General features: G+C 37.0%; 59 protein-coding genes, 7 tRNA genes, 1 other RNA gene and 1 other annotated feature (1 of these 68 running past the window's edge). Of the genes, 9 read left to right on the top strand and 58 right to left on the bottom strand.

Features of this window, described 5'->3' with window-relative positions; all coding sequences use genetic code 11:
* The 3 genes from secA to OEZ61_RS02550 all read right to left on the bottom strand — a co-directional run.
* Window positions 1-2,030, bottom strand: the 5' portion of a protein-coding gene (secA, locus tag OEZ61_RS02560; protein ID WP_054607970.1) for a preprotein translocase subunit SecA. Its footprint begins 334 nt before the window's first position; 2,030 of the gene's 2,364 nt are visible here — the first part of the coding sequence; its start codon is at window positions 2,028-2,030; the stop codon falls past the left edge of the window.
* A gap of 150 nt (window positions 2,031-2,180) precedes the next feature.
* A complete protein-coding gene (locus tag OEZ61_RS02555) occupies window positions 2,181-2,696 on the bottom strand; it encodes a ComF family protein (RefSeq protein WP_198178015.1) in 516 nt (171 codons plus the stop codon).
* 154 nt (window positions 2,697-2,850) lie between these two features.
* On the bottom strand, window positions 2,851-4,014 hold the full coding sequence (locus OEZ61_RS02550) for a DEAD/DEAH box helicase family protein (protein WP_354669362.1): 1,164 nt from the start codon (window positions 4,012-4,014) through the stop codon (window positions 2,851-2,853).
* 225 nt (window positions 4,015-4,239) lie between these two features.
* Here OEZ61_RS02550 and OEZ61_RS02545 point away from each other — a divergent pair, with 225 nt between their 5' ends.
* The gene (locus tag OEZ61_RS02545; protein WP_198178017.1) at window positions 4,240-4,890 is read left to right on the top strand and encodes a YigZ family protein; all 651 of its coding nucleotides are present in this window, start codon (window positions 4,240-4,242) and stop codon (window positions 4,888-4,890) included.
* 20 nt (window positions 4,891-4,910) lie between these two features.
* On the opposite strand, the gene OEZ61_RS02540 is transcribed toward OEZ61_RS02545, so the two are convergent.
* The 4 genes from OEZ61_RS02540 to OEZ61_RS02525 all read right to left on the bottom strand — a co-directional run bounded on the left by OEZ61_RS02540 (window position 4,911) and on the right by OEZ61_RS02525 (window position 8,855).
* Window positions 4,911-6,008: an MraY family glycosyltransferase gene (locus OEZ61_RS02540; RefSeq protein WP_232347927.1), complete on the bottom strand. Its 1,098-nt coding sequence runs from the start codon at window positions 6,006-6,008 to the stop codon at window positions 4,911-4,913.
* Window positions 6,009-6,113: 105 nt separating this feature from the next.
* Window positions 6,114-7,727 carry a chaperonin GroEL gene (gene groL, locus OEZ61_RS02535; RefSeq protein ID WP_290046844.1) on the bottom strand — a complete coding sequence of 538 codons (1,614 nt, stop codon included), beginning with the start codon at window positions 7,725-7,727 and terminating at the stop codon, window positions 6,114-6,116.
* Between the two features lie 36 nt (window positions 7,728-7,763).
* Entirely contained in the window at window positions 7,764-8,048 is a 285-nt protein-coding gene (gene groES, locus OEZ61_RS02530; protein ID WP_034531925.1) for a co-chaperone GroES, read from the bottom strand.
* A 171-nt stretch (window positions 8,049-8,219) separates the two neighbouring features.
* On the bottom strand, window positions 8,220-8,855 hold the full coding sequence (locus OEZ61_RS02525) for a redox-sensing transcriptional repressor Rex (RefSeq protein WP_034532012.1): 636 nt from the start codon (window positions 8,853-8,855) through the stop codon (window positions 8,220-8,222).
* Window positions 8,856-9,021: 166 nt separating this feature from the next.
* Between OEZ61_RS02525 and OEZ61_RS02520 the strand changes: the two genes are divergently transcribed.
* Window positions 9,022-10,968, top strand: coding sequence for an ABC-F family ATP-binding cassette domain-containing protein (locus OEZ61_RS02520; protein ID WP_057197569.1), 1,947 nt, complete (start codon window positions 9,022-9,024; stop codon window positions 10,966-10,968).
* A gap of 35 nt (window positions 10,969-11,003) precedes the next feature.
* On the opposite strand, the gene tsaD is transcribed toward OEZ61_RS02520, so the two are convergent.
* The 16 genes from tsaD to OEZ61_RS02440 form a co-directional block, all read right to left on the bottom strand.
* The gene (gene tsaD, locus OEZ61_RS02515; protein ID WP_237757068.1) at window positions 11,004-12,014 is read right to left on the bottom strand and encodes a tRNA (adenosine(37)-N6)-threonylcarbamoyltransferase complex transferase subunit TsaD; all 1,011 of its coding nucleotides are present in this window, start codon (window positions 12,012-12,014) and stop codon (window positions 11,004-11,006) included.
* Window positions 12,015-12,049: 35 nt separating this feature from the next.
* Window positions 12,050-12,649 carry a ribosomal protein S18-alanine N-acetyltransferase gene (gene rimI, locus OEZ61_RS02510; RefSeq protein WP_041152525.1) on the bottom strand — a complete coding sequence of 200 codons (600 nt, stop codon included), beginning with the start codon at window positions 12,647-12,649 and terminating at the stop codon, window positions 12,050-12,052.
* Window positions 12,630-13,358 carry a tRNA (adenosine(37)-N6)-threonylcarbamoyltransferase complex dimerization subunit type 1 TsaB gene (gene tsaB / locus OEZ61_RS02505; RefSeq protein WP_198178018.1) on the bottom strand — a complete coding sequence of 243 codons (729 nt, stop codon included), beginning with the start codon at window positions 13,356-13,358 and terminating at the stop codon, window positions 12,630-12,632. Before tsaB ends, rimI begins: the two co-directional genes overlap by 20 nt.
* Before the next feature lie 111 nt (window positions 13,359-13,469).
* Entirely contained in the window at window positions 13,470-14,228 is a 759-nt protein-coding gene (locus OEZ61_RS02500) for an acyl-ACP thioesterase domain-containing protein (RefSeq protein WP_041152523.1), read from the bottom strand.
* Between the two features lie 12 nt (window positions 14,229-14,240).
* A complete protein-coding gene (gene rsmI, locus OEZ61_RS02495) occupies window positions 14,241-15,119 on the bottom strand; it encodes a 16S rRNA (cytidine(1402)-2'-O)-methyltransferase (protein WP_041152522.1) in 879 nt (292 codons plus the stop codon).
* A gap of 15 nt (window positions 15,120-15,134) precedes the next feature.
* On the bottom strand, window positions 15,135-15,470 hold the full coding sequence (locus tag OEZ61_RS02490) for a DNA replication initiation control protein YabA (RefSeq protein WP_041152521.1): 336 nt from the start codon (window positions 15,468-15,470) through the stop codon (window positions 15,135-15,137).
* A gap of 15 nt (window positions 15,471-15,485) precedes the next feature.
* On the bottom strand, window positions 15,486-16,496 hold the full coding sequence (gene holB, locus OEZ61_RS02485; protein ID WP_198178019.1) for a DNA polymerase III subunit delta': 1,011 nt from the start codon (window positions 16,494-16,496) through the stop codon (window positions 15,486-15,488).
* Between the two features lie 12 nt (window positions 16,497-16,508).
* Window positions 16,509-16,835 (bottom strand): cyclic-di-AMP receptor, encoded by a 327-nt coding sequence (locus OEZ61_RS02480; protein WP_034531916.1) that lies wholly within the window; start codon window positions 16,833-16,835, stop codon window positions 16,509-16,511.
* A gap of 14 nt (window positions 16,836-16,849) precedes the next feature.
* Complete coding sequence (gene tmk / locus OEZ61_RS02475; protein ID WP_041152519.1) at window positions 16,850-17,494, bottom strand: dTMP kinase; 645 nt, start codon at window positions 17,492-17,494, stop codon at window positions 16,850-16,852.
* 109 nt (window positions 17,495-17,603) lie between these two features.
* Window positions 17,604-17,852 (bottom strand): YaaL family protein, encoded by a 249-nt coding sequence (locus tag OEZ61_RS02470; RefSeq protein ID WP_034531914.1) that lies wholly within the window; start codon window positions 17,850-17,852, stop codon window positions 17,604-17,606.
* 12 nt (window positions 17,853-17,864) lie between these two features.
* The gene (gene recR, locus OEZ61_RS02465) at window positions 17,865-18,464 is read right to left on the bottom strand and encodes a recombination mediator RecR (protein ID WP_041152518.1); all 600 of its coding nucleotides are present in this window, start codon (window positions 18,462-18,464) and stop codon (window positions 17,865-17,867) included.
* Between the two features lie 21 nt (window positions 18,465-18,485).
* Window positions 18,486-18,803: a YbaB/EbfC family nucleoid-associated protein gene (locus tag OEZ61_RS02460; RefSeq protein WP_034531912.1), complete on the bottom strand. Its 318-nt coding sequence runs from the start codon at window positions 18,801-18,803 to the stop codon at window positions 18,486-18,488.
* Between the two features lie 15 nt (window positions 18,804-18,818).
* Window positions 18,819-20,624 (bottom strand): DNA polymerase III subunit gamma/tau, encoded by a 1,806-nt coding sequence (dnaX, locus tag OEZ61_RS02455; protein WP_041152517.1) that lies wholly within the window; start codon window positions 20,622-20,624, stop codon window positions 18,819-18,821.
* Window positions 20,625-20,748: 124 nt separating this feature from the next.
* Window positions 20,749-20,845: signal recognition particle sRNA small type (gene ffs / locus OEZ61_RS02450), an RNA gene on the bottom strand.
* 27 nt (window positions 20,846-20,872) lie between these two features.
* Complete coding sequence (gene tadA, locus OEZ61_RS02445) at window positions 20,873-21,370, bottom strand: tRNA adenosine(34) deaminase TadA (RefSeq protein WP_057197558.1); 498 nt, start codon at window positions 21,368-21,370, stop codon at window positions 20,873-20,875.
* Entirely contained in the window at window positions 21,363-21,968 is a 606-nt protein-coding gene (locus tag OEZ61_RS02440; RefSeq protein WP_290046832.1) for a class I SAM-dependent methyltransferase, read from the bottom strand. The genes tadA and OEZ61_RS02440 overlap by 8 nt, the downstream gene beginning before the upstream one ends.
* Window positions 21,969-22,154: 186 nt before the next feature.
* On the opposite strand from OEZ61_RS02440, the gene OEZ61_RS02435 reads away from it, so the two are divergent.
* The 3 genes from OEZ61_RS02435 to nrdF all read left to right on the top strand — a co-directional run bounded on the left by OEZ61_RS02435 (window position 22,155) and on the right by nrdF (window position 25,659).
* Window positions 22,155-22,382 carry a redoxin NrdH gene (locus OEZ61_RS02435; RefSeq protein WP_034531908.1) on the top strand — a complete coding sequence of 76 codons (228 nt, stop codon included), beginning with the start codon at window positions 22,155-22,157 and terminating at the stop codon, window positions 22,380-22,382.
* A 115-nt stretch (window positions 22,383-22,497) separates the two neighbouring features.
* Window positions 22,498-24,663, top strand: a complete 2,166-nt coding sequence (gene nrdE / locus OEZ61_RS02430) for a class 1b ribonucleoside-diphosphate reductase subunit alpha (protein ID WP_041152514.1) — start codon at window positions 22,498-22,500, stop codon at window positions 24,661-24,663.
* 21 nt (window positions 24,664-24,684) lie between these two features.
* Complete coding sequence (gene nrdF, locus OEZ61_RS02425; RefSeq protein ID WP_041152513.1) at window positions 24,685-25,659, top strand: class 1b ribonucleoside-diphosphate reductase subunit beta; 975 nt, start codon at window positions 24,685-24,687, stop codon at window positions 25,657-25,659.
* Window positions 25,660-25,797: 138 nt separating this feature from the next.
* Here nrdF and mprF read toward each other — a convergent pair whose 3' ends face one another.
* The 17 genes from mprF to OEZ61_RS02340 all read right to left on the bottom strand — a co-directional run bounded on the left by mprF (window position 25,798) and on the right by OEZ61_RS02340 (window position 40,681).
* The gene (gene mprF, locus OEZ61_RS02420; RefSeq protein WP_290046830.1) at window positions 25,798-28,395 is read right to left on the bottom strand and encodes a bifunctional lysylphosphatidylglycerol flippase/synthetase MprF; all 2,598 of its coding nucleotides are present in this window, start codon (window positions 28,393-28,395) and stop codon (window positions 25,798-25,800) included.
* Window positions 28,396-28,521: 126 nt separating this feature from the next.
* On the bottom strand, window positions 28,522-28,884 hold the full coding sequence (gene rplL, locus OEZ61_RS02415; protein WP_034531905.1) for a 50S ribosomal protein L7/L12: 363 nt from the start codon (window positions 28,882-28,884) through the stop codon (window positions 28,522-28,524).
* 45 nt (window positions 28,885-28,929) lie between these two features.
* On the bottom strand, window positions 28,930-29,436 hold the full coding sequence (rplJ, locus tag OEZ61_RS02410; RefSeq protein ID WP_034531904.1) for a 50S ribosomal protein L10: 507 nt from the start codon (window positions 29,434-29,436) through the stop codon (window positions 28,930-28,932).
* Between the two features lie 24 nt (window positions 29,437-29,460).
* Window positions 29,461-29,576 (bottom strand) — a sequence feature (ribosomal protein L10 leader region).
* A gap of 73 nt (window positions 29,577-29,649) precedes the next feature.
* Window positions 29,650-30,342 carry a 50S ribosomal protein L1 gene (rplA, locus tag OEZ61_RS02405; RefSeq protein WP_034531903.1) on the bottom strand — a complete coding sequence of 231 codons (693 nt, stop codon included), beginning with the start codon at window positions 30,340-30,342 and terminating at the stop codon, window positions 29,650-29,652.
* Between the two features lie 102 nt (window positions 30,343-30,444).
* The gene (rplK, locus tag OEZ61_RS02400) at window positions 30,445-30,870 is read right to left on the bottom strand and encodes a 50S ribosomal protein L11 (protein ID WP_034531902.1); all 426 of its coding nucleotides are present in this window, start codon (window positions 30,868-30,870) and stop codon (window positions 30,445-30,447) included.
* 125 nt (window positions 30,871-30,995) lie between these two features.
* A complete protein-coding gene (gene nusG / locus OEZ61_RS02395) occupies window positions 30,996-31,541 on the bottom strand; it encodes a transcription termination/antitermination protein NusG (RefSeq protein WP_034531901.1) in 546 nt (181 codons plus the stop codon).
* Between the two features lie 109 nt (window positions 31,542-31,650).
* Window positions 31,651-31,824 (bottom strand): preprotein translocase subunit SecE, encoded by a 174-nt coding sequence (gene secE / locus OEZ61_RS02390; RefSeq protein ID WP_034531900.1) that lies wholly within the window; start codon window positions 31,822-31,824, stop codon window positions 31,651-31,653.
* A gap of 12 nt (window positions 31,825-31,836) precedes the next feature.
* A complete protein-coding gene (gene rpmG, locus OEZ61_RS02385; RefSeq protein WP_041152584.1) occupies window positions 31,837-31,986 on the bottom strand; it encodes a 50S ribosomal protein L33 in 150 nt (49 codons plus the stop codon).
* Between the two features lie 70 nt (window positions 31,987-32,056).
* Entirely contained in the window at window positions 32,057-32,677 is a 621-nt protein-coding gene (locus OEZ61_RS02380) for a sigma factor (RefSeq protein ID WP_053796345.1), read from the bottom strand.
* A gap of 116 nt (window positions 32,678-32,793) precedes the next feature.
* Window positions 32,794-33,318: an NYN domain-containing protein gene (locus tag OEZ61_RS02375; RefSeq protein ID WP_053791535.1), complete on the bottom strand. Its 525-nt coding sequence runs from the start codon at window positions 33,316-33,318 to the stop codon at window positions 32,794-32,796.
* 14 nt (window positions 33,319-33,332) lie between these two features.
* Complete coding sequence (gene rlmB, locus OEZ61_RS02370) at window positions 33,333-34,088, bottom strand: 23S rRNA (guanosine(2251)-2'-O)-methyltransferase RlmB (RefSeq protein ID WP_034531897.1); 756 nt, start codon at window positions 34,086-34,088, stop codon at window positions 33,333-33,335.
* Window positions 34,078-34,500 (bottom strand): Mini-ribonuclease 3, encoded by a 423-nt coding sequence (locus OEZ61_RS02365; RefSeq protein ID WP_041152510.1) that lies wholly within the window; start codon window positions 34,498-34,500, stop codon window positions 34,078-34,080. Before OEZ61_RS02365 ends, rlmB begins: the two co-directional genes overlap by 11 nt.
* Window positions 34,501-35,907, bottom strand: a complete 1,407-nt coding sequence (gene cysS / locus OEZ61_RS02360) for a cysteine--tRNA ligase (protein WP_057197551.1) — start codon at window positions 35,905-35,907, stop codon at window positions 34,501-34,503.
* A 120-nt stretch (window positions 35,908-36,027) separates the two neighbouring features.
* Complete coding sequence (gene gltX, locus OEZ61_RS02355) at window positions 36,028-37,518, bottom strand: glutamate--tRNA ligase (protein ID WP_041152508.1); 1,491 nt, start codon at window positions 37,516-37,518, stop codon at window positions 36,028-36,030.
* Window positions 37,519-37,627: 109 nt separating this feature from the next.
* Window positions 37,628-38,719: a PIN domain-containing protein gene (locus OEZ61_RS02350; protein WP_034531894.1), complete on the bottom strand. Its 1,092-nt coding sequence runs from the start codon at window positions 38,717-38,719 to the stop codon at window positions 37,628-37,630.
* 21 nt (window positions 38,720-38,740) lie between these two features.
* Window positions 38,741-40,117, bottom strand: a complete 1,377-nt coding sequence (gene radA / locus OEZ61_RS02345; RefSeq protein WP_140999719.1) for a DNA repair protein RadA — start codon at window positions 40,115-40,117, stop codon at window positions 38,741-38,743.
* Between the two features lie 27 nt (window positions 40,118-40,144).
* The gene (locus OEZ61_RS02340) at window positions 40,145-40,681 is read right to left on the bottom strand and encodes a dUTP diphosphatase (protein WP_034531890.1); all 537 of its coding nucleotides are present in this window, start codon (window positions 40,679-40,681) and stop codon (window positions 40,145-40,147) included.
* 233 nt (window positions 40,682-40,914) lie between these two features.
* Between OEZ61_RS02340 and rpiA the strand changes: the two genes are divergently transcribed.
* Both rpiA and OEZ61_RS02330 read left to right on the top strand, forming a co-directional pair.
* Window positions 40,915-41,604: a ribose-5-phosphate isomerase RpiA gene (gene rpiA / locus OEZ61_RS02335; RefSeq protein WP_034531888.1), complete on the top strand. Its 690-nt coding sequence runs from the start codon at window positions 40,915-40,917 to the stop codon at window positions 41,602-41,604.
* A gap of 105 nt (window positions 41,605-41,709) precedes the next feature.
* Window positions 41,710-43,050, top strand: coding sequence for a C1 family peptidase (locus OEZ61_RS02330; RefSeq protein WP_034531886.1), 1,341 nt, complete (start codon window positions 41,710-41,712; stop codon window positions 43,048-43,050).
* A 35-nt stretch (window positions 43,051-43,085) separates the two neighbouring features.
* Here OEZ61_RS02330 and OEZ61_RS02325 read toward each other — a convergent pair whose 3' ends face one another.
* Window positions 43,086-43,754: a 2,3-diphosphoglycerate-dependent phosphoglycerate mutase gene (locus OEZ61_RS02325; protein ID WP_034531884.1), complete on the bottom strand. Its 669-nt coding sequence runs from the start codon at window positions 43,752-43,754 to the stop codon at window positions 43,086-43,088.
* 14 nt (window positions 43,755-43,768) lie between these two features.
* A complete protein-coding gene (locus OEZ61_RS02320) occupies window positions 43,769-44,722 on the bottom strand; it encodes a DMT family transporter (protein ID WP_140999720.1) in 954 nt (317 codons plus the stop codon).
* A 273-nt stretch (window positions 44,723-44,995) separates the two neighbouring features.
* Here OEZ61_RS02320 and OEZ61_RS02315 point away from each other — a divergent pair, with 273 nt between their 5' ends.
* On the top strand, window positions 44,996-46,090 hold the full coding sequence (locus tag OEZ61_RS02315; RefSeq protein ID WP_140999721.1) for an LCP family protein: 1,095 nt from the start codon (window positions 44,996-44,998) through the stop codon (window positions 46,088-46,090).
* Window positions 46,091-46,195: 105 nt separating this feature from the next.
* On the opposite strand, the gene OEZ61_RS02310 is transcribed toward OEZ61_RS02315, so the two are convergent.
* The 9 genes from OEZ61_RS02310 to OEZ61_RS02270 all read right to left on the bottom strand — a co-directional run bounded on the left by OEZ61_RS02310 (window position 46,196) and on the right by OEZ61_RS02270 (window position 52,874).
* Window positions 46,196-46,267 (bottom strand) — tRNA-Gln (locus OEZ61_RS02310).
* A gap of 7 nt (window positions 46,268-46,274) precedes the next feature.
* Window positions 46,275-46,347 (bottom strand) — tRNA-His (locus OEZ61_RS02305).
* A gap of 34 nt (window positions 46,348-46,381) precedes the next feature.
* Window positions 46,382-46,467: transfer RNA gene (locus OEZ61_RS02300), tRNA-Leu, on the bottom strand.
* Window positions 46,468-46,534: 67 nt separating this feature from the next.
* Entirely contained in the window at window positions 46,535-47,410 is an 876-nt protein-coding gene (locus tag OEZ61_RS02295; RefSeq protein WP_225349247.1) for a homoserine kinase, read from the bottom strand.
* 1 nt (window position 47,411) lies between these two features.
* Window positions 47,412-47,858: a SprT family protein gene (locus OEZ61_RS02290; RefSeq protein ID WP_034531879.1), complete on the bottom strand. Its 447-nt coding sequence runs from the start codon at window positions 47,856-47,858 to the stop codon at window positions 47,412-47,414.
* A 10-nt stretch (window positions 47,859-47,868) separates the two neighbouring features.
* Window positions 47,869-50,037, bottom strand: coding sequence for a Tex family protein (locus OEZ61_RS02285; RefSeq protein ID WP_290046812.1), 2,169 nt, complete (start codon window positions 50,035-50,037; stop codon window positions 47,869-47,871).
* A gap of 102 nt (window positions 50,038-50,139) precedes the next feature.
* Window positions 50,140-50,556, bottom strand: a complete 417-nt coding sequence (locus OEZ61_RS02280; protein WP_034531875.1) for a hypothetical protein — start codon at window positions 50,554-50,556, stop codon at window positions 50,140-50,142.
* Between the two features lie 18 nt (window positions 50,557-50,574).
* Entirely contained in the window at window positions 50,575-51,402 is an 828-nt protein-coding gene (gene nadE / locus OEZ61_RS02275) for an ammonia-dependent NAD(+) synthetase (RefSeq protein WP_053791527.1), read from the bottom strand.
* Window positions 51,402-52,874: a nicotinate phosphoribosyltransferase gene (locus OEZ61_RS02270; RefSeq protein ID WP_140999723.1), complete on the bottom strand. Its 1,473-nt coding sequence runs from the start codon at window positions 52,872-52,874 to the stop codon at window positions 51,402-51,404. The genes nadE and OEZ61_RS02270 overlap by 1 nt, the downstream gene beginning before the upstream one ends.
* 98 nt (window positions 52,875-52,972) lie before the next feature.
* Here OEZ61_RS02270 and OEZ61_RS02265 point away from each other — a divergent pair, with 98 nt between their 5' ends.
* Window positions 52,973-53,704: a WecB/TagA/CpsF family glycosyltransferase gene (locus OEZ61_RS02265; RefSeq protein ID WP_290046810.1), complete on the top strand. Its 732-nt coding sequence runs from the start codon at window positions 52,973-52,975 to the stop codon at window positions 53,702-53,704.
* 15 nt (window positions 53,705-53,719) lie between these two features.
* Here the strand turns inward: OEZ61_RS02265 and OEZ61_RS02260 are convergent, their stop codons facing one another.
* From OEZ61_RS02260 to OEZ61_RS02230, 7 genes are all read right to left on the bottom strand, one after another.
* Entirely contained in the window at window positions 53,720-54,439 is a 720-nt protein-coding gene (locus OEZ61_RS02260; RefSeq protein ID WP_034531866.1) for a GntR family transcriptional regulator, read from the bottom strand.
* Window positions 54,440-54,460: 21 nt separating this feature from the next.
* The gene (proC, locus tag OEZ61_RS02255; protein ID WP_140999725.1) at window positions 54,461-55,237 is read right to left on the bottom strand and encodes a pyrroline-5-carboxylate reductase; all 777 of its coding nucleotides are present in this window, start codon (window positions 55,235-55,237) and stop codon (window positions 54,461-54,463) included.
* A gap of 83 nt (window positions 55,238-55,320) precedes the next feature.
* Window positions 55,321-55,392, bottom strand: a tRNA-Gln gene (locus OEZ61_RS02250).
* A gap of 7 nt (window positions 55,393-55,399) precedes the next feature.
* A tRNA-Tyr gene (locus OEZ61_RS02245) sits at window positions 55,400-55,482 on the bottom strand.
* A 167-nt stretch (window positions 55,483-55,649) separates the two neighbouring features.
* Entirely contained in the window at window positions 55,650-57,272 is a 1,623-nt protein-coding gene (locus OEZ61_RS02240; protein ID WP_290046807.1) for an oligopeptide:H+ symporter, read from the bottom strand.
* Between the two features lie 132 nt (window positions 57,273-57,404).
* A tRNA-Thr gene (locus tag OEZ61_RS02235) sits at window positions 57,405-57,477 on the bottom strand.
* Between the two features lie 68 nt (window positions 57,478-57,545).
* Window positions 57,546-57,618: transfer RNA gene (locus OEZ61_RS02230), tRNA-Asn, on the bottom strand.
* Window positions 57,619-57,671 lie beyond the last annotated feature (53 nt).

Here is a 57,671-nt window from a genome sequence, read left to right as displayed (position 1 = left end):
TCTAAGTCAGATAGGCTAATCATATCAGGGCTAACAAGTGCACTAATGGCAAAGTCTAGGATTGTACTTAGGTCCCAGTCCTTCTTGTCACCTTGAGTGTGTAAGTTAACAATGCGGTTGATTGTTCTCTTAACCATTGGTTTCATAACCCAGTCTAATGACTTATCTTCAGTGATTACTTGGTATCTTTCGTTGTAGATAACGCTACGTTGTTGTCTCATAACGTCATCGTATTGTAGAACTTGTTTTCTTGAATCGTAGTTGTTACCTTCAACACGTTTTTGTGCTGATTCAACTTGCTTGGTGATTAAACGACTCTTGATAACAGCTGAGTCACCATCAACCTTCATTCTTTCCAAGAAGTTCTTAATCTTATCAGAACCGAAACGACGCATTAAGTCATCTTCTAGTGATAAGTAGAATTGTGATAGACCTGGATCACCTTGACGTCCTGAACGTCCACGTAATTGGTTATCGATACGTCTTGATTCGTGTCTTTCAGTACCAATAACGGCAAGTCCACCTAATTCAACAACACCCGGTCCTAATTTAATATCAGTACCACGCCCGGCCATGTTGGTAGCGATAGTAACCGCACCCTTTTGACCAGCGTTAGCAACGATTTCAGCTTCTTTAGCATGGTTCTTGGCATTTAACACTTCGTGTTTGATGCCAGCATCATCTAAACGTTTTGAAATATATTCTGAAGTTTCAACGGCAACAGTACCGATTAAGATTGGTTGACCCTTGGCGTGTAATTCTTTGATTTCATCAACTACAGCATCGAATTTTGATTGTAGAGTTGGGTATAACAAGTCAGGTTCGTCCACTCTGGCAACCGGTCTGTTGGTTGGAATGGAGATAACGTCCATGTTATAGATTTCTCTAAATTCGTCTGCTTCAGTCTTAGCAGTACCGGTCATACCGGCAAGCTTGCTGTACATTCTGAATAAGTTTTGGTAAGTAATGTTGGCCATTGTCTTACTTTCTTCTTGAATGGTTACGCCTTCTTTAGCTTCAATAGCTTGGTGTAATCCATCAGAGAAACGACGACCGTCCATGATACGACCAGTAAATGAATCAACGATAAGTACTTCGTCGTCAGAAACAACGTAATCCTTATCCTTGATCATAATGAAGTTAGCACGCAATGCTTCATCAATGTGGTGAGTCAATGCAGTGTTATCAGTGTCGTATAGGTTCTTTAAGTTGAAGTACTTTTCAGCCTTTTCAATTCCTTGGTCATTTAAAGAAACAGTCTTTGATTCCAAGTCAATCTTGAAGTCATCTTTTTCCTTTAATGTCTTAGCAAATTGATCAGCTTGCATGTATAATTCTGAAGAACCTTTGGCTTGTCCTGAAATAATCAATGGAGTTCTGGCTTCATCAATTAGGATGGAGTCAACTTCATCGACGATAGCAAAGTTCAATGGTCTTTGAACCATGTCTTCTTTGTAAACAACCATGTTATCACGTAAGTAATCAAAACCAATTTCACTGTTAGTTGAGTAAGTGATATCAGCATTGTAAGCTTCACGTTTTTCTTCTGGACTCTTTTCGGTTAAGTTAACACCTACTGATAGGCCTAACCAGTTGTATAGTTCACCCATTTGTTCAGCATCACGTTGTGATAGGTATTCGTTAACAGTAATAACATGAACACCCTTACCAGCTAAGGCGTTTAGGTAAACCGGCATAGTAGCAGTCAAAGTTTTACCTTCACCAGTCTTCATTTCTGAAATGTTACCTTCATGTAGCACAATTCCACCCATGATTTGAACATGGAAAGGAGTTAAACCTAATACACGAGTAGCACCTTCTCTGGCAACTGCAAATGCTTCTGGTAGTAAGTCATCAAGAGTTTCCCCATCTTGATAACGTTGTTGAAATTCTGGGGTTTTAGCTTTTAGTTCGTCATCACTTAGTTGGCTGATTTCATCGGCGTATGCTTCAACCTTATCAGCTAGCTTGCTAAGTCTTTTAACTTCACGCTTATCGCTTTCGACCCATTTTCTTAAAATGTTAGCCATTTGTTTATTTTCCTTCCGTGAATTAGTTTTTAATGTTTTATTCGCTTTATATAAATTCTATCTTTCTTATTCTAACATTTAATTATCATTTTTAAAAACAGATTATCTAATTCTTCTAAAAAAATATCCTTTATATATATAAAACATCCCTTATCGACATAAAGTTAGTCCTAAAACTTGCTTGGCGCCGTTTTTCCTCAGCACACTTGCTGCATGTCTAATCGTGGTTCCAGTGGTATAAATATCGTCGACTATTAGTATCTTTTGATCGACTATTTGGGACTCATGTTTAGGATTAATTGTGAAAATTTGTTTGTTGTGAATACGCTGTTGACGGTTCAACTCAGACTGCCGCACCTTGCGTTTTTTCTTCACTATTAGGGCGTCGACATATTCAATATCTCCCAAGAGTCCAATGACCTGATTAAACCCCCGATTAATCTTAGTTTCAGCGCTAACTGGAATTGGTACTATCAACAAATCTTTTCTAATCCTTTTTCTAATCTCTTTTTGAAAAATCATCCGTAACTGGTAGTCCCCGACGAACTTGTAGCGATGCATAAAATCCTTCATTGCATCGTTGTATTGGAAGATTGATTCATTCACGAAATCATCTCCTAATTGGTGCCACTTCTGACAATCAATACATACTCCGGACTTATCCATCTGACGTCCGCATGCCCTACATATTCTCGTTTCATCGATGCGAGCAAACTGGTTCATACACTCCGCACAAACGTATCGTTTCGGTAATCGTTTAAAGCTCAATAAAAATGAAAGTGACATGTCATATACCATTAATTTATTGCACAATAGACAACTATCCATTTAATTTTTCCGCCTTCTTATTCATATACTTAATTTGATTAATCGCACTTTTTATTGCTAATGTGTTTTCCTCGGCTAAAAACAATACTTCACCGGTTGGTCGATCAAGCTTTCTACCCACTCTTCCAGCTATTTGTACCAATGATGAGGTTGAAAAGACATCATCTTCTGCGCCAAACACAATCACATCGATTCCTGGAAAGGTAACCCCTCGCTCCAAAATGGTGGTCGTAATCAAGAATAGTTTACGTTGTTCACGCATGTCGGATACCTTCTCCATTCTCTTATCGTCACTAGAAAAGACGGTTTCCCAATTACTAGCGTCAAACTGCTTGGCTAAAATATCGCTAATTGGTTTTAAATCAGCAATCCGTGGTACAAACAATAAAAAGCGCTGGTTTTCTTTAATCTTATCGGCAATCTTATGTAGTAGTAACTTCGGTAGCTTCTGCTTCTTTAAGTTTTCTCGCCATTTCTTGGTGTACTTTAATTTAATCTCAGGTAATAGATGCCGATGAAATCGAATTGGTAAGTAGCTAGCTGATAGCTTATTGGCCCTTATCTTCTTCGTCATTTCATTGGTTGGAGTAGCCGTTAAAAATAGTTTGGCACTGTCTTGCTTCGTTGCATTTTCCACAGCAAAATGTAGTCCCTCGTTATTTACAAACGGAAACGAATCGACCTCATCGATAATCAATACGTCAAAGGCGCGATAAAATCGCAGTAGTTGATGGGTAGTGCAAATCGTCAGCTGCGCATAGTGATACGGCTGTGGATTACGGCCATGGAGAAGAATCATCGATGTGTTGGCAAACGCCTCCTTAATTCTCGGGTATAGTTCGACACAAACATCAACACGTGGTGAAGAAATACAGACTCGTTTGCCCTCAGTCAAAGCTTTTTCAATTCCCTTAAACAGCATTTCGGTCTTACCTGCACCCGTAACTGCCCATAATAGGTGCGTCTTGTTATTTTCGAAGACGTCGATAATATCATTGGAACACTTCTCCTGCTCATTAGTTAATTGGCCCTGCCATGTTAAGACCGGCTGCTTAACTTCAAAATCATTGGGCTCATCGGCATACACTAATGGAATGCTTTTAGTTACCCGATCCAAATTGATGCAAACTGGACAATAATAGTTATTGTTTGGCAAATTACACCTGTTTACGGGCGTTTTTTGGCCACATCGTTTACAATAGATATTGTTATTGTTAACCTTAATTGGAACGTATTTATGAACAATTGAGTTATTGAGGAGACTCACATCAACCTTCGTAGCGTTGACTTGTCTACCGTATAATTCAGAAACATCTTTAATCATAATTATCACCATAATTAAGTACGCAAAAAAGCTAAATTCTGAGGTGAAAACATCTAAATGGAAAAAGATTATCTCACAATTAAAGAAAATGGTGTCAACGAGATTGATATCAAAAAATCACAGTTCATCTGTTCAATCGCTAGAGTAGCGAACGAAGAAGAAGCAATCTCTTTCGTAAATAGCGTTAAAGAAGAACATAAAAAAGCCACTCATAATTGTCATGCCTATGTGATTGGTCAAGACGACTCCATTCAACGCGCTAGTGATAACGGTGAACCATCAGGAACTGCTGGTGTGCCAATCCTAGAAGCGTTAAAAAACATTGGCGTTCACAACACCGCTGCCGTTGTAACTAGATACTTCGGTGGAATTAAGTTAGGTGCCGGTGGTTTAATTCGAGCATACAGTAATGCCACCACCAAGGCCATCGAGCACGTCGGAATTGTCAAAAAGATTTTACAAACAGAAATAACAATCGACGTTGCCTACAACCTGTTTGATCAATTAAATTACCACCTAGAGGAAAGTGGCATTAACATTATCGACACTCGATATACCGACAAAGTGTCCGTAATTGTTGCCATCGATAATCCTAAAGTGGAAGAGTTTAAACAAAAAGTAATTGATTTACTAAATGGTCGTGTTGAAATGCATGATGGCGATGAAAAATACTTTGAAGTTGATTATGATCCATACAAAAAAGAATGACCAAAATGGCCATTCTTTTTTTAGTGGTTATCTTTACTTGTGTTTTCTTTAACGACTTTTTTAATTGCGTTTAGTAATGGTTGTCTGTCCTTACCCGCTAAACCGATTGATTCAACGAATAGTTCCAACCCGATTAACGTTGCAATCGTTAGTAAAATGGAACCCCAAATTGTTGAGATTGGATATAGCAATGAAATGAATGAGAAAATCAAAGCAATTCCATAGATTACCAATACGGTTTGACGGTGAGTCAATCCAATTTGCATCAGACGGTGATGTAAGTGTCGTTTGTCAGCATGCATGATTGGTTGCTTATTTAACATTCTACGTAAGATTGCGTAAATGGTATCAGTGATTGGAACACCCAGGATAATTACCGGTATAATAACGGTAATGAATGTAGCATTCTTCAATCCATTCAATGAGAAAATTGAAATCATGAAACCGATGAACAATGATCCAGTGTCCCCTAGATAGATTCTAGCTGGGAAAAAGTTGTAAGGTAAAAATCCTAAACACGCTGCAACTAGTGCAAAAATCATGATTGAAACATAGACGTTGCCAACGTTTAGGAAGAAGAAACCGGTAATTCCCATGGTGGTCAATGCAATAACTGCGACACCCGTTGCTAATCCATCCAGACCGTCAATTAAGTTAACGGCGTTGGTGATTGCTAAAATCCAAATTAGAGTAATTGGTAAACTTAACCATCCAAGACTAAATGTTCCAATGAATGGTAATGATATGTTACTCATTTGAATGTTTCCGAAGAAATAGACAATGATTGCTGCTAAACTAATTCCAAATACCTTTTGACGTGGTTTTAATACAATGATGTCATCGATTACCCCTGTAATAATGATGACTACTTGGCCCGCAAACATCCCATAAAGTTGATGTGTTGGCATTTGCGACCTTAATAGGAACATTGTGGCAATTGTGTATGACACAAAGATTGCCAATCCTCCTAATGTCGGCATTGGTATTTTATTCATTCTTCGCTTATTTGGACTATCGATAGCTCCCCAGCGAAATGCTAGCTTTCTGATAAACGGTGTTACCACAGCAGAAATTAACATTGTCGCGAAAAGGGAAACGATAATTTCGAATTTTAGCATAATCGTTATCCTTTCATTTTATAATACTATTAATAAATTATACAAATGTAACAGATTAAAAACAAGGTTAAACAAAAAAAGGATTCCCAAAGGAATCCTTTTTTATTACATCATTGGTCCCATTGAAGGGTTCATTGGATTTTTCTTTTCTTCTGGTAAGTTAGCTACAACAGCTTCAGTAGTTAATAGTAATGCTGAAACAGATGCGGCGTTTTGAAGAGCTGATCTTGATACCTTGGTTGGGTCAACAACTCCGGCCTTAACCATGTCTTCATATTCACCAGTAGCGGCATTGAAACCAATACCCATTTCCTTACCCTTTAGATGTTCAACAACGATTGAACCATCAATTCCGGCATTGTGGGCAATTTGTCTAACTGGAGCTTCTAGAGCACGTAAAACGATGTTTACACCAGTCTTTTCGTCACCTTCTGCAGGGATTTCTTCCAGATTCTTTAGGATGTTGATGAATGCAGTTCCACCACCTGGAACGAAACCTTCTTCAACAGCGGCTCTAGTTGAGTTCAATGCATCTTCGATTCTGTACTTACGTTCTTTTAGTTCGGTTTCAGTAGCTGCACCGACACGGATAACGGCAACACCACCGGCTAGCTTAGCTAAACGTTCACGTAGCTTTTCTTTGTCGAATTCTGATGTAGTAGTTTCTAGTTGGTTCTTGATTTCTGCAACACGCGCAGCTAATTGGTCCTTGTCACCGGCACCTTGAACGATTGTAGTGTCGTCCTTGGTAACGTTAACCTTGTTTGCTTGACCTAATTGATCAATGGTTACGTCCTTTAGGTTTAATCCTAAGTCGTCAGTGATTAAAGTAGCACCTGTAAGAACTGAAATGTCTTGTAATTGAGCCTTACGACGGTCACCAAAACCAGGAGCCTTAACAGCAACAACGTTGAAGGTACCACGCATCTTGTTTAATACCAATGTTGGTAGTGCTTCACCACCAATATCATCGGCAATAATTAGAAGTGCACGACCTTGTTCAACAACTGATTGTAGTACTGGTAGGATTTCTTGAATGTTGTTAATCTTCTTGTCAGTAACTAAGATGTATGGGTTGTCTAAGTCAGCTTGCATCTTGTCGTTGTCGGTAACCATGTATTGTGACATGTAACCACGATCAAATTGCATACCTTCTACGACATCCATAGTTGTGTTAACACCACGTGAATCTTCAACAGTGATAACACCATCGTTTCCAACCTTTTCCATTGCGTCGGCGATTAATTCACCAACTTCTGGGTTAGCAGCTGAAATTGAAGCGATTTGAGCGATGTCGTTCTTACTCTTGATTTCATTTGACATATTGTGTAGCTTTTCAACGGCTACTTCAGTTGCCTTTTCGATACCGCGACGAACACCAACAGGGTTGGCACCAGCAGTAACATTCTTCATTCCTTCGTTTACGATTGCTTGAGTTAATACAGTTGCAGTAGTAGTACCATCACCGGCAATGTCGTCAGTCTTTGATGCAACTTCTGATACTAACTTAGCACCCATGTTTTCAAAATGATTTGGTAGTTCGATTGACTTAGCGATTGTAACACCATCGTTAGTGATGTTTGGTGTACCTGTTGATTGTTCAACAACAACGTTTCTACCTTTTGGTCCTAATGTAGTCTTAACAGTGTTTGCAAGTTTATCAACACCTCTTAGCATTGAACGTCTTGCGTCTTCTGAGAATTTAACTTCCTTAGCCATTTCTTATTCACCTCATTAATAATTCCGTTTTATCTATTATTCAACGACAGCTAAAATGTCGCTTTCTTTTAGTACTAAATATTTTTGACCATCGTAGTCTACAGAAGTACCTGAATACTTATCGTAAACAACTTCGTCACCCTTCTTAACTTCTGGTGTAACAGTTTGGCCATTGTCTAAAACTCTACCGTTTCCCACGGCAACAACTTTACCAGTTTGTGGCTTTTCTTTAGCATTATTTGCTAACACAATGCCTCCAACTGTTTCTTCTTTAGCTTCTTGTGCTTCAATAATTACACGATCACCCAATGGTTTTAACATTTTGCTTGACCTCACTTTGTTTTTTATGTCTTTTATCAGTATTAGCAGTCAATTATTATAAGTGCTAATCACTATAAATAATATATTATTTTTTAGTTTTAGATGCAAGAATTTTTACTTGATACACGATATAATCCTACAAAAAAAAGATGGGCCAACGGCTCATCTTTCTTATTCACCTTCATAGTGTTCAATGAAGTAAATTAATGTTTGTAATTCATTAGTTAAATCAACGTTTTGCACTCTTACATTTTTGGGAACTGATAAACGTTTTGAAGTAAAGTTCATGATACCCTTTGCTCCACCCTTTACGGCTTCATCACATAGGTCTTGAACTACGGTTGCTGGAACAGTAAAAATAACTACTTCAATTTGTTGATCTCTTAATTGTTCTTGTAAGTCTTTAACATCGTATACTGGTACACCACTTTGAACAGTGTTAATCATGTCGTCATGAATATCAAAGGCAGCTGAGATTCTTACGTTACTATCTTTGTGAAAATTAAAGTGTAGTAAGGCTTGACCCAAATTACCTAAACCGACTAATGCAACATTTGTTAAGTGATCTTGATTTAGAATCTTCTTGAAGAAGTCTAATAAATTATCAACTTCGTATCCATATCCACGTTTTCCAAGAGCTCCAAAATAAGATAAATCTCTTCTAATAGTTGCTGAATCAACTTGAACTGCTTCAGCAAAAGTACTAGAGGATATTCTCTTTATTTTCGCGTCGTGTAAACCGCTAAGATATCGATAATACATAGGCAATCTTTTAGCCGTTGCCCTAGGAATTTTAATATCCAAAATGTTCCCTCCCGAATCTTTCGTAACATTTATGTATTTTATCATAAAAACAAAGTTTGTGAAAATATTATCATCAACTAAAAAGGATTGAACATTTTAATTTATCGGTCATTATATGCTAAAATAGTCATTATTACTGATAATACAAGAAAATTAGGAGGTGAATTTTATGATTATTTTACAAGCAAATAAAATGACAAAACGATTTGGTGGGCAAGATCTTTTCACAAGCGTTAACTTGAGTATCGAAGAAAACAGCAAGGTTGCCTTGGTTGGTCGAAACGGTGCTGGTAAGTCAACCTTAGTGAAAATGATTTTGGGCGATGAACCAATCGATGAAGGTGAAGTCACCACCAAAAAAGGTATCACCATTGGATACTTAGCCCAAAATACTGGTCTAACTTCTGATGCCACCATCATTGAAGAAATGACCAATGTCTTTGCTGATTTAATCGCTTTAGAAAATAAAATTCACGAATACGAAAATAAGATGGCCAATCCAAACATCAATTCTGATCCAGAAAAATTGGCTGAGGTTTCACAAACTTACGACCAACTACAAGCTGAGTTCACTGCCAAGAATGGTTTTTCTTATCAAGCCGAGATTAAGGCCGTGTTAAACGGATTTGGCTTTGGTGAGGAAATGTACGACCACAAGATTAGTGAACTATCAGGTGGTCAACAAACCCAACTAGCAATGGCCAAGTTACTTCTACAAAAGAAGGACCTATTGATTCTAGACGAACCTACCAACCATATTGATGTAAAGACCATCAGTTGGTTGGAAGATTATCTAAAGAGCTATCATGGTGCCCTTCTAATCATCTCTCATGACCGTTTCTTCATGGATAAGATTGTTGATCAAGTCTATGACCTTTCACAAGGTCGAATGACTCATTATGTAGGAAACTACTCCAGTTATGTTGAACAAAAGAAACTTAACTATCAACACCAACTAAAGGAATACGAAAAACAACAAAAGAAAATCAAAGAGATGCAAGACTTCGTTGATAAAAACATTGTCCGTGCATCCACTACCAAGCGAGCTCAATCAAGAAGAAATCAATTGGAAAAGATGGACAAAATTGCGGCACCAACCCGTGATGATAAGTCAGCTCGTCTTTCATTTACTCCTGAAAAACAAAGTGGAAACGTCGTTTTAAACGTCCGTGATGCTGCAATTGGATACGATCATCAAGTCCTATCTAAAAACATCAATATTGATGTTAAACGTAATCAAGCGGTCGCATTGATTGGACCAAACGGAATTGGTAAGTCAACATTGCTAAAGACCATCATGAAGCAATTACCACTCCAATCCGGTGAAATCGAACGCGGTACCGGCGTCCAAATTGGTTACTATGACCAACATCAAGATAACCTACACCCTAACAAGACCGTCTTAAACGAAATCTGGGACGACTACCCTACTTATCCTGAACAACGCATTCGTTCAATTCTAGGTAGTTTCTTGTTCTCTGGTGAAGACGTCGAAAAAGTGGTTGGTAACCTTTCTGGTGGAGAAAAAGCCCGTCTAGTTTTAACCAAGCTATCCATGAATCACGATAACTTCTTAATCTTAGATGAACCTACTAACCATTTGGATATCGATAGTCGAGAAGTGCTTGAAAATGCATTGATCAATTTCGATGGCACCATTTTGTTTGTATCTCATGATAGATACTTCATCAATAAGTTAGCTACTCAAATTGTCGAACTATCCCCTGATGGTAGTGAACTATTTCTTGGTAACTACAACTATTATGTAGAAAAGAAGGAAGAACAAGCGGCCATTGAGGAACACAAAAAAGAAGAACAAGCTAAGATTGAAGAAGCTCCCGATACAAAACCCAAATCACAAAATCAAAAAGAATTCATTGCTAACAAAGAGTTGCAAAAGAAGCAAAGAAAGCTAAAACGTCAGGTTGAAGATTTAGAAGAACAACTAGACTCATCTCAAAAAGATAAATCAGCCATTGAAGCAGAAATGGTTAAACCTGAAAACTTAAATGACATTGATAAACTTAATGATTTGCAAGCTAAACTAACCGATATCAACTCTAAAATTGAAGAGATTGAAACCGATTGGGAAAACGCAATGATGGAACTTGAATAAACAAAAAAGATGAATCCAAAACGGATTCATCTTTTTTATTCTTCATCTTCTAAAAGGTCGAATTCCAAACTTGGGTCAGCATTTAAGTCAACACCAGCAAAGACATCTTTCTTTGCCATGACGTATCCGGCTGCACCAATCATTGCAGCATTATCACCACAAAGTTTGTTTGGTACCTTAATTAGTTCAGTTGTATCAATCTTATTAATTGCTTCTTCTAAGGCACTACGAAGTCCCTTGTTAGCAGCAACCCCACCAGCCAAAATTAATTGAGAAACTGGATATTCTTGTAATGCTCTAGTGGTCTTATCAACTAAAACATCAACGACGGCGCTTTGGAAACTAGCGGCCAAATCGTTCTTATCCAATTCTTCATGAATTTGATCAGCATGGTGAGTGGTGTTTAGAAACGCACTCTTTAGACCACTAAATGAAAAGTCAAAGTTATCTTCTTTTTCCATCGCACGTGGGAAGTTAAAGGTATCCTTACCTTCAGCTGCCATTGCATCAACCTTAGGTCCTGCTGGGTAGTTAATTCCCAATACTCGACCAACCTTATCGTATGCTTCACCAGCAGCGTCATCCCTAGTTTCACCGATTATCTTGAAGTCGCCCTCTTCTTTCATTAGGACTAATTCAGTATGACCACCGGAAACAACCAATGCCAATGCTGGATAGTTAATCTTGGTAACAAAACGACTAGCCAAGATATGGCCGGCAATATGGTTAACCGGAATCAATGGGATATTGTGAGCCCACGCAATGGTCTTAGCAGCAGTAACACCGATTAATAGTGCTCCAACTAGCCCTGGACCATATGTCACAGCAATTGCGTCGATGTCATCGTATGAAACATCGGCTTGCTTCATTGCATCTTCAACACAGATAGTGATTTGTTCAATATGATGTCTACTTGCGACTTCTGGAACGACTCCACCAAATCGCTTGTGACTATTAATTTGCGTTGCAACAACGTTTGATAATATTTTTTCGCCATCTTCGATAATGGCCACACTAGTTTCATCACAACTAGATTCAAAAGACATAATTATATGTGGTTGCACAAAAAAACCTCGTTTCATTAAATTCCAAAGTTATTTGGAATAGTTTCGTATAGACTTAAATCTAAAACCATATCAACGGCATCTTCATGATCACCGTCGTAGTAGCCCTTCTTGACACCAACTTGTTTGAAACCTAAGTCGGAATACAATCTTTGGGCTTTCACGTTACTAATTCTGACTTCCAAAGAAACCGTCTTGTAGTTCAACTGACGAGCCTTCTTGATAATCTTAGCGATTAAGAAGTAACCTAATCCACGTTCTTGGTATTCCGGTTTTACAGCAACGTTTGAGATATGGCAGTCACCTTGCTTATCGTTTAAAGAACTACCGATAAATGCTACTAGTTCGTCTTCTTGACGCAATAGTAAATAAAAGCGATCTAGACGTGGTTTTAGCTCCGGTAAAAACGCTTCGTCGGTCCATGGTGCCTTACCATCGTAGACGTCACGTTCGATATTAACCATTTCTGGAATATCGGTAACCATTGCCTTGGCCAAGTAAAACTTATCGCCATTAATCTTTACGATGTGGTTCTTAATATTTAGGTGTTCCTTTTTCATTAGGTGCTCGGTATTCACAAATTTTTTCTGATACCAATTAATTAACTTTTTCAACATATGAAGTAACTTCTTCCCCGGGATGATTTTGTTTCCAATCTGCTTCAGCTTTAGTCAAACGTAAATATCTTGGTACAAATGCATGAATGTCTTCAACAGGTGATAAGTTTTGTCCATATAAACCTAATCTAGCTGCTTGTGGCAAGTTATCAAAACTATCAGTAAAAATAACTTTGTCGCCAAACTTATTCTTCAATGCCTCTTCAAAATGTGGTGCGTCGGTACCAACAGCATAGACTGTCTTGTCTTTACTATCGATTCTGTCTAACCATTTATCAAAGTCGGTATGACAGTCTTCTAAGATATTTTCTGGAACGCCATTTTTAATTTCATAAAGTCCAGAAAAGACGTTATTGTTTCTAGCATCAAAAATTGGCATTACAAGGCTGCCCTCTTGCTTAATGTTAAGCGCTAAGGTTTGCAAACTTGATACACCTATTAGTTCGATTCCTAAGGTGTATGCCAAAGTTTTAGCTGTGGCAGTAGCAATTCTAATTCCAGTGTATGAGCCTGGACCGTCTGCCACAACAACTCTTTGTAAGTCCGATGGTGTTAAGTCCACCTTTGTCATTAATTCATCAATAATTGGAAGTAAATATTCCGCATGTTTTTGATGAACAGTAGTTGTTTCTGTCGCTAATATTTGATCATCATCCAAAATAGCAACAGTTAGTTGTCGATTGGATGTATCTAAAGACAATACTTTCATCCTGTTTTTCCGTCTCCCTAATAACTTTATTAATATACGTAATAATTCTAAAACAAATTATAACAAAAAAATAGGTGTCTCCATAATAAAAATGAACACACCCGAAAATATTTAATCATTTTTGCGCCAAGTAATGTTGGCAATTGCAGAATGACTGTCGCCACTCATAATTTCATGCTTAGTTAGAATTGAACCGTCATCTTGTTCTTCCATGTCGTAGTAACTTTCTACGGTTGATCCATATTTAACTTCATTTTCGTATCTTAATATGAAATGAGTTGGTGTATGGTTGGTTAGGAAGTCGGCAGGTAAGACGTTTACCATCCAATCCATGTAATGAGCATTGTTTACGTGTTGGTTTGAATCAATATCTGTATATCTTACACGGAAGCTTTGTTTAGTTTCTTCGTTGTATTGAACCTTTTGTGGTTTAGGCATCTTAGGAACTTGGTTAACCTTTTCAGCACCAAATGGTTCTACAGTTTCCTTTGGAATGGAAGCAATCTTTCTTTCCTTGTAGTTCATAGCTGCCCATAAACCAGTCATGTGCATTAACACTTCACCTGATTCACTTTCGATAGTGAATTCACGGTAAGCAAAGTACTTGTTGTATGACTTTGACTTTGTGTTAATGGTGATATTTTCATCAACCATTGGCATACGGTTAATATGCACATCGTATTGAATAACAACCCAGGTAACTCCGAACTGACGGACAAATTCAGCTCCGACACCAAGCTTATCACTATGATCTTCTGACGCTAGGATAATGACATCTAGCATCATCGCAATAGTCATACGACGGGTAAAGTCAGCTTCATAGTAGGTAACTCGATGTTTTTCACTAAAAACTGTTGGTTGGTTTTCCATTATTATTCACTCCTAGATTTCGTGATAGATATTGTAAATCTCTTGTTTTTTTACTTTGTGTAGTTTAGCAACCTCTTTGATTGCTGCATTGGTCTTCATGCCTTTACCAATAAACAAGTCAACTTGTTCTTGGATGGATAATCCAGCCAACTCATCTTGTTCCTGGTTTTCTTGGGTGGCGTTTTTATTACCATCAACAATTACCACGAACTCCCCACGAACTTGATTTGCTTCAGTCCAGTCGATGAGTTCAGAAATACTACCACGGTCGAATTCTTCGAACTTCTTGGTTAGTTCCCTGCACAATACTGCCTGACGGTCGGCACCGAATACCTTTTGCATATTCTTAAGAGTCTTGTTTAAACGATGAGGAGCTTCATAGAAAATCAGTGTTTCACTATGCAGGTTAAGTTCCTCTAGTTCGCTAATCTGGTCACTGTTCTTTCGATTTAAAAATCCAAAGAAATAAAATGGTTGTGGAACTAGTCCGGAAGCAATTAGTGCTGTTAATCCAGCATTTGCTCCAGGAAGAGGGACAACATTAATATTATTATCAACACATGCTTTCACTAGTTCTTGACCAGGATCACTAATTGATGGCATCCCCGCGTCACTAACTTGTGCAACATTTTGTCCGTCATTTAAAGTTTGTACTAATTCATCGATTCGGTAGTCTTTGTTATCTTCTCTAAAACTGATTTTCTTGGTATCAATCTCAAAATGATTCAACAATTGTTGAGTGTGACTTGGGTTTTCAGCGGCAATTAAATCAACTTCTTTAAGTGTCTTAATTGCTCGAAAAGTCATGTCATCTAGGTTCCCAATTGGTGTTGGAACTAGATATAATATTCCTTTATCTTGGTTAGCAGTAAAGCTATGTTGTTCTTGCACTTGGACTCCTCCAGATTAACGATTTAAGATTTCATTACAGAAAATACAGCTTTCATCGTTTTCACGATGTGATCCATAAAACTCGATGCAGACATGGAATCCTTCATTAAATAAGTGTTCCAAGTTTTCACGAGATTTAGATGAACGTGGTCTGCTCTTCTTGTTATCGTTTTCCACATTTTCTTTTTGTTCATTAATGAAATCATGTAGATGTTGGTTTTCAATTCTTAGTTCTGCATTTTCTTCCATTACTTCGGTCAATGCCTTTCGAACTTCAGCAAATTGAGTCAACATTAATTCAGTTTGTGATTCTAAATCCTTGATTCCATCATATAATTCACGTTTCTCCAAACAATTTCACCCCATTTAACTATTTAGTATTTTCATAATTTTTAATGTAGTAGCCTCTAATATATTTTGGAAACTAACATTGACTGCCATTTGGTTATTGCAGTTTAAGATTACTTCCATAATTTGAATTAGTTTGGCCTCATTGATACTTTCGCTTAGTTGTTCAATGTTTTGGGCTTGTTTTGGAAAGTTATAATCCTTACTTCCAGTATACTTAGCATCTAAAACATCTTCAAATATTGATAGCAGCATATCAATCACTACTTGGCGTTTACTATTATCACTAACTAACGGCATGATATTAATTTGTACCAAAACAAATGAAGTTTTATCTCTTTGGACCAGCATACTGAACCATTGACTAATCGCAGAAATAATCTTGGTTAGCCATTCGTCTTCCTGCCATGCTTGGACGGTTGACATTTGGTTGGTTAGTCGTTTAATGATTTTAAACTGACTGGGAATTACACCTAGGTTGGCCAATTCTTCGTTAAATGCTTTAGTATTCAACGGATTTAGATCAACCACCTGGGTTCTAGAGATAATGGTTGGTAGTATTAAATTCTTATTGGTCGTTAGTAGAAACGAAACTATATTAGCACCAGGTTCTTCAATAAACTTTAATAAGCTGTTTGCGGCTCCGGTAGTCATCTTTTCCGCATCACAAACGATAAAGAACTTCTGGTTTCCTTCCAAACCACTTTTGGAAAATTCAGATTTTAGGTATCTGATTTGATCAACCTTGATGCTTAATCCATCAGGTTTGATGATTACAACATCTGGATGTTGTTGTTCTGCGATTCTACGACATTCATCACAATGTCCACAGGGCATTGAATCATCGGAAACGTTCTTACAAAACATTCTCATTGTTATAAACAACGCTAATGATAACTTTCCGACCCCTTCTTCACCGTTAAATAGGTAAGAATGGGATAATTCGTGATTGTTCACCACTTGTAAAAATTTGTCCATCAGTGGCTTTTGCTTTTTCTCAGTCTCTGCAATCACTTGATTTTCGGTCATGTTCTTCCCCCATTAGAATCGATAAAAATTATCCATTGGCATTTCCATTACAGTAGCGCCACCTACTTCAATCTTAACTGGATATGATGAGTCTGAAACTCCACCATCCAAATTAACTGGTGGTGTCATGTATTGTTCACGCTTACTTGAAACCTTCTTAATGATATCTAAAACATCATTAACACGTTCATCTTCAATCCCGATCATAAAGGTAGTGTTTCCTGACTTTAGAAAGCCACCGGTAGTTGATAGTTTGGTTTGATGAACATTATTCTTAGCAAATGCATTTTGTAGTTTGTTAGCATCTTTATTTTGCACAATTACAATTAAAAGTTTCATTCAAAATCACGTCCCTATTTTTTAAATTCATTTAAATATGGTTGCAAAATTTCTAAAACATTTTGGTATACCGCATCAATTGATTGTGTAGCATCAACTGACTTGATACGTTTAGGATTATCCTTTGCTAAACGTTGATAGGCTGCATGAACTCGGTTATGGAAATCGATTGTTTCAACATCCAATCTGTCGACTTCTTCTTCCGCCCTATTTTTAGCAATACGCTTTAATCCTTCTTCTACTGGAAGATTAAAGTAGATAGTAAGGTCTGGCAAAAAACCTTCGGTAGCAAATTGGTTCATTTCATTGATTGTATCTTCACCAATTTCTCTACCTCCACCTTGATATGCAATTGAGCTATCCAGGTAACGATCGCAGATAACTAACTTGTTATCGGCAATCGCTGGCTTCACTGTTTGTTCAATGTTTTGGCGACGAGCCGCAGCATATAATAATGCTTCAGTTCGCTTATCCATATCAACATTTTTTCGGTCTAAAATTACTTCACGAATACTTTCAGCGATTGGGTTACCACCAGGTTCTCTACTGGTAACCAACTTGTCGCCCATTTCTTCCTTTAAATAATCTAATACCATGTTCAGGATGGTCGTTTTACCAGCACCATCCGTGCCTTCAAATGTGATAAATTTTCCAGCCATATACTATAACCCCTACTTTCATCTTTCTATCTCATTGTACTTTAATTTATGCGTTTCAACAAATGAACAACAAACAAAAAGTGTCTTATTCCAAAGAATAAAGACACCTTTAGTAATCAATAACAGAAGATTGAATACGATTGTTGGAAACTTTTCTTTCTCTTGCTTCTCGATATAAAAATAAATATTTTTCACGAGCTAAACGAGTTTGGGCAACAATTTCCCCGTCAACTTCATAAATTGCTTCTTGGGTTTCAGTAGCTTGGTCCCATTGGTACTTAGCACGATCGATAGAATCCAATAGAAATTCATCATATTGTTTTCCTACGTTGTGTGAAAATCTTGAAAATCCTAACATCAGTATTCACTCCTACATTTCAGTTCGACCAGAAACGGCTCTAGAAAGCGTCATTTCATCAGCATATTCGATATCACTACCAACTGATAAACCATGTGCTAATCTAGTTACTTTAATTCCGGCTGGCTTAACTAAACGTGATAGATACATTGCAGTTGCTTCCCCTTCAGGAGTAGCGTTTGTGGCAATGATAATTTCTTTGATTGTTTCGTCGCTTTGCAAACGTTTAATTAGGCTTTTAATATTTAAATCTTCTGGTCCTTTTCCCTCGATTGGAGATAAGACACCATTTAATACATGATATAAACCATGATAATCTTTCATTTTTTCCATTACCATAATGTCTCTTGGTTGTTCGACAACCAAAACAGTCGATTGATCTCTAGTCTTGTCTCGACAGATAACACATGGATCTTCATCAGTTAAATTTCCGCAAATTGAACAATACATTAACTTGTCTTTGGTTTCCTTCAATGCTGAAGAGAACTTAGCGACGTCGTCTTTGTTCATATCAACTACGAAATATGCCAGTCTAATCGCTGTCTTATGCCCAATCCCTGGTAGACGCATAAAACTGTCAATCAACTTAGCAATTGGTTCAGGATATTGCATAATTAACCTTCTTTATTTAAATTACATTCCTGGAATTCCCATTCCCTTAGTGTACTTACCCATTGAGTCTTGAGTAGTCTTTTCGATTTGTGCAAGTGCATCGTTTACGGCACTGATTACTAAATCTGAAGTCATGTCTGGGTCTTCTGGATCCAATGCTTCTGGTTTAATCTTCATGTCTTTCATCTTGCGGTCACCTGAGAAAGTAACAACTACCATGTCTTCAGGGGCTTTTCCAACAAATTCAGTGTTGTTGATTTGTTCTTGTTCAGCACCCATTTGCTTTTGTAGTTGCTTAACTTGTTTCATCATCTTTCCCATGTTCATTCCGTTCATCATAACTATAACAGCTCCTTAATCATCTTTTACATCTATTATATCTTCACCAAAAAGTTGTGTTGCTTGTTTAACTATTTTGGGTTCATTGTCTTGTTTTTCATTATTATTATCATCGTTTTGGTCTGAATTTTCAACACTTGAATTTTCAGATTCTTCTCGAACTTCTTTACCACTATTCTTTTGGGCAACGATGTAACCCTTTCTGATTTCAGGCCATTGTTCAGCCGGGATAAAGACAAAGTCTGGAACGTAACTTAAAATACGGTCCAATCCATTACCTAAAGCATCTTGTAGTTCCTCATCAGTACTTGCCTTTTGGAATAAGAATGGATATTCAAATGAAACAACCACACCATCATGACTGGCAGCCACTGGTTTAGAAACATTCATCAATGCTCGCTTTGTTACGTCTAGTCCACTCAATAATTCATCCCAAATGTTTTGAATGTTGGTCAAATCTTGACGGGTAGCGTTGTCCAAGACTGGATAAATCTTAGTTAGGTTAACCCTAGCATTACTTGAACTACCTGATGGTTTCTTAGCAGCTGGTCTCCTAGCAGGTTCGCTAATGGAGTTACCGCCGTTGTTAGCAGCAACGCCATTCTTGGTTAGTTCTTCGACTTGTTTTTGTAAACTAGCCACTTGATTCTTCAATTGTTGAACCAATTGATTATCGACATTTGAAGCACTTGCAGTTTGCACAGCGGGTTGTGGTTGTGCTGGGTTAGCAGCTTGTTGGTTGTCGGTTGATAACTTAACGGTCAATACATCTAGATAAACGTCTGGATGCATTGTGTATCTCATTTGGTTTTGAATGTCGTTTAAGTCAACAATCATGCGGTAAACCCTTTGGGCATCCACAATTGACGTTAGTTTCTTGAACTCTTCATTAATCACACCTAATTCTGATTCTTCGACCATTTCAGGTGATTGTTGGTATAACAAGATGTCTTGGCAGTACTTGATTAAGTCTTCAACAAATCTTGCTGCATCTTTACCAGATTCTAGCATTTGTCTAACATCTGATAGCGCATCCTTAACATCGTGGTTCACGACATTAGTTAGGTATTTTGATAGTAGTGACTTGGTCACGCTGCCAGTTACTTGCAATGCGTTTTCGTAAGTCACCTTATCAAAGCCAAATGACAATACTTGATCTAGGATACTTAAGGCATCACGCATCCCACCTTCTGCTGCTTTGGCGATGACCTTTAGTGCCTTGTCATCATAATCAATCTCTTTATCGTTTAAAATGAATTCCATTCTGCCCAAGATGTCATTTGCGGTGATACGTTTAAAATCAAAACGTTGAACACGTGAAATGATTGTAGCCGGAATCTTTTGTGGTTCGGTTGTGGCTAGAATGAAGATAACGTGTGCAGGTGGTTCTTCCAATGTCTTTAGTAATGCATTGAAAGCCCCTGTTGATAACATATGAACTTCATCAATAATGTATACCTTGTAGGTTGCTTGAGTTGGCGCATACTTAGCCTTATCTCTAACATCCCTAATTTCTTCAACCCCATTGTTTGAGGCCGCATCAATTTCGATAACATCATTTAGCGTTCCATTTGTAATGCTTTCACAAATTTCACATTCGTTGCAGGGTTCCCCATCTTTTTGGTTTGGACAGTTAATTGCCTTTGCCAAAATTTTCGCAGCGGAAGTTTTTCCAGTTCCCCTAGGACCTGCAAATAAATAAGCATGACTCAATTGATTGGTGACAATCGCATTTTTCAATGTGGTGGTAATAACATCTTGACCAATCACATCGTCAAAACGTTGCGGTCTCCATACACGGTATAAAGCTTGGTAACTCATGGAAAACTTCCTTTCAAAAAACTAATTACTTACATTATATATTCTATTCAGTAATTATTCCATTATCGTTTTTACATCATAGATAAAAAAATCTCCTAGCCAGCATTTGACTAGGAGTTTATTTGTATAAAAAACAAGAAGCACAAGCGTAGAATACTTAGTGCTGCTTCCTCTCGGATCTGACACGGTTCGTAAACACAACTTTGCTTCAAGGCCTTACGGCAATAATTATATTAACTTATTCAGGATTATTTTTCAAGCTTATTTCTCTTTTTCTTGGCTTCTTTGCTTCTTTTACGTGCTGCTTTGAAAAAAGACTTCATTAAATGCTTAGCATCATCAGCCATTAAACCACCTGAAACATTAACCTGATGATTAAGTCTACTATCTTCTAACACATGATATAGACTTTCAGCGGCACCCGCCTTAATATCATTAGCACCATAATAAACATTATTGATTCTAGAATTGATGATAGCTCCTGCGCACATTAAACATGGTTCAATCGTTACATATAAATCACAATCTTCCAATCGCCAACTATGCAAACGTCGACATGCTTCATCAATGGCAACAACTTCGGCATGATCCAACGCATTGTTGCTCAACTCACGAAGGTTATGACCTCTACCGATAATCTCACCGTCTTTAACAACGATTGCCCCAATTGGTACCTCGTTTATCATGTATGCTTTTTTCGCTTCGAATAAAGCTTCTTTCATATAGTATTCGTTTGTCTTATCCATTAAATACACTTTCCAATATATAATAACCTTTGTTCTTCTTGATAATTTCGCAATTACCAAATAATGATTGCATTAATTTCTTAGCAGATGGTGCCCCTTGTTTCTTTTGTAATACCACAGTTAGTGTTCCGTTTGGTAATAAATGATCAATAGATCCAGAAATCATTCCATCAACAATATCCTTTCCTGCTCTTACAGGTGGATTGGTAATAATCGCGGCAAACTTATCGGTGACATTTTCATAGACGTTAGAATTATGAATCAAAACATTTGAGACATGATTTTGTTCCGCATTCTTTACGGCTAGTTCTAACGCTAGGTTATTAACGTCTACCATTTCGAATGTTCTTTTTGGATGATGCTTGGCTAACGCAATTGCCATTGGGCCATATCCGCATCCTAAATCTAGGACATTTCCATCTGGAATTTTATCAAAATTAACACTTTCTACTAAAGTTTTTGAACCAAAATCAACAGTTCTTTTTGAGAAAACCCCGTTATCAGTGGTAAAGGTCAATGTGTTATTTAATAAATCAAAATTCCATGTATGAAGTTCGTGTACAACATGTGGATTAGGTGTATAATAAAATTCGTTCATTTCAAATCAGATCCTCGTAAAAAATTTTTAAATTCGCTAAGACACTGTATCTAGTAGATTAGGAACATTTCAACCACTAAATATGGTGTTTTTTTATTTGATTTTTTTCTGTTCTGGTGTAAACTTTTATATATAAATTAAAGGGAAATATCTTACATATTTCATCAAGAGAAAGGGAGCAATACCATGGCACAAGTAACTGTATACTCAAAGAATAATTGCATGCAATGCAAAATGACTAAGCGCTTTTTAAGCGAACACGATATTGATTTTATCGAAAGAAACATTAACGAAGAACCCGAATATGTTTCATACTTAAAATCAAAAGGATTCATGTCACTACCAGTTGTAGAAGCAGATGGTATTGACTCAATTTCCGGATTTAGACCAGATCAATTAAGCCAACTAGCTTAATTTCAAATTACGTATTATTCATTATAATATAAAATGTTGTTTTTGGCGAAACCGCTAATGGTCTCGCCTTGTTTTTTCTCAAGTTTAATTTTACTAATGAAAGAGTGGTTTAAGCATGTCGTTGAAAGATTTGAAGGACGTAACCTATTACGACCTAAATAATGAAATTAACATCCCTAAGGATGATAAGATTCAATTAAATAAAGATAAAGAAGCGCTTGAAGCCTTCATCAAAGAAAATGTTGAACCTAACCTTAAAAAGTTTGGTTCTCTAAAAGAAAAATTCGATTTTCTAATCGATAATGATTACCTTGAAGAAGAATTCATCAACAAATATGACTTTTCATTTATTGAAAAAATCTACGACTACTTGGAAAGTCAAAACTTTAAGTTCAAATCTTTTATGGCCGCATACAAATTCTATGCTCAATACGCCCTAAAGACTGATGATGGTAACTACTACCTAGAACAATTCATCGATCGTGTTGCTATCAACGCACTATACTTTGCTGATGGTGATGAAGAACTTGCTATGAACTTAGCAGATGAAATTGTTCACCAAAGATACCAACCAGCCACCCCTTCTTTCCTAAATGCCGGAAGAAAACGTCGTGGTGAGTTCGTATCATGTTTCTTAATTCAACCTACTGACGATATGAACACTATTGGTAGAACTATTAATTCAGCCCTACAACTATCACGTATTGGTGGTGGTGTTGGAATTAACCTTTCTAACCTACGTGCTGCAGGGGATCCAATCAAGCATATCGAAGGTGCTGCTTCTGGTGTTGTTCCAGTTATGAAACTTCTAGAAGACAGTTTTTCATACTCAAACCAACTAGGACAAAGACAAGGTGCTGGTGCCGTTTACCTAAACGTATTCCATCCAGACATCATCTCATTCCTATCAGCTAAGAAAGAAAACGCCGACGAAAAGATTCGTGTTAAGACTCTTTCACTTGCTGTTACTGTTCCTGACAAGTTCTATGAACTAGCTCAAAACGATGATGAAATGTACCTATTCAGTCCATACGATGTTGAAAGAATTTACGGCGTTCCATTCTCATATGTTGATATCACCCAAGAATACGACAACATGGTCGCAAATGATGAAATCAAGAAGACTAAGATTAACGCTCGTGAACTAGAAACCGAAATTAGTAAATTACAACAAGAATCAGGTTACCCTTACATCATTAACATCGATACTGTTAACAAGGAAAACCCTATTGACGGTAAGATTGTTATGAGTAACCTATGTTCAGAAATCATGCAGGTACAAGAACCTTCTACTGTTGATAACGAACAACACTACGAAAAACTTGGTACTGATGTATCATGTAACTTAGGTTCAACTAATATCGTTAACTTAATGGCTAGCCCTGACTTTGGTAAGTCAGTTGACGCAATGGTTCGTGCCTTAACTTTCGTTACTGATCATTCAGACATCAACGTTGTTCCATCAATCCAACGTGGTAACGCCCTATCACACAGTATTGGCCTTGGTGGAATGGGTCTTCACAGTTTCTTAGCTAAAAACCAAATCGAATACGGTTCTGACGAAGCAATCGAATTCACTGGTGTTTACTTCATGCTATTAAACTACTGGACTTTAGTTGCATCAAACAAGATTGCTGCTGAAAGAAACGAAACTTTCCACAACTTTGACAAGAGTAAATATGCTGATGGTTCATACTTCGATAGATACACTACCGAAGACTGGGGTCCAAAATCTGACCGAGTAAAAGAACTATTCGATGGCATCTTTGTTCCAAACCAAAGCGATTGGGAAGAATTAAAACAAGCTGTTATGAAGGATGGTTTATACCACCAAAACAGAATGGCTGTTGCACCAAACGGTTCAATCTCATACATTAATGATTCAACTGCTAGTTTGCATCCTATCATTAGTCGTATCGAAGAAAGATATGAATCAAAGACTGGTAAGATTTACTACCCAGCTCCATACCTATCAAACGAAACTCTTAAGTACTACAAGTCAGCCTATGACATTGACATGAGAAAAGTTATTGATACCTACGCTGCTGCTCAAAAACACGTTGATCAAAGTATGAGTCTTACTCTATTCATGCGTTCAACAATTCCTGAAGGTCTATACGAATGGAAGAACGGTAGAACTGATAAAATGACTACTCGTGATTTAACTATCCTACGTAACTACGCTCACGCTAAAGGCATTAAGTCACTATACTATGTCAGAACTTACACTGATGATAACCAAGAAGTCGGTGTTAACGAATGTGAAAGTTGTTCAATCTAATTAGTTAGGAGAATTTATACAATGGATAATTACAAAGCTATCAACTGGAATGCTGTAAGCGACCAAATTGATAAAGCGACATGGGAAAAACTAACCGAACAATTCTGGTTAGATACTAGAATCCCTTTATCTAACGATTTAGCTGATTGGAGAACGTTAGATGACGATCACAAATGGCTAGTTGGTCATGTCTTTGGTGGTCTAACTTTACTTGATACACTACAATCACAAGATGGTATGGCCGCACTTAGAAAAGATGTTGCCACTCAACACGAAACTGCTGTTTTAAACAACATTCAATTCATGGAATCCGTCCATGCTAAGAGTTACTCATCAATCTTTTCTACTCTAAACACTCCTGACGAAATATCAGAAATTTTTGACTGGAGTGATTCAGAAGAATTCCTTCAAAACAAGGCTAAGAAGATTTATGACTTATATCATGATGATTCAAACCCATTGAAGAAAAAGATTTCAAGTGTATTCCTAGAAACCTTCTTATTCTACTCTGGTTTCTACACCCCACTATGGTACTTAGGTCACAACAAGTTGCCGAATGTTGCCGAAATCATTAAGTTAATTCTTCGTGATGAATCTGTTCACGGAACTTACATTGGTTACAAGTTCCAACTTGGTTTCAATCAATTAGGTGGAAACGAACAACAAGACCTAAAGGATTGGATGTACAACTTCTTGTATGACTTATACGAAAACGAAGAAAAATACACTCACATTCTATATGACCAAGTTGGTTGGACTGACGACGTATTGAAGTTCATCAGATACAATGCTAACAAGGCACTTATGAACTTAGGTCAAGATCCACTATTCCCTGATAATGCTGAAGACGTTGACCCAATCGTTATGAATGGTATCTCAACATCAACAGCTAACCATGACTTCTTCTCACAAGTCGGTAACGGTTACCGTCTAGGTGAAGTTGAAGCTATGAAGGATGACGATTACAAGATTTGGTATCCAAAAGATAACAAATAATCATAAATAAAAAGAGGATGAAGTTTAATTACTTCACCCTTTTTTTATTCCTCTAGATGCAAAAAAATACCCGATACAGAATTATTAATATCTATATCGGGTATTTTTATTTACTCTATTTAAGTTGGCTAAAATGGCCTATTTTTTGAATAATCTCTTCCAAATTGATTTCTTTTCACATGGTGTGTCATCAACATGTTCATTTACCAATACTAGCAATTGAAGCATGGTGAATACTAGTGAGTTTCCACGACGGTATGAGATGTACTTAGGTGTCCATTCACTAACGTATTTTTCCTTGTAAGATCTTAATCCTTGGAAACTGTAGAATGCAGTTCCGTACTTGTAGATTAAGTTAGAAATCTTTTCGTCAATAAAACTATATCTTGATTCACCAACGTTTGATAATGGAGCCATTCCAAGGTTGAAATACTTATATCCTTCATCTTTTACATAGTTGAACAAGTTAATGAAGATTCCATCCATTATTCCTGATGGTGCATCTTCGCTTGATCTCATCAAATCAATTGATGTCATTTCATGGTCACCAGTTGGCATGATGTTGGCGAAGGCAACAACCTTGTTGTCCTTATCCTTCATTACAGCAATTGGTGCTTGGTTTAGGTAGTAACTGTCAAAGTATCCTAATGAGAATCCCTTTTCAGGTTTACCCTTCAACCAGTTGTCAGATACCTCTCTCAATTCATCAATGAAGGATGTTGAGAATGGTGGTTGAATAATTTCAAATTTGTATTCGTCACGGTCGAATTTATTCATCAAGGCCCTTTCACCACGATGCTTCTTACCGGCAATTGAGAATGTATCTAAGGCCACGTGACCTTCTTCCCCTGCCTTGGTAAAACTAAATCCTTTTTCGTGAAGTAACATTGTTAGTTCTTCACCGATTTCATAGAAAACAAGTGAGTAACCAATGTTGTCACTATCTTCGATGAACTTATCGATTGCATCTTCAAGTTTATCCATGTTACCAATCGGTTCACCCATGATCATAATCTTGTTAGCACGACATTTGTACATGAAGAATAGTTGGTCTTTACCATCTTCTTGGTAGAAGTAGATGCTCTTATCACGAACATAAGCTAAGTGACTTACTTCGTTTCCACCAAATTCATTAATAACGTTAGATACTCTATCGCCATCAAAAGGTTGGTTTAACCAATCAACCTTTGAGTATGATAAGAAACGGAAAGTTAGAACTAAGATTAGGAAAGCTAAAATCAATCCTAATAGACCTGCAAACCACACTTGAGGTGATGGTAATAGGTATGAGTTAGTCCAGTGGAATACCGCAAACTTGAAGTTTGTTAGTAAACCAATGATTAAGTATACGACAAACGCACTAACGAATATTAGCAAATCAATTAACGCATGTCCCCATGAATATGTGAACTTTTGTCTGTATAATACCTTGTAACTTAACCATAAACATCCTAGTAGAATTACGGACATAACTACCATGTTGGTTGGGAAGTCTTCCTTCCAAAGTGTGTTCCATAAGGCAATTACTAAAATGACCGCTGTTGGCCAGAATGCCTTCTTCACCTTTGAACCAAATCCACGCGCAAAACCAATTAATAGGAATGCCACGATAACAGTACTTAGTTGATCTAAGAAGTAGAACGAATAAGGTTCCAGTGATATATAGAATCTATTAACTAGCACTAAGTTAGGAATAACGGCTAGTAATAGCATCATGATTCCTGAGAAGTACATGAAAATAGTGATAAACATGTGAGCTAATCTTTGTAGAATTAGCTTTGGAATACCATCTAAGAAGTTGTTGAAACGTTGGAATACATCCACTACTAAGAAAATAATTCCCAAGAACACTGGGAAAATGTAGTAGAAAGCACGGTATAGGATTAACCATACTGCTGCATCACTTGGTCTAACACCAATGAACATTAATCCAACTAGCATTGTTCCTTCAAAACTTCCAAGTCCCCCGGGAACTAATGAAGCAACCCCTACTACGTTTGCAACAACGAATACTGGAAATACGGCTAGTAGATTAATTGGTTGATGCATGAATGCACCAATCGCCATGAATAATCCAGCACAACCTAACCATTCTAGACATGATCCAACAATTAATTGGATTTCTAGTTTAGAGGTTAAATCTTTGAAATAGTCTGAATCATTTAATCGTGTGATGATAAATAAAATTGGGAAATATAGTCCGCCAAGTACTAGTACAATCCACCACCACCAATCATGACTATTAGTTCCAAAACCGAAACTAAACATCATGATAATTGCTACCCAACAGTATGTGGATAGTCCGGCTAATAAGAAAATAACAATCTTAGAGATTGCATATAATATTTGTTTTTTAGTTGCGTTTTCACTGTAAAAACTAGAACGCATACTTGCACCTAACACACCACCAAAACCGGCGATGTTAGTAAGTGTATTGGTAATCCACCCTGTCTTTATAATATATGATTTTTTAAACTTACCCGGTAGAAAATCAACGATTGTAAAATCATATATTAACATCGGTGAAACCGCGATAAATCCCAAAATTATCATGATAACAATCGACAATGGTGATAGTCTTGAAAAACTTTCAGCCATTTGTCTTCCACTAATTTCCTTTGAAACAGAGAAGATAACGTGTACAACAACGGCTAAAACGAATATCACGAATAAGACTTTTACCAAAGTCATATGTCGATTGATCCAATCTCCACATTTCTTAAATAAAGCTTTCAATTATGTTTCCTCCATAAATCTTATTACTACTATTATCTCAATTAATAATTGTTGGCACAAGGCTTTATATCAAAATATGTACAAAAAAAGAACGTGTGATAAATCACACGTTCTTTTAAAGGGAAATTACTTAAGAGTAACTTCTGCACCAACTTCTTCAAGTTTTGCCTTGATGTCGTTAGCTTCGTCTTCTTTAGCGTCTTCTTTAATTACTGAAGGAGCACCATCAACTAAGTCCTTTGAGTCCTTTAGACCTAGACCAGTGATTTCACGTACAACCTTGATTGCTTTAACCTTTTGGCTACCAGCAGAAGTTAGTTCTACAGTGAATGAGTCCTTAGCAGCACCATCAGCACCACCAGCAGCTGGAGCAACAGCTGCAGCAGCAGTAACGTCGAATTCTTCTTCAATTGCCTTAACTAAGTCGTTTAGGTCAGTGATTGAAGCTTCTTTAATTTGTTCAATAATGTTATCTTTATCAAAAGCCATTTTAATTTCCTCCAATTTGGATAGTTATAATTTTATATTATGAGCTTAGGCTGCGTCGCCATCGCCCTTTTCTGCAACTGCTTTAACAGCAATAGCAAACTTGCGAACAGGTGATTGTAACATGCTTGCAAGGATAGAGATTGATTCGTCGCGACTTGGTAATGAAGCGAATTCGTCAATTTCTTGTAGAGTAGCAATCTTGTTTTCAAGAATACCACCCTTGATTTCAACAGCATCAGTGTTATCAGCAAAATGCTTTAATACCTTAGCTGGAGCAATAGGATCTTCATCAGAGAATGCTACAGCAGTAGGACCCTTGAATAAGTCACCTAATTCTTCGTAACCTGCTTCCTTAGATGCACGTACAGCAATGTTATTCTTGATAACACTGAATGAAACACCTGCATCACGTAATTGCTTACGTAGGTCAGTTACTTCAGCAACGTTTAAACCACGGTAGTTAACAACAATAGCAGTAGTAGCATTGTTGAATTGTTCTGTAACAGCTTCTACACGTTTAGCTTTAGCGTCGATTACTTCTTTCTTTGGCATTGTTTCACCTCCCAATATTTTTTGGGATTTAATAAAAAATCCCTATGCCACCTAGACATAGAGAAACCGTTTTAAGTGTCCTCGTTGGGATATTAAGGTACAAGTACCACCCAAGTCTTAGGTAGATATCAATTTTTATAACAAATAGTAGTTTACTATATATATAAACTTTGGTCAATAGGGATTTTCAAATTCCAAATTAATTACTTAACTTTAGAATGATTCTAGATCAACCTTTACACCAGGTCCAAAGGTTGTTGAAACTGATAGGTTACTGATGTAAGTACCACGAACTGAAGCTGGACGGTTCTTAACGATCAAGTCTTCAATAGCCTTGAAGTTACCAACTAGCTTGTCAGCATCGAATGATGACTTACCGATGATAACAGCAACGTTTCCGTCACGGTCAGTACGGTAAGTAACCTTACCTGATTTAGAATCAGATACGGCCTTCTTAACATCCATAGTAACTGTACCAGTCTTAGGGTTTGGCATTAAGTTCTTTGGTCCAAGAACACGACCTAGACGACCAACTTGAGCCATCATGTCTGGTGTTGCGATAGCAACATCAAAGTCTAACCAACCGTTTTGGATTTTTTCAGCTAGGTCTGCTTCACCAACAAAGTCAGCGCCGGCTTCTTCAGCTTCCTTAGCCTTGTCACCCTTAGCAAATACAACAACTTTTTGGTCTTTACCTGTACCGTTTGGTAAGACAACAGCACCACGTAATTGTTGATCAGCTTGTTTAGTGTCAACATTTAAGTTAAATACAACTTCAACAGTTGAATCGAACTTAGCAAAATCAATTTTCTTTACAAGATCAACAGCTTCTTCAACTGAGTAAGCCTTGTTACGGTCTACTTGTTTTAAAGCATCTTGATACTTTTTACCTCTTTTTTGAGCCATCTGTGTTTTCCTCCTTGCAATTGTGGTTGTAACGGATAAACCTCCCACATAACACCTAAATAATAGGTGTTATGGTACTACAGTATAGAAATGATTGTTGAATTAACCTTCAACAGTGAATCCCATACTACGTGCAGTACCTTCGATCATACGCATTGCGGCTTCAACATCAGCTGCGTTTAGATCTTTCATCTTAGTTTCGGCGATTTCCTTAACTTGGTCCTTAGTTACACTAGCAACCTTGTTAGTGTTTGGTTCACCGGAACCATGTTCAACACCAGCAGCCTTCTTCAATAGAATTGAAGCAGGTGGTGTCTTAGTAATGAAATCGAATGAACGATCTTCATATACAGAAATCACAACTGGAATCAAGTATCCTGCTTGATCAGCAGTACGAGCGTTGAATTCCTTAGTGAATCCCATAATGTTAATACCAGCTTGACCCAATGCAGGTCCAACTGGAGGAGCAGGTGTTGCTTTACCCGCAGGAATTTGCAATTTAACTACGTTAGCTACTTTTTTAGCCACGAGACATACCTCCTTAAGTCCGTGTGTGGTAAAAATTGGAGATGAGATTTCTCCTCCCACTTAAGTATGCGTAAACATACAACAAATAATATATCACGTTTAAATATTTTTAACAACCCAAATTTTTATCTAATTGGTTGTACTTGGTTAAAGTTTAATTCAGCAGTAGTTGCACGACCGAACATATCAATATTAACCTTCAACTTACCTTTTTCGTCATCTTTTTCGATAACCTTACCTGAAAGATCAGCAAAGGCACCGTCAATAATAGTAATTGTGTCTCCCACTTCAGCATCCAATTCTTGCTTTTCTTGAGAAACGCCAAGACGACTTAGAACTAGTTCTACTTCATCTGGTAGCAATGGAGTTGGCTTACTTCCTTGACCATGTGATCCGATAAATCCAGTAACACCTGGAGTATTTCTAACGATGTACCATGCTTCGTCAGTCATAACCATTTCTACTAGTACATAACCAGGGAAAGTCTTTTCCATCTTAGCCTTGTCTACACCATCTTTAACTTCGTGTTCTTCTGTTTCCGGAACAACTACTCTAAAGATAAAGTTTGACATACCCATTGATTCTTTACGTGAATCAAGGTTAGCCTTAACTTTGTTTTCGTATCCTGAGTAAGTATGAATAACATACCATTGCTTTTCTGCTGATTCCATTAAAATTAGCTCCCTCTATGATTTTTTGCAAAATAAAAAAACTCCGCACTCACGAAGTTTCAAACTACCTATTATAATATCACTATTTACTATAATTTAAAACAGTAAATTATAGGTATAGTAATCCTGATTGAATTGCCCAGTCAACAATTGCAAAGAAGATTGCAAAGATAATTGACATTGATACTACGATGGTAGTGTCAATTCTAGTTTGGTGACCATTAGGCCAAACAACTAGTTTCATTTCAGTACCAACACTCTTAAAGAACTTAAATAATTTCATAGTTTTCCTCCACTAACGTGTTTCTTTATGCATCGTAGCCTTGCCACAATGTTTACAGTATTTTTTTACTTCTAATCGATTGTCATGGTTATTACCCACTGAGGTTGTGTAATTACGGGATCCGCAGACCTCACATTGTAAAGCAACTTTATTCTGTGACATCATATACATCCCCCTTTTGAATAAATTCATAATAGCATTTATATTTTTGATAGTCAATTTATGCTAATAGCTAGTCATAGACCTTTTTTACAATCTTTTTTAACTTATTTTTGACCCTAGCAATACAATTATCAACTATATTAGTAGCGTTCTCTGGATGTCTTGCTAAAGCCAGCTTTAATCTATCGATTGAAAAATTATTTTCATTAATCAAATCTTCTAGATAGCAAAAGGCAATTTCGGATTCCAAAGGTGATAGTCTAGCAATCAACTCTTCATAGCAAATCTTGATATTCATTGATTGATCTGGCGTTAAAAAGATTCTATCCTTCAAGCTGTTTTGAAAGTATAACTCGTTAGCATTATATGAAACCATTTTATCAACTGGCATCCGCTTTTTGGCTTTTCTTTTTCTTAAGATGTCATATAGATGATTCTTTAAACTAATTTGGTATAACGTTCCAAATGTCGCTTTATGGTTTTCATCATAATTACGAATGTTTTTTACCATTACTAGCATTGATTCTTGATACCAGTCGTCGATGTCCATATCGTGCAAGTAATAATTACGCCACACTTTATTAACCAACGGCTTGTATTTATCAAACAGCTTTTGCAGTGACTCTTCATTGCCTGTTTCTTTAAAATCAAGAATTAATTCTATATCAATATTATTTTGGTCAAATCTCATTACCTATTCACCTCTGATTATAATTACATAAAATAATTTATATAGTTACATAATCATAAACAAGCGAATATTTGTTCATTTATATTTCACCGAATCGGTATAAATATATATAGCTTTTAATCATTTGTTAAATTATCTCTTAGCTTTTCCAGTCTCAATAACTGATCATTAGACCAAGGAGTTCGACGACCAGTTAATTGATTAGTATAACTACGAACCTGCGTCTTAATCTCACGTTTTGAACGTTCAACATCTCGAAGCAATTCTCGTGCTGATATTCTCAAAGCCCCTGCTGAAAAAACAGTCCATTGTTCAGCTTGGTCAGATGTTACTACGACTACCTGAACAAATCTAGATTGCTTTTGCCTAGCATATGCTTCGATATAACTATCAGCTGTTTCATCTTTGTTAGTCCAAACAATGTCTAAGTTATGCTTCTTATCTTTCTTTGATAAACCAGGGACATACATCGCATCGAAGATAATCTTCATATCTAAGTCGCGGTATTTTTTATATTCGGAAATGATATTAATCAATTCATCCCTGGCATCTGCCAAACGATTATCTAGCTTTAACTTATTCAATTCAGGCCAATTTCCGATGACGTTATATCCATCGATTAATAATAGTTGTTTTTTCATTGGCTTAATCCTTCTTATAGTGGATTTCTTGAATTATAAGCTTGATACATTAATAAACTAGCAGCAACACTGGCATTTAAACTTTGTAGTTGACCAACCATTGGAATGGTTAGCATTTCGTCTACGTTCTTCTTTAGAAGTGGTGAAATTCCCTTACCTTCGTTTCCAATGATTACGGCAACTGGTCCTTTGGCATCCCAACGACGGTAATCTGCACCTTTAACGTCAGTTCCAAATACCCAAACGCCTTGTTGTTTTAAGTCGTTCACAGTGTTAACTAGGTTAGTCACTCTAGCAACTGGAATTCTTTCAATGGCACCAGCAGATGTCTTAGCAACTGTTGATGTTAAACCAACAGCACGGTGCTTTGGAATAATCACACCAGTAACACCGGCAGCGTCGGCTGTTCTGATAATTGAACCCAAGTTGTGAGGATCTTCAATGTTATCAAGAATTAAAAAGAATGGTGGTACATCTTGTTTTGCTGAGTTTTCAAATAATTCATCAATGGTTGCGTACTTGTATGGTGAGATTGATAAAACCACCCCTTGGTGGTTTTGATTATCTGAAAGTAAGTCTAACTTTTGCTTTGGCACAGTTGAAATTACTAGGTGCTTTTGCTTAGCTAGCTTGATGATTTCTTCAACACTTTTTTCGTCTTTCTTGATTCCATTTTGTAGGAAAACCTTGTTGATTTCTTGCTTTCCTCTTAGAGCGGAAACAACCGGATGGCGTCCGATTATAAATTCACTTTGGTCATTAGTCTTCATATTTTGGCCTCCCAGCATCGACTTGTTCAATACACCAGTTAGATAGTTCTTCTAAACGGTCATCTTGTTTGCTTAATGAAAGATACCCCATCATGGCTTCAAAACCAGTTGAATGGCGGTAAGTCAAAACGCTAGTGTTCTTAGCATGTGTGTAACTCTTAGCATTACGACCTCTCTTGAACACTGCATCCTCTTCATCTGTTAGGATGTCGTCTTCAATCATCAAATCGATTAATGCTGCTTGAGCCTTTGCTGACACGTACTTTCTAGCTGACTTTTGTAGGCGGTTAGGCTTAGTAATCCCTAAGTTTAAAAGGTGTTTTCTTACGAACACTTCGTAAACTGAATCGCCAAGATATGCTAATGCAATTCCATTTAACTGTTTATAATCCACGTTCTGGTTTTCCATCATTTATTCCCTTCTGAAACGAGTACCTTGAGCAGTATCTTCTAGGATAATCCCTTGGTCTCGTAGTTGATCTCTAATTTCGTCACTTCTTGCGAAGTCCTTGTTCTTTCTAGCTTCGTTACGTTCATCAATCAATGCTTGAACTGAATCGTCATCTAGTGTTTCTTCCTTGAAGACAACACCAAAAATAGAAGCCATCTTTTCTAGCTTTTCAATAATTAGGTTAACAGTATCCTTACCTACTTCAGGTCTTTGCGCATACATGTTACCAAGTTTAGCTAGTTCGTATACACAATCAATTCCGTTTTGTGCATTGAAATCATCATCCATCGCATCTTGAAAATCTGCTTGAATTTGTCTGATTTCTTGTTCTAGTTTCATATCAATAATATCTGTTGCATCGCTTAGACGATACTTCAAGTTATTGTAAGCATTTCTTAACTTGTTTAGGTTGTTTTCTGCAGCCTGTAAATTAGTTTCGTTGTATTGAATTGGACGACGGTATTGTGTAGTTGACATCAAGAATCTTACTACTTGAGGATCAACCTTCTTAACGATATCGTGAACAGTCACAAAGTTACCTAGTGACTTACTCATCTTTTCGTTTTCATCACCAACGGTAACAAAACCATTGTGCATCCAATAGTTAACAAACTTTTCACCAGTCTTGGCCTCACTTTGTGCACGTTCGTTTTCATGATGAGGGAACTTCAAGTCTTCCCCACCACCATGGATATCGATTGTATTACCCAAGTACTTGGTAGACATTACTGAACATTCAATGTGCCAGCCAGGACGACCTTTACCCCATGGTGAATCCCATGAGATTTCGCCTGGTTTAGCAGACTTCCATAAAACAAAATCAATTGGATCTTCTTTCTTAGAAAGTTCTTCTTCTGACACGTGTTGGCTAGCTCCTGATTCCAAATCATCTACGCTTTGGTGTGATAAATGACCGTAATCATTGAACTTTCTTGCTCGATAGTAAACATCTCCGTCAACAGCATATGCATAACCATCATCAACCAATTCTTTTACGAATTGAATAATTCCATCAATATTATCAGTAGCCCTTGGATTAACAGTTGCTGGTTCAACGTTCAAAGCAGCCACATCTTCTTTGTAGGCTTCAATGTACTTGTTAGCAATATCCATTACTGTACTGTTTTCTTCTTTAGCTTCATTAATTAATTTATCATCAACATCCGTAAAATTAGAAATGTAATTCACTTGGTAACCACAATATTCAAAGTAACGACGAATAGTATCAAATGCAACAATACTACGCGCGTTTCCAATATGAATATAGTTATATACTGTTGGACCACAGACATACATACCAACTGTTCTTGACTTAATTGGCTTAAATACGTCTTTTTCTTGAGTTAATGTATTATAGATCCTTAGCATTAATGGCACCCCTATTCCTATTTTTTATACTTATTTCATTCTATCATAATAATGGTCACTATATTAGGATAAATTCAAATAAAAAAGCCCGCCAAAGCATGCTTTAGCGAGCCTTATTTATTATTGATTGATTTGCTTTAAAGTTTCATCAATGTGTTTTAGAGCCTTTTCTCTACCAATCAATTCGATTGATTCAGGTAGTTCAGGACCGTGACTTTCATGAGTAACGGCAATTCTGATTGGCATCCATAGTTGACGTCCCTTGATCTTAGTTTCCTTTTGAATTTCCTTAATTGTCTTTAAGATTTCAATCTTATCGAAAACTGGAACATCCTTAATCTTTTCAGCAAAGGCCTTTAGAACAACTGGTGCAGTTTCGTTTTGAATTTCTTCAAGAGCTTCACCAGAAACCTTAGCTGGTTCGTTAAAGAATACGTCAGCCATTGAGTTGATTTGAGCCATGTAGCTCATTTGTTGCTTGTAAGTGTTGATTAACTTACGAGCCCATTCGATAGTTAAAGCGTCTGGGTTTTCAGGAATGTTACCCTTGGCGATTAATTGACGTAATGCTAAGTCCATAACAACGTCTTCATCAGCAGCCTTAACGTATTGGTTGTTAATCCATTCTAATTTCTTGTTATCGAAGTTAGCTGGTGACTTGCTTAGACGGTGTTCGTCGTACATCTTGATGAAATCACGTTGTGAGAAGATTTCATCTTCACCCTTTGGTGACCAACCTAATAGAGTAATGAAGTTAAACATTGCTTCTGGTAGGTACCCTAGGTCTCTGTATTGTTCGATAAATTGAATGATTGATTCATCACGTTTACTTAGCTTCTTACCAGTGTCGGCACTAGTAATTAAACTCATGTGACCGAATACAGGAGCTTCCCAACCAAATGCTTCGTACATCATTAATTGTTTTGGTGTATTAGCAACGTGGTCGTCACCTCTGAATACGTGTGAAATTTGCATTTCATGATCATCAATAATAACCGCGAAGTTGTAAGTAGGCATTCCGTCACGTTTTACGATAACGAAGTCCCCACCAATAGTATCAGAGTTAAATTCAACATGACCCTTAACAACATCGTCCCATGCGTAAGTCTTGTTCTTTGGTACTCTGAAACGAATAACTGGTTTCAAACCTTTAGCTTCTGATTCAGCCATTGATTTTTGAATTTCTTCTTCTGACATACCAGCATATTCGTATTCGTAATGAGGCATAATGCCCTTTGCACGTTGTTCTTCACGATCAGCTTCTAGTTCTTCTTCTGTTCTGTATGAGTAGTAAGCCTTGTCTTCATCCAATAATTGTTGAATCAATGGATCGTAGATTGAACGTCTTTCTGATTGTCTGTAAGGACCAAACTTACCAGGTTTGTCTGGACCTTCATCCCAATCTAAGCCAAGCCATTTTAAGTTGTCTAACTGACTTTTCTCACCATCAGCTACGTTTCGCTTAGTATCAGTATCTTCGATACGGATAATAAACTTACCTTTATTATGTCTAGCAAATAGGTAATTAAAAATTGCTGTTCTAGCATTACCAATGTGTAAATGTCCGGTTGGACTTGGTGCATATCTAACACGAATTTTCTTATTAGCCAATGATATTTTCTCCTCTTTTTTATAAATTCTTAGAATAACATTCTAATTTTACAATTATTAGCGATAAAAATAAAGTGCTCAGTAAAAATCTAAAGGTATCTATAACCTTTTATTTATCATCAATTCTAGCGAAAATCATTTTACCTGCATCTGTTTGAATTGAACTGGTTACCTCGACGGATAGTCGTTCGTTTAGATGATTCTTACCATCTTCAACAACAACCATGGTCCCGTCGTCCAAGAATGCGACTCCTTGGCTTCTTTCGGTTCCCTTTTTCAAAATCATAACTTCAAGATGTTCTCCGGGAACAAATCTTGGTTTTAGTGAGTTGGCCAATTCGTTAATGTTTAAAACATTAACCTTTTGGAATTGGATAACCTTGTTTAAGTTGTAGTCGTTAGTAATGATTGAACCGTTGAAATCCTTTGCTAATCTGATTAGCTTGCTATCTACTTCTTTGATGTTGTCATAGTCTTGATCAGTAATTTCAATTGGCATAATCTTTTCGGTTTGTAGTTTATTTAAAATGTCTAAACCACGACGACCACGAATACGCTTTTGACTATCAGCTGAATCCGCGATGTATTGTAGTTCATACAAGACAAACTTAGGAACAAGTAATGTTCCTTCGATAAATCCAGTCTTTGCCACTTCGTAGATACGACCATCAATCAAAATGTTGGTGTCCAAAATCTTAATTGATTTATTGGCATTGCGACTTGAAGTGTTAGTCAAAGCGTTTCCGCCCTTTTTCAAGCTAACTCTAAAAATCTTGCGCCAATCATTTAACTTAGTGGTTCCCAATAGAAAACCTAGGTATCCAAAAGTAATCATCAATAGAGCTGGCAAGATTAAGTTAGTGATTAAATAAGGCGTTCTAAATAAAACGATTGAAATTAAAGTCGCTAAAATCAATCCAATAATCATCCCTAAAGTCCCCATTAAAATATAGAATGGGTTCTTTTGTGATAATTGCTTTTCAACCTGACTCATTGCATTCATGATTCGTTTAACAACAAACAATGAAAGAATATAGAAAACAATGGCGCCAATTACTGAATCAACTAGTGCATTATTTAATAAAATTGAAGGGTTTTCCCACAATGCATGCCAAATAACGGGTAAATAAATTACCCCTAGCGTTGCTCCTAAAATGACAAATATAAATTGGATAACCGTAAATCGATCAATTTTTTTCATTATTATCTTCCTCAGTATGTGTTAGTTAAGTGCGATTTTAATCGCTTGAGCCAGTGTGGATACACCAACGACTTCAATTCCGTCTGGAGCAGTCCATCCTGACATATTATGTTTTGGTATCAATACGCGCTTAAAGCCCAGCTTTTGTGCTTCTAAAACACGTTGTTCAATGCGGTTAACTCGTCTAATTTCACCAGTTAAACCAATTTCACCGATATAACATTCACTAGGGTCGGTTCCCCTGTTCTTGTAACTTGATGCCACACTAATGGCTACAGCCAAATCAATTGCTGGTTCGTTCAACTTAACTCCACCAGCAGCCTTTAAGAAGGCATCTTGGTTTTGTAGCATTAGTCCGGCACGTTTTTCAAGCACCGCCATTAAAACTGCTACACGGTTACGGTCAATCCCGGTAGCGGTTCTTTGGGCGTTCCCGAATACGGATGGTGTTACCAATGCCTGAATTTCGACTAGGATTGGTCTGGTTCCTTCGATTGAGACAACGATTGCAGAACCATTGGCGTCCTTCAAGCGTTCTTCCAAGAAGACCTCTGATGGATTAGCAACTTCTCGTAGTCCGGATTCTTGCATGTCAAAAATCCCTAACTCGTCGGTTGAACCAAAACGGTTCTTCACGGCCCTTAAGATACGGTAAGAATGATGCATGTCTCCTTCAAAGTATAAAACAGTATCAACCATGTGTTCCAAAGTCTTAGGTCCGGCAATTGAGCCACCCTTAGTAACGTGGCCAACCACAAAGATTGTAATTCCATTGGTCTTTGCAATGGACATTAAATCTGCGGTAATTGCTCTTACCTGTGATACGGAACCAATTGCGGAATCAACCTCTGGCTCAGAAATCGTTTGAACAGAATCTATTACGACTGCATCTGGCTTAATATCATCAATGGCAGACTTGATGGCACCCATATCGGTTTCTGGATATAGATACATGTTGGAGCCATTCACTGATAAACGTTCCGCTCTGAGCTTAATTTGACTGGCACTTTCTTCCCCAGATACATATAAGACGCGTTGGTCCTTAGCACCTAATTGGCCAGAAATTTGAAGTAACAGTGTGGATTTCCCGATACCAGGATCTCCACCAATTAAAATTAATGAGCCCGGAACAATTCCGCCACCTAATACACGGTTAAATTCTTGGGACTCAGTTTCAAAACGTGATTCCTTTTCAAACTTAACGTCTTTGATTAGTTGTGGTTTTGTTTGCTGACCATTGAAATCCATTCGGTGAGTCGATTTCAAACTAGATGTTTCTTTTTGAACGGTTTGTTCTTCAAATGTATTCCATTTTCCACAGTTAGGACAATGTCCCAAGTACTTTGGTGAAATGTATCCACATTCTTCGCAAACAAATTGGGTCTTTACTTTAGCCACATTAATTTCCTTTCTTTAATTCCTTTTTTATTCGCCTGATGAACCAAAACCACCAATTCGTTTAGTCCCCTTGTTGGAGTCATCATCAGTTGTTAAGAATGGTACAAAAATACCTTGAGCAATTCTTTCACCCTTCTTAATCTTTCTGTCTAGTAATCCGAAGTTAGTCATTTGAACAAACAACTCACCTTCGTTACTTTCGTTACCATAGTAATCAGCATCAACGATACCAATTCCGTTTGGTAAAACCATGCCTCTCTTTAATGGACCACTTGAACGATTAGCAATAATAAGCATTTCGTCTGGTTGCATGTAAGCCTTAATTCCGGTTGGAACTAATAATGGACGTAAGATATCCTTTGCACGTTGCATCTCATCTTCAGATACGTCTTTTTCATGCTTAATTGCCCAAAGAACTTTTAAAAATCCTAATTTCCAAATTGAAGGCAATACAAAATCGACACCTGCTTCGATATCATAACCTGCTGCTTGTTTAGTAGAACGATAAGGTAGATTGATGCCTTTATCCTTGTACTTTGTAACTACTTCAAATCCTCTTTTCATATCTACACATCCTGTTAATTTATTAGTATTATTATACTATGTATTTTATATGAAAACTGTTAACAATTAAATACAAATATTTTATTTGACAAACTCACGATAACCATAGAAAATTAATATAGTATTATTGAGGTATATTTAATACCTTTGTTCGAAACCTTTCGTCTGAATGTATAAGCATTCAAAGTCGATTTAACGTCGTTTTACCGAATATTTTAGAGGGGAAAAGGATTATGGATAAAGAATTAATGAAAAAAGTTGCCGGCCAAGAAGCTGTCAAATATATCAAAGACGGTATGACTGTTGGTCTTGGGACAGGTTCAACTGTGAAATACTTGTTGGATGCATTGGGAGAACGAGTAGCCAAAGAAGGATTACGTATTATTGGTGTTCCAACTTCCAACCGCTCAGCAAAGCGTGCTCGTGACTTGGGAATTGATGTTAAAAGTATCGATGACGTTGACCATATTGACTTAACAATTGACGGTGCTGACCAAATCGATGAAAATTTCCAAGGTATCAAGGGTGGCGGTGTTGCCCACCTTCGTGAAAAAATTGTCGCAATCAACTCAGATCGAAATATCTGGATTGTCGATGCAACAAAGATGGCCAAAAACCTTGGCTCTTTTCCCCTTCCTTTGGAAGTTACTCCATACGGAAGCACTCACCTATTCAAACGTTTAGACGATATGGGTTACCATCCTACTTTTAGAACCAATGCTAAGGGTGGTCACGTGTTAACTCACGCTGATAACTACATTATCGATTTAAACTTAGGTTACATTGAACATCCCCACGAACTTGAAACCATCCTAAACAACATGACTGGAATCGTTGAACATGGTCTATTCCTAGACGTTGTTGACATGGTAATTGTCGGATATGAAGATCATTCAGAAACATTCGACGCTAAAAGAAAATAATTAATTTAAACCGTGATAGTAAGTACGACTTATTATCACGGTTTTTTGTTTTTAAAGGCATTTGACCTGAGTGATATAATATTATAAAAGCAAGGAGGAATCATGATGTCAAAAAGTATTAGTAATGAAAATATCCAAAAGTATCATAACGATTTATTAGACCGTAAAGAAGCTAAGGTAATGCAAAGAGCCGTCAGCCATAATGGTATCAACCCTTCAGCTGCCAACTTCGAAGCGGAAGGTAACATGAAGCCAAACTTTTCAATTGAAATCGATACTGGTGAAGTTGCCAACCAAAAACATAGTGGCCGTTGCTGGATTTTCGCAGCGCTAAATACTATGCGTCATAACCTAGCTAAAAACTTCAACTTATCTGGTGATTTTGAATTATCACAAATCTACACTACTTTCTGGGATAAGTTTGAAAAATGTAACTGGTTCTTAGAAAACATTATCAAGACTGCTGATGAACCATTAACATCACGCCGTGTTTCATGGCTATTAGATTCACCACAACAAGATGGTGGTCAATGGGACATGTTATGTGCGGTAATCGAAAAGTACGGTGTTGTTCCTCAATCAGCAATGGTTGAAACTGCCGTAAGTAACGATACTTCAGAATTAAACGCCGTGTTAAACCAAAAACTAAGAATGGATGCCATTCAACTACGTGAACTAGCTTCACAAAACAGTTCAGATATCGAAAAGGTAAAGGACGAAATGTTAAGCGAAATTTACCGTGTCCTAGTCTACTCATTCGGTGAACCCGTTTCAGAATTCAACTTCGAATACCGTGATGAAAAGAACGAATACCATATCGATACTGATTTAACTCCAAAGAAGTTCTTTGATAAATACGTAAACTTAAACCTAGAAGATTACGTTTCAATCATTAACTCCCCTACATTGGACAAACCTTACGAAAAGACTTACACCATTGATATGTTAGGTAACGTTATCGATGGTCGCCAAGTTAAGCATTTAAACCTTGGAATGGACCGCCTAGAAGAACTAACCATCACCCAATTAAAGAACGGTGAAAGTGTTTGGTTCGGAAGCGACGTTTCAAAAGAATCAGATCGTAAAAAAGGAATCATGGACGACAACCTATACTCAAAGGATGAATTATTCGACATCGATTTATTAATGAGTAAGGATGAACAACTAGATTACCACCAAAGTGTTATGAACCATGCCATGGTTATCACCGGTGTTGATATCGTTGATGGTCAACCTACTAAGTGGAAGGTTGAAAACTCTTGGGGTAACCAAGTTGGTTCAAAGGGTTACTTTGTAATGAGTGAATCATGGTTCAGACGTTTCACTTACCAAGTTGTTATCAACAAGAAGTACCTATCTGAAGAAGATAAGAAGAACCAAGAACAAGACCCAGTTGTATTAGATCCATGGGATCCAATGGGAACTCTTGCTTTTAACGAAAAATAACATACAAAAAAGAGCTGATAATTTATCAGCTCTTTTTATATTGTCTTTTTACTAATTACATTCAACTTATCATCGAAATGATAAACGATTGGCTTTCCGTTTGGAACTTCCACTCGATCAATGTCATCATCACTAATATTATCTAAATACTTAATTAAAGCTCGAAGAGTTGACCCATGGGCGACAATTAACTCGTTTTGACCATCCAATAACTTAGGAGCAATCGAGTCTTGCCAGTATGGCATCAATCTTTCATATGCCATCTTTAGACTTTCACCACGTGGTTCAATCACACCGATTTTTGCATATTTATGTTCTTCGTCGGGTTGATCTAACAATGGTGGGACCGTCGTGTAGCTGCGTCTAAATTCAGCAAACTTTTCAGGTCCATATTGTAACTTAACGTCATCTTTCTTACGACCGCGCAACGCCCCATAATGACGTTCATTTAGTCGCCATGACTTTGTCTCTTGAATATATTGTTGGTTAATTTCACTTAACACAATATGCAACGTTTCAATTGCGCGTTTTAAAAACGAAGTATGAGCATGATCAAAGTCAATTCCCAATTGATTAATCTTCTTACCAGCATCGTGAGCTTGTTGAATACCCTTTTCAGTTAAGGAAACATCACTCCAACCAGTGAAAACATTCTTTTCGTTGGCAACACTTTGACCATGACGCATGATTACTAAATACGACATATTATCATCTCTTTTTATTCTTCTAATGCAGCATTCTTTTGTTCCATCTGACTACCGATAAATGTAATCACAGAACCGATTAGAATAATCACAATTCCAATCCAGGTATTAATTGTAATCTTTTCACCTAACAAGATCATTGCCAAAATTGGTGCCAATCCTGGTTTGATGAAAAATACGATTGAGGCAATTGATACCCCTGCTCTTTCCATGGCTAGGAAGTAGAATGCAAATCCACCACCTGTAACACAGACACAAATAAATAATAGAATCCAGAAGTAATTCATGGAAATATTATGGATGATTGGTGTGTTTGCAAATGTTTTCAACCATTCTACCTTATTCATGTAGTTTGCAACAGCAGAAATATTGGTAATTGATACTAAAATTAAAAGTTCAACAGATCCTGCTAAAAATGTGTAGCAAGTAGTTGCTAGTCCGTTTTGACCGGTAACTTGTGAACCCCATCTGGATACAATGCTGTAAAGACCAAATGTTAGTGCTGAACCCAATGCTAATGAAATTCCCAATGGGTTTGTAAGGTTGGCCGGATTAACTATGACAAGCAATCCGATAATAGAAAGAACTAGTGAAATAAATCCTAGTCGACTAATCTTTTCTCTTAGAATAAAGAAAGCGAATAGTAATGCAAATACTGGATTACAACTGAATAGCACCGCTACCGTTGATGCTTCATCATACATGATGGCTAATTGGAATAGCGTCATGCTGACTACCACACATAAAAATCCAGTTAATAAGAAAACACCTAAACTTTTCCATTTACTCGTCAATAATGTTTGCTTTCCATTCTTCATGACAACTGGAATTAAAACCAATCCCCCAATAAAGAATCGAATTAAGTTCAATTGGATTGGACTAAAAACTCCTTGGACACTTTTTAGTGCAATTTCCATTGAACTAAACATAAACGTGGAAATTAAAACATACAGAAAAGTCTTTTTCAACTTTAAACGCGCTCCTTTAAATTTACAAATTATAAAAAACTTGATACACTACAAACTTAAAGTTCATGTTGTGATGTTTTTTATATTAACATCAGAATTATATCATATCCCACGGCCTTATTAAAAATGTAACAAAAATATTACAATTTATTACATATTTCGTAAGTATTATTATTTTCAAAAAAATAAGTTTATAATGTTACTTATATTTACGTATCTTGATTATAGGTAGTATAATGGGGAAATTCAGAATAAAGGAGCTATTTTTGATTTATGCAAAACAATAATCAAAACATCGATAGAGCTTCCAGAACTAGAGGAAACCAACCTCACTTCAAGAAGAAGAAAAGCCATAAGGGTGCTTGGATCTCACTTATTGTCTTTTTAGTTCTAGTAGTTACTGGATTAATCATTGCTCATGGTGTTTATGTCAACATGAAGAATGCTGCGGATAAGGCTTATCAACCAGGTTTATCCACAAAAGAAAGAAACGTATCTAGCGTCATTGCTCAGAACAAACCTGTTTCAATCTTACTTTTAGGTACCGATACTGGTGCCCTAGGACGTCATGACACAGGTAGAACTGATACTATGATCCTAGCTACTATCAATCCTAAGAAGGAAACAATTTACCTAACAAGTATCCCTCGTGATACTAAGGTTACTGTTCCTGGTGATTCACAACCTTATGAAAAGATTAATGCTGCATATACTATTGGTGGTGCTTCAAGTGCCGTACAAACTGTACAAAACTTGTTAAACGTTCCAATTGACTTCTATGCAATCATTAACATGGGTGGTCTAGAGAAGATGGTTAATGCTGTTGGTGGTGTTACCGTTACTCCTCCTTTAACTTTCCATTATGAAGCTGCGAATGTTGTTAAGGGTAAAACAGTTACATTGAATGGTGCTCAAGCTCTTGCTTACTCAAGAATGAGACATCAAGATCCTGCTGGTGACTACGGTCGTCAAGTACGACAAAGACAAGTGCTACAAAAACTTGTTCTAAAAGGTATGAACATCTCTTCATTACCAAGATACAAATCAATTCTAAGTTCAATCTCAGGTAACCTTAAGACTGACATGAAGTTTGATGATATGGTTGCTTTACGTGAAAGATACGGAAACGCAACTCACCACATCAAGTCACAAACTCTTCAAGGTGAAACTGCTGTTGTTGACGGTATTGATTACGAAGTACCAACCCAAGAAACTCTTCTAAACATTTCAAACTCAATTAGACAAAGCCTTGGATTGAGCAAACTTACTTCATTAAACCAAACACAAAGTCAAACTAGTGACTACAGTGTTGGTTCCAGCGTAATGAGTAGTTCATCCACTCAAATCAATTACTCAACTGATAACTAAAAAAAGGTTCTGGTTAATACCAGAACCTTTTTTATATCCCCTACTTTTACATCATGAAGACAAAGAAAAAGGAGCCATCCAAATGGATGTCTCCTTTTTAAGTAGTTGGGCTAGCTGGGTTCGAACCAGCGCATCACGGGATCAAAACCCGTTGCCTTACCACTTGGCTATAGCCCAATAAAAGGGCGGTAGGTGGGAATCGAACCCACGCGTGTCGGAACCACAATCCGATGTGTTAACCACTTCACCACTACCGCCATATTATTATATGTGATAATGATTTCTCATTAATGCGGCCAAGAAGACTCGAACTTCCACCGGGAATAATCCCGACAAGATCCTTAATCTTGCGCGTCTGCCAATTCCGCCATGGCCGCAATAAAAAATCACAAATATTATTATATGTGATTTTCCCTTACTTTGCAATAGGTGTTTTAAATTTTTTTATTCACCGCGTACAGTGGCACCACTGTGATCGACTTTGATCAATCTCATGACTCCATCTAGTTTTCCGACATTTAATCTGTCACGTAATTGATTTAGTTCTGATTCGGTACCAAATGTAATCACACAACGATGTGACTGATTTAAGAATGTACCGTAAATCCCTAGTTCATGGGCTTGTTTTCTGATGGTTTCAAGTTCTGGCACTACTTCATAGATGTTATCGGTATAAATAGCGTCATTTTCCATCATTTCAGTAGCTTTAGTCCATTCATTACTCATTAAAGAAGCTACTAATACATTGGTGGCACTGCTGGCTTTTACAGCGTCTACAGAACTAACTTGGTTCTTGTAGATAGCCTTGTCACTACCGTCATCTTTGGTTAGGTATACTAGCGCGTTAATAACCTCTGGAATTTGGGTCTTAACTGTTGTAGCCATTTCTCCATTGAAATAAGAAACGGTAATGTCACCTAATAATGCAGATGCGACACCGTCAGCATGGCCTTCAATTTTACTACCGATGTTAATTTCATCGTCTAGTGAAAGGTCTAATTCACCTAACGCATTTGCAATCTTGATTCCCGCAACAATTGCGGTGGTACTTGAACCAAGTCCTCTTCCAATTGGAACATCTGACATAACAGTTAATTGGTGAGGTTTGATTGTTGGATCAACCTTTAAGATGGTTTGCACGATAATGTTGTTTTCATCATTCGGAACGTCATCGCCCAATGCATGGTTAACTTGCCAGTGTTGCATTTCTTCTTCAACAATGACTGTGTAGTATAAACCAAAAGCAATTCCGATTGAGTTAATTCCAGCTCCGATTCCTGTTGATGTAGCAGGTACTCGAATAATTATTTTTTTATCCAAACTAATCATCTCCAGTGTCTAATTTTAGTTTTCCACGACATTTTCCACATACATACTTGTGAGTGTCAATTCTACGCTTACGACGGTAAGTTTGTCCACAATGTGTACAAACATATTTGAATGGACGCTTGTCCACAGGTGCCGGTGCAAATCTTGAACCTCCCACCGTCTTCAATAATCGTTTAAACGCTAACGTATTATGCTTACCTGAATAACCGGCAAGATGGAGATGGTAATGGCAAAGCTCATGCTTAATTACCCCTACCAATATCTCCATGGAATGTTCAGTTAACATCTTAGGGTTGATATCAATATCATGGCTAGCCACATGGTATCTTCCACCAGTGGTCCTTAAACGATTATTAAAGTATGCACGGTGCTTAAATGGTTTGGCGAATGATTCTTGTGAAATCTTTTCCACCAATGTTTGTAATTCTTGATCATTCATTTAAATTTTATCACTTCTCCGGGTTAATCATCGTTAGTTGAATTCGATTTCGTTTAATATCAACAGATAATACCCATACGTCAACAATGTCACCAACGGAAACAACGCTACTTGGGTCAGAAATAAATTGATCACTCATTTGTGAGATGTGGACAAGTCCATCTTGTTTTACACCCACGTCAACAAATGCACCAAAGTCGATAACATTTCTAACGGTTCCTTGTAGTTGCATCCCTTCTTTTAAGTCCTCAATCTTCAATACATCTTGTTTTAGGACTGGAGTTGGCATGTTATCACGGAAGTCTCTTCCTGGACGTTTTAATCCATCGATGATGTCTAAAACAGTTTGTTTTCCATAACCATTTTCGTTAATAAACTTATCAACATCGAATGTGGATAACGCTTGGTTGATTTCGCTTGTTCCCAATGAATCCAAGCTTAAGTTCAATTCATCCACAATTTGGTTAGCAATCTTGTAACTTTCCGGGTGAATGTCGGTATTATCCAGTGGGTTACTACCGTCTAGAATTCTTAAGAAACCAATGGCTTGTTCATAAGTCTTTTGTCCCAATCTAGGTACCTTTGATAAGGATTGACGAGTCTTGTATTCACCATTTTCGTTTCTAAACTTCACCACGTTTTTGGCAGTTGTCTTAGTCATTCCTGAAATATGAGTTAATAACTCTGGACTAGCGGTATTAACGTTGACCCCGACTTTATTAACAGCTGTTTCCACAACTCGATCCAATTGGGCGTCTAATTGTTTAGCAGGTAAATCGTGTTGATATTGACCAACCCCTACTGACTTAGGATCAATCTTAATCAATTCAGCTAACGGGTCTTGAAGACGTCTTCCGATACTTACTGCAGAACGTTCTTCAACGTGAAAGTCAGGAAATTCATCACGCGCATTTTGACTTGCAGAGTATACAGAAGCTCCGGCTTCATTAACAATTACGTAATATACCGGTAGATTATTTTCTTTAATTAGTTCTGAAACAAATTGTTCTGATTCACGACTTGCTGTCCCATTTCCGATGGCAATCATTTCAGCATGGTTCTTATTAATGAAATCAACCAGTTGTTTTTTAGCTTGTTGGCGTTTAGCATCGCTTGCTGGTTTATGTGGATAAATCACTAGCTTATCCAAGAATTTTCCATTATCGTCAATTGCCGCTAATTTACATCCGGTACGGTAAGCTGGGTCAAAGCCAATCACTACTTTGCCCTTGATTGGCGCTTGCATCAATAGGTTATACAAATTTCTACCAAAGATATTAATGGCGTGTTCATCAGCTTCATCGGTTAATTCATTTCTGATTTCACGATCAATTGCTGGTTTCATGAAACGGGAGTATGCATCTTCATAAGCATCCTTCACAAATTCAGCAGACTTACCGTTACGCTTACGGTTAGTTTCTGCTTGTAAGAACTTATAGATGACATTGGTATTAACATCAATGCTGACCGTTAATACCTTTTCCTTTTCACCACGATTTAACGCTAGAACACGGTGATTCTTCAATTGGTTAATTGGTTGTGAAAAGTCATAGTAATCTTCATAGACGTGCTTTTCATCTTTTTCATCAGCATCCTTTTTGGCCTTGCTGGCGATTTGACCATGTTTCTTGGTATCTTCTCGAATCCATTCTCTTAAATGAGCATCGTTTCCGATATCTTCAGCTAAGATTTCATGAACACCGTTCAATACATCTTCGACGCTGTTCAATTCTTTTTCTGCATCCACATAGTCTTTTGCCTTATTCGCAAAGGAATCATCGTTAGCCAAAACTAGTTTGGCCAATGGTTCTAAACCTTGTTCCCTGGCAATCATTGCCTTGGTCTTCTTCTTTTTCTTGTATGGCAGGTATAAGTCTTCGACTCTTTGCATTGATTCGGCTTTTTCAATGTCTGCTCTTAGTTTATCAGTTAGTTTACCTTGTTCTTCGATTAAACGAAGCACTTCTTCTTTACGGTTTTCTAGGTTAGTGATTTTAGTGTTGGCATCGGCAATTTCTCTAATTTGCACTTCATCCAAACTGCCTGTGCGTTCCTTACGGTATCTAGCGATAAATGGAACGGTATTGCCATCTTCTAGCATAGAAATAACGGCTGTGATTTGTTTTTCAGAATAGCTACCTAATTCTTTTCTGATTTTTTTAATGATTGATTGATCCAAATCGTTCATCTCATTTCTTATTTGAGTTTGTCTTTAATTATATCATTGCATTTTTAGATAAAAAAATAGTTGGTAATATTTACCAACTATCTTTTGTTTTTATTACATTGACATCATAATCTTTTGAGCTGTCTTAAATACTCGTTCGATGCTATCTTGTTGTAGCTTACCTGCTTCATTAAAAGCATCTGCTTCAATGGTGTCAGCCTTGATACTGTCTACCATGTCTTGGCATCCCTTAACGTAGTCAGCATAAGCTTCCTTTAGGATTGAGTGACGACCTAATTCCTTGGCAGGAACTTGTACGTTATCAAGTTGTGATAAGAATTCTTTGTACTTATCAGTACCCTTTTGAAAAGTATCCTTTGTGCTTGTCAAATCGATTGATGAGTAATCGTTGTTAGCAACGGCTTCTTCCAATGGATCGTAATCATGACTCATTTCTTCACCAACCTTGTTAGTGTTAGTGATTAAATCAGATAAAAATGGGGCATAGATTGCCATCTTGTTTTTCTTCATAATTCAAAAATTCCCTTCTTACTTCCAAAAGTCATCGTAAATTGTAATTGGTAGATGACGTTTGTGTTCTGTTTTAATATACCAGTTTTCAATCTTTTCTGCAGCATCTTTTGAAACTTCTCTGCCTTCTAGGTAGTTATCGATATCATCGTAAGTGACACCTAAAGCAACTTCATCAGGTAAAGCTGGACGGTTATCTTCTAGGTCAGCAGTTGGAGTCTTTTCATATAAATGCTTTGGTGCATCTAATTCGGCTAACATTGCCTTACCTTGGCGTTTGTCTAAACGCCATAGTGGAGTAATGTCGGCAGCACCGTCACCAAACTTAGTGTAAAAACCAGTTACGGCTTCAGCGGCATGATCGGTTCCTAAAACGGCACCGTGAGTTTGACCCGCGATTGCGTATTGAGCAATCATTCTTTGTCTTGCCTTGATGTTACCCTTATTGAAGTCAGAAATTTCCATTCCATCAGCTTCAACAGAGGCAACAGCAGCATCAGCAGCTGGTTTGATATCTACTCTAATAGTCTTGTCAGCTTCAATGAAAGCAATTGAATCCATTGCATCTGATTCATCAGCTTGAGTTCCATAAGGTAATCTAACGGCGATAAACTTGTATTCATCGTCATTAGTTTCTTCGCGCATTTCGTTAATGGCGATTTGTGCTAACTTACCGGTCAAAGTAGAATCTTGTCCACCTGAAATTCCTAGAACTAAAGTCTTTAGGAAAGTGTTTTTCTTTAGGTAACTCTTTAGGAAGTCAACACTGTTTCTGATTTCTTCTTTTGGATCAATTGATGGCTTTACCTTTAATGCATCAATAATTTCTGCTTGCTTTTCTCTCATTACAATTCACCCTTGTCTTGCTTATTTTTGATTTTATCGTGAACATCCTTGATAATGCTCATCTTGTTGTTCCAACATTTGGTTGATAAATCAACTGGGTATTCTTGTGGGTTTAACTCACGTTTGTACTCAGGCCATAGTGATGATAATACATCTTCTGAATATTGTTTAATATCGGCTAATTCTGGTTGATCGTAAACTAATTTTCCATCCTTGTAGATGTCCTTTAGTAAAGGTCTTGCGTCAAAATCAGTCAATGTCTTGTTGATGTAAGTGTATTGAGGATGGAACATGTATAGACTGTCTTCATCATTTGGATTTTCATCATCTAATGTGATGTAGTCTCCTTCTGACTTACCGTCCTTGCGTTCTGTAATTCTCCATACTTGTTTCTTACCTGGTGTAGATACCTTTTCAGCGTTGTTTGATAGCTTAATGGTATCGACCATTTCACCATTATCATTTTCAACGGATACCATCTTGTAAACGGCACCTAGTGCTGGTTGATCGAATGCGGTAATTAGTTTGGTACCAATTCCCCAAACATCAATCTTGGCATCTTGCATTTTCAAACTAGTGATGGTCTTTTCATCCAGGTCGTTTGAGGCAAAAATCTTAGCATCTGGATAGCCAGCATCATCTAGCATTTCACGCACACGTTTTGATAGGTATGCCATATCACCAGAATCGATACGAACACCGGCGAAATGAATCTTGTCACCCATTTCATCGGCAACCTTGATAGCGTTAGGAACACCACTCTTTAAGGTGTCAAAAGTATCAACTAGGAAAACACATTCGTGATGACTTTGTGCGTAAGCCTTGAACGCCTTGTAGTCATCTTGGAATAATTCGACTAATGAGTGGGCATGAGTTCCACTAATTGGAATATTAAAGTTTTTACCTGCTAAAACATTCGATGTGGCGTTGAAACCACCAATGTAAGCAGCTCTGGTTCCCCAGATGGCCGCAGCAGTTTCTTGAGCACGACGACTACCAAATTCTAGTAGTGGGTCATCCCCGGCTGCCATTCTAATTCTAGCAGCCTTAGTAGCAATTAATGTTTGATAGTTAACGATGTTTAAGATTGATGTTTCAACTAGTTGGCATTCACAAACATTTCCTTCAACTTGAAGCATTGGTTCGTTATTGAATACCAATTCACCTTCAACCAAAGAACGAATTGATCCAGTAAACTTAAAGTCGCGAAGATATTCTAAAAATTCTTCGGTATATTCGTTTTGAGAACGTAAGAACTCAATATCATCATCAGTAAAGTTGATATCTTTAATATAGTTAATTACTTTTTCTAATCCTGCAAAAATGGCGAAACCATTTTCGAAAGGCATCTTTCTAAAGTAAACTTCGAATACAGCTCGACGATTTTGCAAACCAGCTTGAAAGTAAGTTTGCATCATATTGATTTCATATGCATCAGTATGTAATGTTAAATTATCAAATTCATTTGACATTTTTTATGAAATCCTCCTAATACTTGTCGCATTTTATTGTCTTTTATTTTATCATTAATTAAAGAAATAATCATAATAATTTATTTGAAGGTATTGCAATGGAAAATAAAACTGTTAATATTTTAGGTTTTGATTTTTTAAACAGTTCATTCAATGATTTCATGGAAAACACCAAGCAAAGAATCGATAAACGAGAAAATACTTTTGTCGTCACCGCTAATCCCGAAATTGTTGTTCATGCTTTAAACGATCAAAAATACACCGATACAATTAAAAAATCTGACTACCTAGTTGCCGACGGAATTGGTATCGTTATGGGTGCCAATATCTTAGGTTCAGATATGAGTGAAAGAATTACCGGATATGACATCCTATTGGACTTATTAAGTTGGGGTAATCAAAATCATAAATCTGCATACTTTTTGGGTGCTAAACCAGAAGTTATCGCTGATTTAAAGGAACTTATTCCGCAAAAATACCCAGATTTAACCGTTTCTGGCTATCATGATGGGTATTTTACCGATAGTGATGAAATTGCCGCTAAAATCAAGCAAAATCAGCCTGATATGGTGTTTGTCGCCTTAGGTTTCCCTAAGCAAGAATACTTCATCGAAAAATATCGTCATGTAAATGATGGTCTATGGATTGGCCTAGGTGGTAGTTTTGACGTTTTATCCGGTCACGTTCAACGTGCACCACAATTTTGGATCAATCACCACATTGAATGGTTATACCGTTTAATCAAGGAACCTACCCGTTTCAAACGTATGTTGGCATTGCCAAAGTTCATCCGTTTAGTAAAGAAACAAAAGAAGAATGAAGCAAAATAAAAAAGTACATCGACATTAGTCGAATGTACTTTTTTTACTATCTAAATAAAATTCAAATCTTTCACCCACATATTGAGTACGAACGTATTCAAATGGTTGGCCGTTTTGTAGTGATGTCACCTGTCTTAATAACAGAATGGCATCCCCCTTTTTAATATCTAGGTATTCAGCAATTCTTTCGGAAGCAAGTGTTGCTGAAACGTTTTGTCTTGATACTTTCGGTACTAGGTTCTTCTTTTCCTTCAATGATGCGTAGAATGAATCGGTCACATCATCTTTACTTAAACCATCGATAATCTTTTCAGGAACTGTGGCGATTTCAAAACAAATTGGCACACCATCACCGTAACGAATTCTTTCCATTCTCAATACCTTGTCGTTTTGAGAGATGTTTAGCTTTTCAATTTCACTTAGTGAAGGTTCTAGTGTGTGATATGAAATGGTCTTGCTGGCAGGAAGTTTGCCTTGCGCTAACATGATGTCAGTAAAACTAGTCACACCTGACATCTTTTCTTGAACCTTTTCATTAGAAACGTATGTACCTGAACCAACACGTTGATCTAGGATACCTTCGTCAACAAGCGTTTGAATAGCTTGTCTTAAAGTCATTCGACTAACGTTAAATTCAGTTGATAGTTGTCGTTCTGATGGAATGCGACTACCTAGTTTCCATTTACCCTCTTCGATATTCTTTTTAATTTCATTATGAATTTGGATATAAATTGGCAAAGCCATTATTTCACTATCCCTTCATTACTATTCTTGCGTTGCATCAAAACAATCAATTACGGCCTTTTCAAAGCCGCTCTTCTTCAATGCTAATAATCCCTTGATAGTTCCACCGGCTGGAGAACAAACATCGTCAATTAAATCACTAGGTGACTTGTCAGATTTTTCAATCATCTTCATTGATCCTAGGATAGCTTGTGCTGCTAATTGAGTTGCTGTTTGTTTGTCTAAACCATGATTAACTGCACTTCTGCTGAAGATGTCCGCAAACAAATAAGCGTATGCTGGAGTACAGCCCATTAATGAGCCTGATACATCAAATTTATCTTCGGGAACTTCAATCATCTTACCTAGTAGTTCTAAGTTCTTAACAGTATCTGTTAATCTTTGATTAACTAGGTTTTCATTAGCCTTATAAATTAACATTCCTTCGTTAACTTCCACGTTGACGTTTGGAATTAAACGAATGATTGGTAAATCATAGCTAGTTAACTCTTCTAGTCGTTCTAATGAAATTTGCCATGCAATTGATGCTAGAATCTTACCGTTTAGGTTTTCTCTAACATCCTTTAAAGCATCAACAACTTGTTTTGGTCCTGTTGCCAAAATAACCAAGTCACTGCTTGCTGCTACTTCTTGATTACTGTCGTTACAGTTAATACCTGTAGCCTTTGCGAATTCTTGATATTTTTCCTTATGTGGAGCATGTACATATATATCGCTAGCATTAACTTGACCAGAATTGATATACCCTTTAATCATTGCCTTTGCCATTGCTCCGACACCAATAAAACCTATTTTCATAGCAACCTCCAGAACTTAAAAATGATGTGTTTATTATAACATAAAAAAAATGACTAACTATAAAAGTTAGTCATTTCAAGTAGTTGGGCTAGCTGGGTTCGAACCAGCGCATCACGGGATCAAAACCCGTTGCCTTACCACTTGGCTATAGCCCAATAAAAATGGAGGGGAGTGGATTCGAACCACCGAACCCGAAGGAGCGGATTTACAGTCCGCCGCGTTTAGCCAGACTTCGCTACCCCTCCGAAAAGATATAAAATGTAATCAACAAGAAATATAATATCAAAATCATATATGCTTGTCAATAACTTTTTTACCTAATCGCAAGCGTTAAAACTGCGATGTCATTGGTATGTCTCAACCAATCAACAAATAATATAATATCGAAAATCGCGGTTTAAGTCAACACTTTTTAAGTACTTTTTTTAATTTTTCTACTGATGTGCAAATCGCGTAGAACTTGATGTAATAAGATTACCATCACAATTGATAGAACAATTCCAATACTTCCTAATACCAAGAAGTAGTTAACATTATCTACAGAGAAATATTTAACTACTTGAGAGTTAATAGCTTGTCCTGTAGCTGCCGATAGATACCATACCCCCATCATTTGTGAAAGGAAGTTCTTAGGAGCTAAACGATATGTTACTGATAACCCTACCGGATAAATTAGCATTTCACCTAAGCAAACCATACCGACAGTTGCAATGATCCATAATGGATTAACTTCACTACCCGCTAAAAACTTAATTGGAATAAATAGAATCAAGCATCCAATACTTGCCAGGAACACCCCTAGTGGGAATGACTTTAAAGCGTTACTTTCTCTATGATGCCAATATTTAGCAAATAATGGTGTAAAGATTAATATAAATAAAGGATTAATAGCTTGGTACCATGTTCTTGAAATATGAACATGAAAATCACCATTGTGGAAAATTCCGAGTAAGATAAAGAACAATAGAATTACAGCAATAAATGCCTTTAATAAAGCACTATTACTCTTCTTTTGAACATAGTAACCAATAATCAATGAAGCAACGATAAAGAACAATAATACGGCGTATTTCCATACATAGAAATCATTATCTGTACTACCACTGGCCATCATTGCTAAAACGATTGGTCCTTGTTCCTCAACTCCCCAGAAGAAAGAAGCACAAATGAATAGAATTACGTATACTACCATTCCCTTTCTTTCCTTTTGACTAGTGTGGTTACTACTAATAATCACAAAGAAGTAAATAAATGGAATAATAACAGTTATTGCACTTAATAGTGTAATAATGTTTTCTAGATTCAATGCATCAAAAACATACATTAGTAGGAACACTAATGATATTGAAACAACGAATAATATAACTCGATCAAGTAGCTTTTTAATTTCGTAAGGTTCAATTGGATTTAAAGTATAAATACTATTGTTTTGGTTATAGTCTTTCGTATGTCGTTCAAAGATTGCAAGTCCGATTGCCATAGCAATCGCACCAATTAAAAATCCAAGATGGAAATTAACGTGTACACCGATATAACCAATGATGATTGGTGCTAAAAAAGCCCCAATATTAATTCCAGAAAGAAAGATCGTAAAACGATACGCCCTGGTATTATATTGTTCATCGTATAAGTTTCCCACCATTGTTGTGATTGTTGGTTTTAACAATCCAGTCCCAACAGTTAAAAATACAAGAGATATAAATAATAACCAAATTGAATTATGGAGTGGAATCGTTAAAATTAATTGACCAAAAATAATTAAAATGGCACCGAGAGAAACTGTTCTTTTCCCTCCTAAAATCCTATCACTAATGTATCCTCCACAAGCAGCAGATAAGTAACTAAGTGATCCATAGATTGCAAATAATGATGCAGCTGTAGAAGGCTTAAACCCAAGTCCACCCCTACTCAATGAATAGTACATGTAGTATAAAAGGATTGCTTGCATACCATAGTAACTAAATCTTTCCAATGATTCAGTTAAGGTTAATGAAATTAGACCCTTTGATTGATTATCATTATCAATTTTATCCAATTAATACTCCTCCAAACAATTAAAAATCATAGCAACGGTAATTATACTCTCTGATTAAAATTTTATCAATTTTACCAAAATTTAATCCTGTGAAAATAAAAAAACTAGGACGACTAAATCCTAGTTCTTTTATGCCGGCTGCAGGACTTGAACCTGTGACCGCCGGTTTACGATACCGATGCTCTACCAACTGAGCTAAGCCGGCAAATGATATGATATGTATATTTTAATATACAAGAAAGGTGCTAACAAATGTTAGCACCTTTTTATATACTCCGAATGTCAGACTCGAACTGACGACAACCTGATTAACAGTCAGGTGCTCTACCAACTGAGCTAATTCGGAATAACGCGCGGCAACGTCCTACCCTTGCAGAGGGCGATCCCTCAACTACTATC

This window comes from Apilactobacillus sp. EABW-1NA (assembly GCF_030398685.1).
Lineage (GTDB): Bacteria > Bacillota > Bacilli > Lactobacillales > Lactobacillaceae > Apilactobacillus > Apilactobacillus waqarii.
The sequence above is the reverse complement of the archived record's forward strand: the minus strand, read 5'-3'. Positions and strand labels throughout refer to the sequence as shown.

What these genes read in the sequence shown, in the direction of transcription:
- nrdF (WP_041152513.1), top strand. Translation starts at nt 24,685, where the DNA reads ATGGATAATTACAAAGCTATCAACTGGAATGCTGTAAGCGACCAAATT.
- OEZ61_RS02375 (WP_053791535.1), bottom strand. Translation starts at nt 33,318, where the DNA reads ATGAAAAAACAACTATTATTAATCGATGGATATAACGTCATCGGAAAT.
- OEZ61_RS02520 (WP_057197569.1), top strand. Translation starts at nt 9,022, where the DNA reads ATGATTATTTTACAAGCAAATAAAATGACAAAACGATTTGGTGGGCAA.
- cysS (WP_057197551.1), bottom strand. Translation starts at nt 35,907, where the DNA reads ATGCTAAGGATCTATAATACATTAACTCAAGAAAAAGACGTATTTAAG.
- OEZ61_RS02500 (WP_041152523.1), bottom strand. Translation starts at nt 14,228, where the DNA reads ATGGAAAACCAACCAACAGTTTTTAGTGAAAAACATCGAGTTACCTAC.
- OEZ61_RS02480 (WP_034531916.1), bottom strand. Translation starts at nt 16,835, where the DNA reads ATGAAACTTTTAATTGTAATTGTGCAAAATAAAGATGCTAACAAACTA.
- rplJ (WP_034531904.1), bottom strand. Translation starts at nt 29,436, where the DNA reads ATGCCAAAGAAAGAAGTAATCGACGCTAAAGCTAAACGTGTAGAAGCT.
- nrdE (WP_041152514.1), top strand. Translation starts at nt 22,498, where the DNA reads ATGTCGTTGAAAGATTTGAAGGACGTAACCTATTACGACCTAAATAAT.
- groES (WP_034531925.1), bottom strand. Translation starts at nt 8,048, where the DNA reads ATGTTAAAACCATTGGGTGATCGTGTAATTATTGAAGCACAAGAAGCT.
- OEZ61_RS02325 (WP_034531884.1), bottom strand. Translation starts at nt 43,754, where the DNA reads ATGTCGTATTTAGTAATCATGCGTCATGGTCAAAGTGTTGCCAACGAA.
- dnaX (WP_041152517.1), bottom strand. Translation starts at nt 20,624, where the DNA reads ATGAGTTACCAAGCTTTATACCGTGTATGGAGACCGCAACGTTTTGAC.
- OEZ61_RS02460 (WP_034531912.1), bottom strand. Translation starts at nt 18,803, where the DNA reads ATGATGAACGGAATGAACATGGGAAAGATGATGAAACAAGTTAAGCAA.
- holB (WP_198178019.1), bottom strand. Translation starts at nt 16,496, where the DNA reads ATGACCGAAAATCAAGTGATTGCAGAGACTGAGAAAAAGCAAAAGCCA.
- tsaB (WP_198178018.1), bottom strand. Translation starts at nt 13,358, where the DNA reads ATGAAAGTATTGTCTTTAGATACATCCAATCGACAACTAACTGTTGCT.
- recR (WP_041152518.1), bottom strand. Translation starts at nt 18,464, where the DNA reads ATGCAATATCCTGAACCAATTGCTAAGTTGATTGACAGTTTTATGCGT.
- OEZ61_RS02470 (WP_034531914.1), bottom strand. Translation starts at nt 17,852, where the DNA reads ATGTTAGGATTTTCAAGATTTTCACACAACGTAGGAAAACAATATGAT.
- OEZ61_RS02380 (WP_053796345.1), bottom strand. Translation starts at nt 32,677, where the DNA reads ATGAGATTTGACCAAAATAATATTGATATAGAATTAATTCTTGATTTT.
- tmk (WP_041152519.1), bottom strand. Translation starts at nt 17,494, where the DNA reads ATGGCTGGAAAATTTATCACATTTGAAGGCACGGATGGTGCTGGTAAA.
- OEZ61_RS02350 (WP_034531894.1), bottom strand. Translation starts at nt 38,719, where the DNA reads ATGAAAAAAATTGATCGATTTACGGTTATCCAATTTATATTTGTCATT.
- rpiA (WP_034531888.1), top strand. Translation starts at nt 40,915, where the DNA reads ATGGATAAAGAATTAATGAAAAAAGTTGCCGGCCAAGAAGCTGTCAAA.
- OEZ61_RS02435 (WP_034531908.1), top strand. Translation starts at nt 22,155, where the DNA reads ATGGCACAAGTAACTGTATACTCAAAGAATAATTGCATGCAATGCAAA.
- rlmB (WP_034531897.1), bottom strand. Translation starts at nt 34,088, where the DNA reads ATGAAGACTAATGACCAAAGTGAATTTATAATCGGACGCCATCCGGTT.
- nadE (WP_053791527.1), bottom strand. Translation starts at nt 51,402, where the DNA reads ATGAGAGAAAAGCAAGCAGAAATTATTGATGCATTAAAGGTAAAGCCA.
- rpmG (WP_041152584.1), bottom strand. Translation starts at nt 31,986, where the DNA reads ATGTCACAGAATAAAGTTGCTTTACAATGTGAGGTCTGCGGATCCCGT.
- OEZ61_RS02545 (WP_198178017.1), top strand. Translation starts at nt 4,240, where the DNA reads ATGGAAAAAGATTATCTCACAATTAAAGAAAATGGTGTCAACGAGATT.
- proC (WP_140999725.1), bottom strand. Translation starts at nt 55,237, where the DNA reads ATGAAAATAGGTTTTATTGGTGTCGGAGCAATGGCAAAGGCAATGATT.
- OEZ61_RS02340 (WP_034531890.1), bottom strand. Translation starts at nt 40,681, where the DNA reads ATGAAAAGAGGATTTGAAGTAGTTACAAAGTACAAGGATAAAGGCATC.
- OEZ61_RS02290 (WP_034531879.1), bottom strand. Translation starts at nt 47,858, where the DNA reads ATGAATGATCAAGAATTACAAACATTGGTGGAAAAGATTTCACAAGAA.
- OEZ61_RS02540 (WP_232347927.1), bottom strand. Translation starts at nt 6,008, where the DNA reads ATGCTAAAATTCGAAATTATCGTTTCCCTTTTCGCGACAATGTTAATT.
- OEZ61_RS02365 (WP_041152510.1), bottom strand. Translation starts at nt 34,500, where the DNA reads ATGATGGAAAACCAGAACGTGGATTATAAACAGTTAAATGGAATTGCA.
- nusG (WP_034531901.1), bottom strand. Translation starts at nt 31,541, where the DNA reads ATGGAATCAGCAGAAAAGCAATGGTATGTTATTCATACTTACTCAGGA.
- tsaD (WP_237757068.1), bottom strand. Translation starts at nt 12,014, where the DNA reads ATGTCTTTTGAATCTAGTTGTGATGAAACTAGTGTGGCCATTATCGAA.
- OEZ61_RS02280 (WP_034531875.1), bottom strand. Translation starts at nt 50,556, where the DNA reads ATGAAGAAAAACAAGATGGCAATCTATGCCCCATTTTTATCTGATTTA.
- rimI (WP_041152525.1), bottom strand. Translation starts at nt 12,649, where the DNA reads ATGTTGAAAAAGTTAATTAATTGGTATCAGAAAAAATTTGTGAATACC.
- OEZ61_RS02330 (WP_034531886.1), top strand. Translation starts at nt 41,710, where the DNA reads ATGTCAAAAAGTATTAGTAATGAAAATATCCAAAAGTATCATAACGAT.
- OEZ61_RS02260 (WP_034531866.1), bottom strand. Translation starts at nt 54,439, where the DNA reads ATGGCTTTGCCAATTTATATCCAAATTCATAATGAAATTAAAAAGAAT.
- rplA (WP_034531903.1), bottom strand. Translation starts at nt 30,342, where the DNA reads ATGGCTCAAAAAAGAGGTAAAAAGTATCAAGATGCTTTAAAACAAGTA.
- OEZ61_RS02440 (WP_290046832.1), bottom strand. Translation starts at nt 21,968, where the DNA reads ATGAACGAATTTTATTATACACCTAATCCACATGTTGTACACGAACTT.
- OEZ61_RS02315 (WP_140999721.1), top strand. Translation starts at nt 44,996, where the DNA reads ATGCAAAACAATAATCAAAACATCGATAGAGCTTCCAGAACTAGAGGA.
- secE (WP_034531900.1), bottom strand. Translation starts at nt 31,824, where the DNA reads ATGAAATTATTTAAGTTCTTTAAGAGTGTTGGTACTGAAATGAAACTA.
- groL (WP_290046844.1), bottom strand. Translation starts at nt 7,727, where the DNA reads ATGGCTAAGGAAGTTAAATTCTCAGAAGACGCAAGACGTTCAATGCTA.
- OEZ61_RS02555 (WP_198178015.1), bottom strand. Translation starts at nt 2,696, where the DNA reads ATGGATAAGTCCGGAGTATGTATTGATTGTCAGAAGTGGCACCAATTA.
- tadA (WP_057197558.1), bottom strand. Translation starts at nt 21,370, where the DNA reads ATGGATAAGACAAACGAATACTATATGAAAGAAGCTTTATTCGAAGCG.
- OEZ61_RS02265 (WP_290046810.1), top strand. Translation starts at nt 52,973, where the DNA reads ATGGAAAATAAAACTGTTAATATTTTAGGTTTTGATTTTTTAAACAGT.
- rplL (WP_034531905.1), bottom strand. Translation starts at nt 28,884, where the DNA reads ATGGCTTTTGATAAAGATAACATTATTGAACAAATTAAAGAAGCTTCA.
- OEZ61_RS02270 (WP_140999723.1), bottom strand. Translation starts at nt 52,874, where the DNA reads ATGTCAAATGAATTTGATAATTTAACATTACATACTGATGCATATGAA.